The 57,671-nt window shown below is 35.1% G+C and carries 56 protein-coding genes, 1 pseudogene, 2 riboswitches and 1 other annotated feature (2 of these 60 running past the window's edge); of the genes and pseudogenes, 16 read left to right on the plus strand and 41 right to left on the minus strand.

What is annotated here, in order from left to right; all coding sequences use genetic code 11:
- On the plus strand, positions 1-275 hold the 3' portion of the coding sequence (locus ACTXGU_RS00905) for a glycosyl hydrolase family 18 protein (protein WP_443479608.1). The gene continues 1,438 nt to the left of window position 1, outside the view; only the last 275 of its 1,713 coding nucleotides appear in the window; its start codon lies beyond the left edge, outside the window; its stop codon occupies positions 273-275.
- A 63-nt stretch (positions 276-338) separates the two neighbouring features.
- On the opposite strand, the gene ACTXGU_RS00910 is transcribed toward ACTXGU_RS00905, so the two are convergent.
- The gene (locus tag ACTXGU_RS00910) at positions 339-809 is read right to left on the minus strand and encodes a FixH family protein (protein WP_443479609.1); all 471 of its coding nucleotides are present in this window, start codon (positions 807-809) and stop codon (positions 339-341) included.
- The gene (locus ACTXGU_RS00915; protein ID WP_443479610.1) at positions 802-2,166 is read right to left on the minus strand and encodes a PepSY-associated TM helix domain-containing protein; all 1,365 of its coding nucleotides are present in this window, start codon (positions 2,164-2,166) and stop codon (positions 802-804) included. Before ACTXGU_RS00915 ends, ACTXGU_RS00910 begins: the two co-directional genes overlap by 8 nt.
- Positions 2,167-2,740: 574 nt before the next feature.
- Here ACTXGU_RS00915 and ACTXGU_RS00920 point away from each other — a divergent pair.
- The 6 genes from ACTXGU_RS00920 (at position 2,741) to ACTXGU_RS00945 (ending at position 11,834) form a co-directional block, all read left to right on the plus strand.
- Positions 2,741-3,154 (plus strand): CoA-binding protein, encoded by a 414-nt coding sequence (locus tag ACTXGU_RS00920; RefSeq protein ID WP_443479611.1) that lies wholly within the window; start codon positions 2,741-2,743, stop codon positions 3,152-3,154.
- A 736-nt stretch (positions 3,155-3,890) separates the two neighbouring features.
- Positions 3,891-5,870: a DNA topoisomerase IV subunit B gene (gene parE, locus ACTXGU_RS00925; protein WP_443479612.1), complete on the plus strand. Its 1,980-nt coding sequence runs from the start codon at positions 3,891-3,893 to the stop codon at positions 5,868-5,870.
- On the plus strand, positions 5,867-8,293 hold the full coding sequence (parC, locus tag ACTXGU_RS00930; protein WP_443479613.1) for a DNA topoisomerase IV subunit A: 2,427 nt from the start codon (positions 5,867-5,869) through the stop codon (positions 8,291-8,293). Before parE ends, parC begins: the two co-directional genes overlap by 4 nt.
- Before the next feature lie 494 nt (positions 8,294-8,787).
- Positions 8,788-9,540 carry an AAA family ATPase gene (locus tag ACTXGU_RS00935; RefSeq protein WP_443479799.1) on the plus strand — a complete coding sequence of 251 codons (753 nt, stop codon included), beginning with the start codon at positions 8,788-8,790 and terminating at the stop codon, positions 9,538-9,540.
- Between the two features lie 276 nt (positions 9,541-9,816).
- Complete coding sequence (locus tag ACTXGU_RS00940) at positions 9,817-10,575, plus strand: hypothetical protein (RefSeq protein ID WP_443479614.1); 759 nt, start codon at positions 9,817-9,819, stop codon at positions 10,573-10,575.
- Between the two features lie 149 nt (positions 10,576-10,724).
- The gene (locus ACTXGU_RS00945) at positions 10,725-11,834 is read left to right on the plus strand and encodes an AbrB family transcriptional regulator (RefSeq protein WP_443479615.1); all 1,110 of its coding nucleotides are present in this window, start codon (positions 10,725-10,727) and stop codon (positions 11,832-11,834) included.
- 282 nt (positions 11,835-12,116) lie between these two features.
- Here ACTXGU_RS00945 and ACTXGU_RS00950 read toward each other — a convergent pair whose 3' ends face one another.
- A complete protein-coding gene (locus ACTXGU_RS00950) occupies positions 12,117-12,866 on the minus strand; it encodes an SDR family oxidoreductase (protein ID WP_443479616.1) in 750 nt (249 codons plus the stop codon).
- A 108-nt stretch (positions 12,867-12,974) separates the two neighbouring features.
- Between ACTXGU_RS00950 and ACTXGU_RS00955 the strand changes: the two genes are divergently transcribed.
- A complete protein-coding gene (locus ACTXGU_RS00955; protein WP_443479617.1) occupies positions 12,975-13,538 on the plus strand; it encodes a TetR family transcriptional regulator in 564 nt (187 codons plus the stop codon).
- Between the two features lie 214 nt (positions 13,539-13,752).
- Here the strand turns inward: ACTXGU_RS00955 and ACTXGU_RS00960 are convergent, their stop codons facing one another.
- Positions 13,753-14,664, minus strand: a complete 912-nt coding sequence (locus ACTXGU_RS00960; RefSeq protein ID WP_443479618.1) for a LysR family transcriptional regulator — start codon at positions 14,662-14,664, stop codon at positions 13,753-13,755.
- 129 nt (positions 14,665-14,793) lie between these two features.
- Between ACTXGU_RS00960 and ACTXGU_RS00965 the strand changes: the two genes are divergently transcribed.
- From ACTXGU_RS00965 to ACTXGU_RS00975, 3 genes are all read left to right on the plus strand, one after another.
- Positions 14,794-16,116 (plus strand): aspartate aminotransferase family protein, encoded by a 1,323-nt coding sequence (locus tag ACTXGU_RS00965; RefSeq protein WP_443479619.1) that lies wholly within the window; start codon positions 14,794-14,796, stop codon positions 16,114-16,116.
- Positions 16,117-16,184: 68 nt separating this feature from the next.
- The gene (gene cysE / locus ACTXGU_RS00970) at positions 16,185-16,670 is read left to right on the plus strand and encodes a serine O-acetyltransferase (RefSeq protein WP_443479620.1); all 486 of its coding nucleotides are present in this window, start codon (positions 16,185-16,187) and stop codon (positions 16,668-16,670) included.
- A gap of 393 nt (positions 16,671-17,063) precedes the next feature.
- The gene (locus tag ACTXGU_RS00975; protein WP_443479621.1) at positions 17,064-17,420 is read left to right on the plus strand and encodes a hypothetical protein; all 357 of its coding nucleotides are present in this window, start codon (positions 17,064-17,066) and stop codon (positions 17,418-17,420) included.
- Between the two features lie 47 nt (positions 17,421-17,467).
- On the opposite strand, the gene ACTXGU_RS00980 is transcribed toward ACTXGU_RS00975, so the two are convergent.
- Positions 17,468-17,701 carry a hypothetical protein gene (locus ACTXGU_RS00980; protein ID WP_443479622.1) on the minus strand — a complete coding sequence of 78 codons (234 nt, stop codon included), beginning with the start codon at positions 17,699-17,701 and terminating at the stop codon, positions 17,468-17,470.
- A gap of 228 nt (positions 17,702-17,929) precedes the next feature.
- Here ACTXGU_RS00980 and ACTXGU_RS00985 point away from each other — a divergent pair, with 228 nt between their 5' ends.
- A complete protein-coding gene (locus ACTXGU_RS00985) occupies positions 17,930-18,898 on the plus strand; it encodes a CobW family GTP-binding protein (RefSeq protein ID WP_443479623.1) in 969 nt (322 codons plus the stop codon).
- A 120-nt stretch (positions 18,899-19,018) separates the two neighbouring features.
- On the opposite strand, the gene ACTXGU_RS00990 is transcribed toward ACTXGU_RS00985, so the two are convergent.
- A complete protein-coding gene (locus tag ACTXGU_RS00990; protein WP_443479624.1) occupies positions 19,019-19,996 on the minus strand; it encodes a DUF3800 domain-containing protein in 978 nt (325 codons plus the stop codon).
- 650 nt (positions 19,997-20,646) lie between these two features.
- On the opposite strand from ACTXGU_RS00990, the gene ACTXGU_RS00995 reads away from it, so the two are divergent.
- Positions 20,647-21,300 (plus strand): TetR/AcrR family transcriptional regulator, encoded by a 654-nt coding sequence (locus tag ACTXGU_RS00995; RefSeq protein WP_443479625.1) that lies wholly within the window; start codon positions 20,647-20,649, stop codon positions 21,298-21,300.
- Between the two features lie 121 nt (positions 21,301-21,421).
- Positions 21,422-21,868 (plus strand): hypothetical protein, encoded by a 447-nt coding sequence (locus ACTXGU_RS01000; RefSeq protein WP_443479626.1) that lies wholly within the window; start codon positions 21,422-21,424, stop codon positions 21,866-21,868.
- A 244-nt stretch (positions 21,869-22,112) separates the two neighbouring features.
- Here the strand turns inward: ACTXGU_RS01000 and ACTXGU_RS01005 are convergent, their stop codons facing one another.
- From ACTXGU_RS01005 to ACTXGU_RS01085, 17 genes are all read right to left on the minus strand, one after another.
- Positions 22,113-22,484, minus strand: coding sequence for an rRNA methyltransferase (locus tag ACTXGU_RS01005; protein WP_443479627.1), 372 nt, complete (start codon positions 22,482-22,484; stop codon positions 22,113-22,115).
- A 48-nt stretch (positions 22,485-22,532) separates the two neighbouring features.
- Positions 22,533-23,312 (minus strand): LAGLIDADG family homing endonuclease, encoded by a 780-nt coding sequence (locus ACTXGU_RS01010; protein ID WP_443479628.1) that lies wholly within the window; start codon positions 23,310-23,312, stop codon positions 22,533-22,535.
- 411 nt (positions 23,313-23,723) lie between these two features.
- Positions 23,724-24,296: an SF0329 family protein gene (locus tag ACTXGU_RS01015; protein WP_443479629.1), complete on the minus strand. Its 573-nt coding sequence runs from the start codon at positions 24,294-24,296 to the stop codon at positions 23,724-23,726.
- A gap of 169 nt (positions 24,297-24,465) precedes the next feature.
- Positions 24,466-26,085, minus strand: coding sequence for an FAD-dependent oxidoreductase (locus tag ACTXGU_RS01020; protein WP_443479630.1), 1,620 nt, complete (start codon positions 26,083-26,085; stop codon positions 24,466-24,468).
- A 267-nt stretch (positions 26,086-26,352) separates the two neighbouring features.
- Positions 26,353-27,798 carry a DEAD/DEAH box helicase gene (locus ACTXGU_RS01025; protein ID WP_443479631.1) on the minus strand — a complete coding sequence of 482 codons (1,446 nt, stop codon included), beginning with the start codon at positions 27,796-27,798 and terminating at the stop codon, positions 26,353-26,355.
- 389 nt (positions 27,799-28,187) lie between these two features.
- Positions 28,188-28,349: a hypothetical protein gene (locus tag ACTXGU_RS01030; protein WP_443479632.1), complete on the minus strand. Its 162-nt coding sequence runs from the start codon at positions 28,347-28,349 to the stop codon at positions 28,188-28,190.
- Positions 28,350-28,445: 96 nt separating this feature from the next.
- The gene (locus ACTXGU_RS01035; RefSeq protein WP_443479633.1) at positions 28,446-29,030 is read right to left on the minus strand and encodes a UPF0175 family protein; all 585 of its coding nucleotides are present in this window, start codon (positions 29,028-29,030) and stop codon (positions 28,446-28,448) included.
- Positions 29,031-29,449: 419 nt separating this feature from the next.
- Positions 29,450-29,998, minus strand: coding sequence for a short-chain dehydrogenase (locus ACTXGU_RS01040; protein WP_443479634.1), 549 nt, complete (start codon positions 29,996-29,998; stop codon positions 29,450-29,452).
- A 4-nt stretch (positions 29,999-30,002) separates the two neighbouring features.
- Positions 30,003-30,527: a DUF2867 domain-containing protein gene (locus tag ACTXGU_RS01045; protein WP_443479635.1), complete on the minus strand. Its 525-nt coding sequence runs from the start codon at positions 30,525-30,527 to the stop codon at positions 30,003-30,005.
- A 169-nt stretch (positions 30,528-30,696) separates the two neighbouring features.
- Complete coding sequence (locus ACTXGU_RS01050; RefSeq protein WP_443479636.1) at positions 30,697-30,876, minus strand: hypothetical protein; 180 nt, start codon at positions 30,874-30,876, stop codon at positions 30,697-30,699.
- A 357-nt stretch (positions 30,877-31,233) separates the two neighbouring features.
- The gene (locus ACTXGU_RS01055; RefSeq protein WP_443479637.1) at positions 31,234-31,977 is read right to left on the minus strand and encodes an SDR family oxidoreductase; all 744 of its coding nucleotides are present in this window, start codon (positions 31,975-31,977) and stop codon (positions 31,234-31,236) included.
- Between the two features lie 42 nt (positions 31,978-32,019).
- The gene (locus ACTXGU_RS01060) at positions 32,020-32,619 is read right to left on the minus strand and encodes a TetR/AcrR family transcriptional regulator (RefSeq protein WP_443479800.1); all 600 of its coding nucleotides are present in this window, start codon (positions 32,617-32,619) and stop codon (positions 32,020-32,022) included.
- 223 nt (positions 32,620-32,842) lie between these two features.
- On the minus strand, positions 32,843-34,360 hold the full coding sequence (locus ACTXGU_RS01065) for a LysM peptidoglycan-binding domain-containing protein (RefSeq protein ID WP_443479638.1): 1,518 nt from the start codon (positions 34,358-34,360) through the stop codon (positions 32,843-32,845).
- Between the two features lie 170 nt (positions 34,361-34,530).
- Positions 34,531-34,716: a MerR family DNA-binding transcriptional regulator gene (locus tag ACTXGU_RS01070; RefSeq protein WP_443479639.1), complete on the minus strand. Its 186-nt coding sequence runs from the start codon at positions 34,714-34,716 to the stop codon at positions 34,531-34,533.
- Entirely contained in the window at positions 34,717-35,457 is a 741-nt protein-coding gene (locus ACTXGU_RS01075) for an SDR family oxidoreductase (RefSeq protein WP_443479640.1), read from the minus strand.
- A 222-nt stretch (positions 35,458-35,679) separates the two neighbouring features.
- Positions 35,680-37,356, minus strand: coding sequence for an ABC1 kinase family protein (locus ACTXGU_RS01080; protein ID WP_443479641.1), 1,677 nt, complete (start codon positions 37,354-37,356; stop codon positions 35,680-35,682).
- Positions 37,357-37,386: 30 nt separating this feature from the next.
- A complete protein-coding gene (locus tag ACTXGU_RS01085) occupies positions 37,387-37,680 on the minus strand; it encodes a phasin family protein (RefSeq protein WP_443479642.1) in 294 nt (97 codons plus the stop codon).
- A gap of 238 nt (positions 37,681-37,918) precedes the next feature.
- Here ACTXGU_RS01085 and ACTXGU_RS01090 point away from each other — a divergent pair, with 238 nt between their 5' ends.
- Positions 37,919-38,410, plus strand: a complete 492-nt coding sequence (locus tag ACTXGU_RS01090; RefSeq protein WP_443479643.1) for a YhcN/YlaJ family sporulation lipoprotein — start codon at positions 37,919-37,921, stop codon at positions 38,408-38,410.
- 54 nt (positions 38,411-38,464) lie between these two features.
- Here ACTXGU_RS01090 and ACTXGU_RS01095 read toward each other — a convergent pair whose 3' ends face one another.
- The 17 genes and pseudogenes from ACTXGU_RS01095 to ACTXGU_RS01175 form a co-directional block, all read right to left on the minus strand.
- Entirely contained in the window at positions 38,465-39,004 is a 540-nt protein-coding gene (locus tag ACTXGU_RS01095; RefSeq protein WP_443479644.1) for an aminodeoxychorismate lyase, read from the minus strand.
- Positions 38,994-39,374 carry a hypothetical protein gene (locus tag ACTXGU_RS01100; RefSeq protein WP_443479645.1) on the minus strand — a complete coding sequence of 127 codons (381 nt, stop codon included), beginning with the start codon at positions 39,372-39,374 and terminating at the stop codon, positions 38,994-38,996. The genes ACTXGU_RS01095 and ACTXGU_RS01100 overlap by 11 nt, the downstream gene beginning before the upstream one ends.
- 139 nt (positions 39,375-39,513) lie before the next feature.
- Complete coding sequence (gene queE, locus ACTXGU_RS01105; protein ID WP_443479646.1) at positions 39,514-40,236, minus strand: 7-carboxy-7-deazaguanine synthase QueE; 723 nt, start codon at positions 40,234-40,236, stop codon at positions 39,514-39,516.
- Complete coding sequence (gene queD, locus ACTXGU_RS01110; RefSeq protein WP_443479647.1) at positions 40,229-40,717, minus strand: 6-carboxytetrahydropterin synthase QueD; 489 nt, start codon at positions 40,715-40,717, stop codon at positions 40,229-40,231. Before queD ends, queE begins: the two co-directional genes overlap by 8 nt.
- Positions 40,717-41,388 (minus strand): 7-cyano-7-deazaguanine synthase QueC, encoded by a 672-nt coding sequence (queC, locus tag ACTXGU_RS01115; protein ID WP_443479648.1) that lies wholly within the window; start codon positions 41,386-41,388, stop codon positions 40,717-40,719. The genes queD and queC overlap by 1 nt, the downstream gene beginning before the upstream one ends.
- Before the next feature lie 219 nt (positions 41,389-41,607).
- Complete coding sequence (locus tag ACTXGU_RS01120; RefSeq protein WP_443479649.1) at positions 41,608-41,775, minus strand: Fur-regulated basic protein FbpA; 168 nt, start codon at positions 41,773-41,775, stop codon at positions 41,608-41,610.
- A gap of 201 nt (positions 41,776-41,976) precedes the next feature.
- Positions 41,977-42,084, minus strand: a riboswitch (SAM riboswitch).
- A gap of 152 nt (positions 42,085-42,236) precedes the next feature.
- The gene (htpG, locus tag ACTXGU_RS01125) at positions 42,237-44,117 is read right to left on the minus strand and encodes a molecular chaperone HtpG (protein WP_443479650.1); all 1,881 of its coding nucleotides are present in this window, start codon (positions 44,115-44,117) and stop codon (positions 42,237-42,239) included.
- A gap of 204 nt (positions 44,118-44,321) precedes the next feature.
- The gene (locus ACTXGU_RS01130; protein WP_443479651.1) at positions 44,322-44,735 is read right to left on the minus strand and encodes a GNAT family N-acetyltransferase; all 414 of its coding nucleotides are present in this window, start codon (positions 44,733-44,735) and stop codon (positions 44,322-44,324) included.
- A 253-nt stretch (positions 44,736-44,988) separates the two neighbouring features.
- Complete coding sequence (locus tag ACTXGU_RS01135; RefSeq protein ID WP_443479652.1) at positions 44,989-46,065, minus strand: diguanylate cyclase domain-containing protein; 1,077 nt, start codon at positions 46,063-46,065, stop codon at positions 44,989-44,991.
- A gap of 220 nt (positions 46,066-46,285) precedes the next feature.
- Positions 46,286-47,706, minus strand: a pseudogene (locus ACTXGU_RS01140) (amino acid permease).
- Positions 47,707-47,952: 246 nt separating this feature from the next.
- Positions 47,953-48,131: riboswitch (Lysine riboswitch) on the minus strand.
- Between the two features lie 283 nt (positions 48,132-48,414).
- Positions 48,415-49,158: a type I methionyl aminopeptidase gene (gene map / locus ACTXGU_RS01145; RefSeq protein ID WP_443479653.1), complete on the minus strand. Its 744-nt coding sequence runs from the start codon at positions 49,156-49,158 to the stop codon at positions 48,415-48,417.
- A 179-nt stretch (positions 49,159-49,337) separates the two neighbouring features.
- Positions 49,338-49,514, minus strand: coding sequence for a hypothetical protein (locus ACTXGU_RS01150; protein ID WP_443479654.1), 177 nt, complete (start codon positions 49,512-49,514; stop codon positions 49,338-49,340).
- A gap of 78 nt (positions 49,515-49,592) precedes the next feature.
- A complete protein-coding gene (gene thrS / locus ACTXGU_RS01155) occupies positions 49,593-51,512 on the minus strand; it encodes a threonine--tRNA ligase (RefSeq protein ID WP_443479801.1) in 1,920 nt (639 codons plus the stop codon).
- A 403-nt stretch (positions 51,513-51,915) separates the two neighbouring features.
- Positions 51,916-52,215, minus strand: a binding site (T-box leader).
- 70 nt (positions 52,216-52,285) lie between these two features.
- Entirely contained in the window at positions 52,286-53,464 is a 1,179-nt protein-coding gene (locus tag ACTXGU_RS01160) for a M20 family metallopeptidase (protein WP_443479655.1), read from the minus strand.
- A gap of 132 nt (positions 53,465-53,596) precedes the next feature.
- Positions 53,597-54,406, minus strand: a complete 810-nt coding sequence (speD, locus tag ACTXGU_RS01165) for an adenosylmethionine decarboxylase (RefSeq protein ID WP_443479656.1) — start codon at positions 54,404-54,406, stop codon at positions 53,597-53,599.
- 359 nt (positions 54,407-54,765) lie between these two features.
- Positions 54,766-55,695: a glutaminase A gene (gene glsA / locus ACTXGU_RS01170; protein WP_443479657.1), complete on the minus strand. Its 930-nt coding sequence runs from the start codon at positions 55,693-55,695 to the stop codon at positions 54,766-54,768.
- Positions 55,696-55,811: 116 nt separating this feature from the next.
- Entirely contained in the window at positions 55,812-56,195 is a 384-nt protein-coding gene (locus ACTXGU_RS01175) for an EAL domain-containing protein (protein WP_443479658.1), read from the minus strand.
- A gap of 57 nt (positions 56,196-56,252) precedes the next feature.
- On the opposite strand from ACTXGU_RS01175, the gene ACTXGU_RS01180 reads away from it, so the two are divergent.
- Complete coding sequence (locus ACTXGU_RS01180; protein ID WP_443479659.1) at positions 56,253-56,882, plus strand: ribonuclease H1 domain-containing protein; 630 nt, start codon at positions 56,253-56,255, stop codon at positions 56,880-56,882.
- Positions 56,883-56,987: 105 nt separating this feature from the next.
- Here the strand turns inward: ACTXGU_RS01180 and ACTXGU_RS01185 are convergent, their stop codons facing one another.
- A protein-coding gene (locus ACTXGU_RS01185) for a DUF2812 domain-containing protein (RefSeq protein ID WP_443479660.1) crosses the window boundary here: on the minus strand, positions 56,988-57,671 show its 3' portion. The gene runs 501 nt beyond the window's last position; only the last 684 of its 1,185 coding nucleotides appear in the window; its start codon lies beyond the right edge, outside the window; its stop codon occupies positions 56,988-56,990.

Here is a 57,671-nt window from a genome sequence, read left to right on the forward strand (position 1 = left end):
CTCAAAGCTTATCGATGGAGAAAGTAGAAGAATGGCTGAAAAAATATAAGGTAACACCAACCTATGATGAAACAACCGGACAAAATTACGCAGAATATTACGATAAAAAAACGAAATCAACGTACAAAATTTGGCTGGAAGACGAACTATCCTTGTCGAAACGAGCAAAACTGGTCGATAAGTATAAGCTAGCAGGAGTAGCAAGCTGGTCTCGTTATTTTGCTAGTGAAGAAGCGTGGACTTCATTGGCGCTGGGGGATGCTGAGAAAAAATAAAGCAGGAAAGTCCGGTTACTTTTATTAACCGGACTTTCCTGCTTTATTCTTTAGAACTTTCTATTAATGGTGATGATGCTCGTGTTCATTTTGTTTTGGAGCATCTTTTTGCAGAAATTTCTTATCACTTTCCGTCAGTTTGCCGACAATAAATTGTTTTGTAGGCATTATGATCGAACCGCCGTTACTAGCTGATACTTTAATAAAGTGTAGTCCTTCACGATCAAACTTCTTTTTCAAACTATACAGACCATTACCTTCTTCCATTACTGATTCTTTTTTACTTCGAAAAGATCCGTCTTGTTTCCATATTTCTACTTGAACATACTCTGCATGTTCGACTTTTTTTCCGGCTTGTGTAATCATAATTTTAATAGTTGTTTGTTTGTTTACTGCAAAAGATTCTGGGATCAATATGTTTGCATCAAGAGGTGATTCTTTTTTGTAGCTTTTTTCAATATCTTGTTTTAGTGAGCAAGCACTTAATACTATACTAATTAAACAAACGATCATAAACAAAATCCATTTATTCATTCATCAACTTCCTCACTCTCGGTATTCGTCGAATAATAAGCCAATCCATCAGTCCGACCACTAAAAGCGATAAACCGACAAGCGGGAACAAGATTGCAAGTACTGCCATCAGAATAAGAAAGTTTTTCTGTTTCCACATACTTGGAGCTTTTGGTGCCCCGATGGCTTTATTTGGTTTTCGTTTTAGCCATAAGTAGAACCCGCTGCAAACAACAAAGATAATTCCTAAGCAAATCATCAGACTTGCCAATTGGTTAAGGAGACCAAATTGCCATCCTTTATGCAATGTAATTCCCAGTGCAACGATTTTTCCAATCACTCCATAGTTTTCATAACGATAATCAGCAAGTACTGCTCCTGAATATTGGTCAATATGCATCGTTGCTTCATCTTGTGCTTTTGGAGGAAATGCGGACAACGTATAAACACCGTCTTTTGTACTCGGAATAAAAACGGTATAACTTGGGTGAATTCCTTCACGGTCCGCTATCATCACAACATCATCTATTGATAATGGAACAAAACCTTGTACTTTTGAAGTAGGAACGCCTAAAGTTTCTGCTGCCCATGGTACCTCTGCAATATCCTTTGTTTGAATTTTTGAGGTTGGAGCACTGCCTACCCAAATGGAAGGAGGGTAGCCTTTACCTGTATTGGTAGCGATTTGTTGAAAATTTGTTCCCCAGAAACCTGACCAAGGCAAACCTGTCATAATTAAAAAAAGCATTCCAGCGGTTAACCAAAAGGCAGGGACTGCGTGTAAATCTCTTGTTAGAATTTTTTTCCCTTTATGAAGCCTTGGAATAAGAATGCCGGAAATTTTGAAGTTTTTTTTAGGAAACCATAAATAAAGCCCAGTAACAATAAGTACTACAGCCCAACAAGCAGCTAATTCGACGATTCTGTCTCCGATTGTACCAGCCATTAGTTCGCCGTGAATTTCTTCAATTTTGTCCATGATTCTGTCTTTATTATTTAATTTTCCAATCGATTCCCCGGTGTAAGGGTTCATAAAAACGGTATATGTTTCATTGTTCATCGAAATCGTTACTTCACTAGAGCGGGTGCTATTTTCTCCTGGATGATACTTTGTAATCAAAGCATCAGGATATTGTTTTTTTACCGTATTCAATTGTTCGGATGCTGGGACTTTTTCTCCATTTGCTGTCACTTCATAGTACTCTTTATAAAGGACTTGTTCGATTTGTGGTTTAAACAAATAAATAGAACCAGTTATCGATAAAATAATAAGAAATGGGGCAAAAATAATGCCAGCATAAAAATGCCATCTCCATACAATGTTGTATAGAGAGTTTTGTTGATGTTGATTTATTGATTCTCTCTTGATAGCTTCCATTACATCATTACTCCTTCTTGCAGCAGTTATGGTGCATTTTTTGATAAATCTATAGCGACAGCTTCTGTAAATTCAGATTCTTGATTCGTTTTGATAAGCTGTGTAGTTAATAACAGTATTTACACTATAAGATTAGTAGAAAAGATTCAATCATTTTTTGATAAAAAATGTTGGGAATTGTTAATGGTCACATTTTCGTCACAATTTTAGTTTTCAAAAAGGAAGTGGATAAATTTCACAAATAGGAGATAATAGGATAAAATTCAATTATATGACGTAGTATTCTTTAAAAAAAAAGCTGTGCTAAAGCTCATTGTTGATATTGACACTTTGTTGATTGGAGCGGAAGGTGTGAGACTCCTGCGGGAAAAGCGAGTCAGAGGGAGACCCCACAGGCGCACAGCGCCGAGGAGGCTCCCGGACCGCCCGCGGAAAGCGAACGCCTGGAGAGGAAATCAACAGTCAAGTTTAACAGAGCAAAAAAATTGAATTTTTATTCAAAGGATAGAAACCGCTTTCTTGTTGGTTTTTATTCTGAGTGAAGGAAATTCAAAAAAAAAAGGAGAGATGCATCATGGCGATTGAAAATCCAAGTCGAGAAGAAATTGGTGAAATCTTAAAAAAAGCAAAAAGAATCGCGGTTGTTGGATTAAGCAATAATCCAGAGAAAACTTCTTATATGGTAGCAAATGCAATGAAAAATGCTGGCTATGAAATTATTCCTGTTAATCCAACAGTTGATGAAGTGTTTGGAGTAAAAGCAGTAGCTCGTTTATCCGATATAAAAGGACATGTTGATATTGTCAATATATTTAGAAGACCAGAACATCTTCCAAAAGTAGCAGAAGAATTTGAAAAAATCGATGCAGATGTATTTTGGGCACAATTAGGCATCATCCACGAAGAAACCTTTCATTCCTTAAAAAATAAAGGCTACACGGTAATTATGGATCGTTGCATTAAAGTGGAACATGCCTTCATGCGTTAAAAATTTCTTATAAAAAGTGGAATGGGATGACTGAATTTGCATCCTGATATTCCGCTTTTTTTCTGATTTTGTGAGTAGTTAAGTTTTTCAATACATAGGAGATTATTTTTATTACAATATGGACGAAAGTCACGAAGACGATTCACAGGTTTAGGTTTCCGGACGTTTTGAACAGCGTCATAAAGGGCTCCCTTTTTATTTGGACATATTCTGTGTTAACATAATATTGGTGTTTTTTAAAAACAGTGAAAAAAAATTCCTTTTTCTTTTTATTCTCTTCGTATATTATTTAGTTTACTTGATGCATTTTTTTACTTCATTCGAATGAAAAATGTCAAAGATGTCGTCGTTTACTAAAAAAAGTGGTATAATACTACATGCAGAACGTTTGTTCTTAATGTATCATATATAGACCTTAATAACGATGAGTTAGTTGCCATTTGGAAAGCTTAAAGTGTATGTAAGGTAAAAGAGAAGGTTATTCATGACCTTCTTTTCTTCTCGTCTAGTAAGAAAAGCGGAAGCGTCTTGTTCAGCCCTAAAGGAAAATGGTTATTTTTCACAAGGGCTAGACACTGGAGCTAGACAACTATCTGACTTTGGAATAATGGCTTTTCGAAAAAATATAGAAAATTAAAAGGAAAATGAAGTTATTAGACGAATACATAAACAATTGTTCGACATGTTTTATATAAAAAGTAAACATGTCGTTTTGGAAAGTGAAAGGGGTATGTCTGTGGCAAAAAATCAACAAACATTTGATTATAATGATGATGCCATACAAGTGTTAGAAGGGCTGGAAGCTGTAAGAAAACGCCCTGGTATGTATATTGGAAGTACGGATTCAAGAGGATTGCATCATTTAGTATATGAAATAGTTGATAACGCGGTGGATGAAGCATTAGCTGGCTTCGGCGATGCAATCATCGTGAAAATTCATCGTGATAATAGTATAAGTGTTCAAGATAAAGGCAGGGGAATGCCTACTGGAATGCATAAAACTGGAAAGCCAACACCAGAAGTCATTTTTACTGTGCTTCATGCCGGCGGAAAGTTTGGACAAGGCGGTTATAAAACGAGCGGAGGCTTGCATGGTGTTGGTGCATCCGTTGTGAATGCATTGTCAGAATGGGTTATCGTCAAGATTAGACGAGCTGGATTTGTTTACGAACAACGTTTTGAAGATGGTGGAAAACCTGTTATGACGTTAGAGAAAACAGGCAAGACAAACCAAACTGGAACAACGATTCATTTTAAACCAGATAAAACGATCTTTTCGACAACTACGTATAATTATGAAACGCTTTGTGAACGTTTAAGAGAATCTGCGTTTTTATTAAAAGGGTTAAAAATAGAATTAGTCGATGAAAGACACGGTCAGCAAGCTGTCTTCCATTATGAAAATGGCATTGAAGCTTTTGTTGAATATTTAAACGAAGAAAAGGATACACTTCATCCGGTAGTAAGCTTTGAAGGAGAAAGCAATGGAATTGAAGTCGAGTTTGCCTTTCAGTTTAATGATGGCTATTCCGAAAATGTATTATCATTTGTCAACAATGTCCGCACTAAAGACGGTGGGACACATGAAGCTGGCTCCAAAACTGCGATGACGAGAATGTTAAATGAATACGCGAGAAAAGTGAATCTTTTAAAAGAAAAAGATAAAAATCTAGATGGTTCGGATATTAGAGAAGGGCTTGCTGCTATTATTTCTGTTCGTGTACCAGAAGATTTGCTTCAATTTGAAGGCCAAACAAAAGGTAAATTAGGGACAAGCGAGGCTCGATCTGCTGTTGATGCGGTTGTATCAGAACATCTTGCTTATTTTTTGGAAGAAAATCCAGAAACAAGCTCTCTTCTAATTAAAAAAGCGATAAAGGCTTTTCAAGCAAGAGAAGCAGCAAGAAAAGCTCGCGAAGAAGCAAGAAGCGGTAAAAAAAGAAAACGGGCAGAAGCGGTTCTTTCCGGAAAGTTAACCCCTGCACAATCGAGAAATCCAATGAAAAATGAGCTTTATTTAGTCGAAGGGGATTCTGCTGGCGGTTCAGCCAAACAAGGAAGAGATAGACGTTTCCAAGCAGTGCTGCCTCTTCGCGGGAAAGTCATTAATACCGAAAAAGCAAAACTAGCTGATATTTTTAAAAATGAGGAAATCAATACGATCATTCATGCAATAGGTGCTGGAGTTGGCGCTGATTTTAATGTGGGTGATTCGAATTACGATAAAATCATTATTATGACAGATGCAGATACTGATGGCGCTCATATACAAGTACTTTTGTTAACCTTTTTTTACCGATATATGAAGCCCCTTTTAGAAGCTGGAAAAGTGTATATTGCCTTGCCGCCTTTATATAAAGTAAGCAAAGGTTCAGGGAAAAAAGAAGTGATTGAATACTCATGGAGTGATGACGATCTGCAGGATGCCATCAAAAAAGTCGGCAAAGGCTATATTTTGCAAAGGTATAAAGGTTTGGGCGAGATGAATGCAGACCAGCTTTGGGAAACGACGATGAATCCGGAAACAAGAACGTTGATAAGAGTAAAAATCGATGATATTGCCCGAGCAGAACGCCGTATCACGACCTTAATGGGCGATAAAGTAGAACCAAGAAGAAAATGGATTGAATCTAATGTTGCTTTCGGTTTAGAAGAAGAAAGCAATATTTTAGAAAATGAACATATTGTCGTGGCAGAGGAGGAAAGTTCATCATGAGTTCAGCAGAACAATTTCGTGATTTGCCTTTAGAAGACGTTCTCGGCGACCGTTTTGGACGTTATAGTAAATATATTATTCAAGAGCGGGCGCTGCCTGATGCTAGAGATGGGTTAAAGCCAGTACAGCGCCGCATCCTTTATGCAATGCATGAAGAAGGCAATACACATGATAAAAATTTCCGCAAATCTGCAAAAACAGTAGGAAACGTTATTGGCAACTATCATCCACATGGAGATTCCTCCGTATATGATGCCATGGTGCGGATGAGTCAAGAATGGAAAGTAAGAAATGTGCTTATTCAGATGCATGGAAATAACGGCAGCATTGACGGGGACCCGCCTGCTGCAATGCGTTATACGGAAGCTAGACTTTCTGCCATTTCAGCAGAACTGTTAAAAGATATTGAAAAAAGAACGGTGGAGTTTATTCCAAACTTTGATGATACCTCCAGTGAACCAACCGTTTTGCCTGCGAAATTTCCGAATCTGTTAGTAAATGGATCAACCGGTATTTCAGCCGGGTATGCAACGGATATTCCTCCACATCATTTAGGAGAAGTCATTGATGGGGTAATCGAAAGAATGGATCATCCAAACTGTACCGTTGAAGATATGATGAAGCATATTAAAGGTCCAGACTTTCCGACAGGCGGAATTATTCAAGGGATTGATGGAATAAAAAAAGCCTATGAAACGGGTAAAGGAAAAGTGATTGTCCGCGGGAAAACAGAGATGGAAGAAATTCGCGGCGGAAAACAGCAGATCGTGTTAACCGAAATACCGTATGAAATAAATAAAAGCAACTTAGTAAAAAAAATTGATGAACTACGTCTCGACCGCAAAGTAGAAGGCATCGCAGAAGTTCGAGATGAAACGGATCGAACAGGTTTACGTATTGTGGTGGAATTAAAAAAAGATGCAGATGCTAATGGGATCTTGCATTATTTATATAAAAATACGGATTTACAAATTACGTATAGTTTTAATATGGTAGCCATTCATAATAAAAGACCGAAATTAATGGGTATTTTAGAATTATTAGATGCTTATATTGAACACCAAAAAGAAGTGGTGACAAGACGGACTCAATATGATTTGCAAAAAGCAAAAGACAGGGAACATATTGTGGCTGGATTAATGAAAGCTTTATCGATTTTAGATGAAGTAATCGCAACGATCCGAGCATCAAAAGATAAACGAGATGCGAAAAACAATTTAATGGAGGCTTTTCAATTTACGGAGCCGCAAGCGGAAGCGATTGTATCATTGCAGCTGTATCGTTTAACGAATACGGATATTACGGCACTGCAAGCAGAAGCAGAAGAGCTGGCAAAAAAAATTGAAGAATGGTCATCTATTTTAGCTAGTGAAAAGAAACTAGTATCGGTCATAAAAAAAGAATTAAAAGACGTGAAAAAAAGATTTGCAACAGAAAGAAGAACGGTTATTCAAGCAGAAATTGAAGAAATAAAAATCAATCTTGAAGTATTGGTTGCAAGTGAAGATGTCATTGTGACGGTTACGAAAGAAGGGTATGTAAAACGGACGAGTCAACGATCTTTTGCTGCTAGTAATGGCCAGGACTTCGGCATGAAAGACAGCGACAGAATTTTACGGAAAATAGATGTAAATACGACAGATGTTCTGTTGTTATTTACAAACAAAGGAAACTACTTATATTGTCCAGTTCATTTACTTCCAGACATTCGTTGGAAAGATTTAGGACAGCATATTTCAAATATTATTCCTATTGACCGTGACGAATATATTATTCAAGCAATGCCAATAAAAGAATTTAATCCAGCACATTATCTTCTTTTCTTTACGAAAAATGGTATGGCAAAGAAAAGCGAATTAGTTAACTATAAAGCACAAAGATACTCTAAACCATTGGTCGCGATTAATTTAAAAGGTGATGATGAGGTAGTCGATGTGTTTGTAACGGATGGAACGTTTGAAGTGCTGCTTTCCACTCATTTCGGCTACTCTTTACGCTTCCATGAAGAAGAAGTCAATATTGTTGGTGCAAGAGCGGCAGGTGTAAAAGGCATTAACTTAAAAGCAGATGACTTTGTTACTGCTGGTAAATTAATAACGAATCCAAACGAAGAAAGTGTTGTCATCTTAACACAACGAGGCTCGATCAAAAAAATGAAGCTTTCTGAATTTGAATCATCTGGTCGAGCAAAACGAGGATTTATTATGTTAAGAGAGTTAAAATCAAATCCTCATAGAGTCGTAGGCATGGCAATTGTTACGAAACAGGATAAAGTGTCATTTGAAACAGAAAAAGGAATGGTTGAAGAAGTAGACGTAGAATCAATCCGCTTTAATGACCGATACTCCAATGGATCCTTTGTCATTGACGAAACAGATGCAGGAAAAGTATTGGAAATGTGGTCTGAGAGAAAACAGGAATAGATAATAAAGAGTACTTACGGAAAAGTAAGTGCTCTCAGGCTGTCGACAAACGCTCGCTTTCTTCGTTGTTCGCCTTACTCGGATGCTCATTACCCAACCACGGTAACTCCGCTCCTCCCAAGGCTTCACGCCTCGAAAGACAAACGTTTTCGATCAGCCTGCAGTGTCTGCAAAAATCACTTTGTCTGCACTCTTAGAGTACTTACGGAAAAGTAAGTGCTCTTTTTGTGGATAAGGGGCGGAGCTGCGTTTAGTTTTTATGACAAAAATAGTATAATTATTATCATATGTTTAAGCCAATATTTATCCTTATCAATAATGAGTGACAAATTGGATATATTAACTTTTTAATTTTTATATTTTCTTTTGATTAAGCTCTTATTTGAAGTACGGTGGATTATTGTAGAAGAAACCTTAATATTCACCTAAAATGGTTTTAAATAATAATAGTTAATTAGTATTATCTTCAAAACGAGGTGATTATTTAATTGGTCATGTTAAATCAAGATTCTCAATACATTAGGGCTGTCTATCTTAAAAGAGATCATATTTCATCTTATGATCATTTTCCGCTTAATCTTCCAGTCATTCGGAATTTCCAAGAATTAATATTTCATCCTAGTGTTACTTATATAATTGGTGAAAACGGAATGGGAAAATCAACTTTACTTGAGGGTATTGCTATTGCTTTAGGATTTAATCCAGAAGGAGGCACGTTAAACTTTAATTTTTCTAGTTATGAATCCCACTCGAATTTAGACGAATACTTCCGATTAGTAAAGGGAGTAAATAGGGCGGAGGATTATTTTTTCTTTAGAGCTGAAACTTTTTATAATGTAGCAACCAATATAGAGGATTTAGATAAGGAATCATCGTTTGGCCGTAAGATTATCGATTCCTATGGAGGAAAATCACTGCACGAACAATCTCATGGGGAATCTTTTTTTGCAGCGTTTATCGAACGTTTTCAAGGTAATGGTTTATATATCTTAGATGAGCCAGAAGCAGCCTTGTCACCATTAAGACAAATGTCGATGCTTGCTAGAATCAATGAGCTTGTTAATCAAGGGTCTCAGTTTATCATTTCAACCCATTCACCGATTATTATGGCTTACCCAAATGCTAAAATTATTCAGCTTACAGAAGACGGAATGAGTGAATCAACATTGGAAGACACAAATCATTATTCGATTATGAAACAGTTTTTTGCTGATAAAGATCGGTTACTGCACCATCTTTTCCAATAAAGGACGGTGCTAGTACGAGTTATTTATTCAATTGAATATATTAAGAGCGTGTTTTGATCGATCTTTTTTCAAAACACGCTCTTTCTCTTGTTCGTTTATCAAAGTTATTAGTATTAATTGGATCAAACTTTATTCCAAGTTACAATCTTTTGAAAATCGGTTGTTAAACGTCCCTCACTTGTTAGCTATTTCCTGTCGATTTTTTCTTTTTCCTGTCTTACATGTTTTTTCCATAAATGGACAACATAATTTTATGTTGAACGATGGAGGGATGGTATGAAAAAAGAACTGCTATTTGCTTTTACTGCTTTCTTTTTCTTATCGTTAAGTGCGATTACAGGTGCATATGCTTTAGAAAAAGAGGAAACAGCAACGACGATTTCAACAAATAAGGTTGATTTTCTTCATGATGGAAAAGAGGAAACGATTCATTTAATGGGTATTTCCATCGAAGAGGAAAAGGATTTATACAAAGAGGTCATATTAGAAGTTCAGGATACGAATGGTGTGAAGAAGCATGTTCAATTAGAGGGAGGATATAATCCATCTCTGCAAATTGTGAATATGGATCGAGAGAAACATCCTGCGATATTTATTAAAATATTTACAGATAAAAAAGGAAATAAACCTAATTTTTATTTATATACTTTCTCATCTAACGCATTAACAGAAATAATAATTCCTGAATTGCCAAGCATAACTAGTCAATTTAAAGCAGATTATAAAGCAGAATTAACGATTGAAGGGATGAAAACGTATTCTTTTAATTTATTTAAGCGAAAAGGCCATTATGATCAATTAGGTGTTTATCGTAAGGGGCAATTAAATGAACCGTCAGAGTTAATTGTGCAGCCATATTCTTCATTTCTTGCCATACGTTATCATCAAAAACCAGCATTTAAAGGAACACAAGTAATAAGCGGTATAGACGAAACAGATACCATTGCTTATATGGAAACGATTTGGACAAGAAATAAGGAGGATTGGAAGCTAGAAAAAATAAAAGTGACAGAAGTAAGCAAAAAAAGTCATTAGAATAATGGGGTTTGAATGTGCAAAAGGAGAGCCGTTTTTGATAGGGCATCTTCTTTTGCATTTTTTTATCATGTTTTTCTCAGACACCGCCTATTTTTGCTGATAATACCTTTATTCCTTTTTAATTAGTAGTATAATGGAGGTACTCGATGGACGTTAGGCTAGAAGGGAATATTGTGATGTCATTATTAAAACTTAGCTTTTCTGCCTGTATAGGCGGATTGATCTTTTATGTCTGTAATTTACCGTTAACCTGGCTGCTTGGCCCAATGATTGCGACGGTTATTTTTTGCAAAGTAACAAAACAATATCCGAAACTACCGTTTTCTTTTCGAAATATAGGGTTAATTTCCATTGGCTACTCGATTGGAATCACTTTTACTAAAGACACGTTTAACGAAATGGCCAGCCACTTACCATCCATGATAGCAATGACTGTTGCTATGATCGCTTTTAGTATTATTCTTGCATTTATCACAACAAAAATTACGCGTACGAATTATAAGTCTACAATTACAGGAAGTATTCCTGGGGGACTAACACAAATGACAGCATTATGTGCAGAATTAAAAGGCGTCGATCTTGCAGTGGTGACAATTATACAAGTAACAAGGATTATTTCCGTTGTTATGCTTGTGCCCTTTCTTGTTTATAGTCCGCTGCTGCATGGTAAGGAACATGCAGGGGGTGTGATTGTTCAGCAAGCAAATCCGTTTCATTGGACGATTCTTCTTTATCTACTTTTTGCATTTATTGCTGCAAAAGTTGTAGAAAAATGTAAGTTTCCAACCCCGTTTTTAATTGGACCGATGGTGGTGATAGCTGCACTTGTATTAGGAGGTATTCATGTGCCAACAGTACCTGTCAGCATCATCAGTATTTCGCAAATTTTAATCGGTATCGATTTAGGATTACGAGTGAAATTAGGAACCATTGAAAATAAAGCGGTATTTTCGACTGTTGCCATTGTTTCATCACTACTATTAGTTGCTTTTTCCTTATTGCTAAGCATTATCTTAATTAATTTGGATGATAATATTAGCATCATTACTGCATTTATCGGATTAGCACCAGGTGGTATTGCGGAAATGGCAGTATTAGGGCAAGCAGTGAATGAGGAATTGACAATCATTACAACCTATCAATTATTTCGATTATTATTTATCTTATTTTGTGTCCCACCACTAATGAAATGGACATTTCACCTATTGGATAAAAAAGAAGAAATGCGGATGCTAGTTTTAAAAAACAGTAAATAAAAAGGCAAAACCTGAATCTAATAATAGGGCAGGTTTTGCCTTTTTTGTCGTCTAGGAAATTGGACAGGTTTTTAATCCAGGTGCAGGTTGGGCTTCAAAAGGAACATATATTGTCTGTTCAATTAATTGGATTCTATATATAGCTGAATGGCTTATCACGAAATGCTTTGATGTATCTGCAGACTTAATCAGAGTATCGAACCGCTAACATTTATTGGGATTTTGCTGATCATTCATCAATGCCATCCTGTATTCCAGCATCTATTTGCACTCAAGGCTCATTCATTCTTTCGCCATCAAATTGGGAAGGAAGTCGGGGAAGTATTTACCAGCGAAACGCAAAAATTTTGAAAAACCAGGTACTACACGTTTTTTGTTTTTTTCCATACCTTTGATTCCATGCTTAACGAGAGTCTTCAAACTCATATTTGGACCTCCTTTCTGCATGTTCGGTTGAAGATTGGTTTCGGCAACGAGGGGTGGGACAAGCTCCATTACGTGAATATTTTTATTCGATTTCTTTAGCTGTATTCGAAGTGCGTCGGTAAACATATGCACGCCTGCCTTTGTTGCGGAATACACAGGATGAATGGGCGAAGTAATATAGGAAAGACCAGAGCTTACGGTTACGATTATTGCTTCCCTTTGTTTGGAGAATTGGGGAAGCAATGCTTTTGTCATCCATACGGTCCCGTTTAAATTCGTTTCGACTTCAGAAGTTGCCTGCTCTAGATCAACATTTTCATCTAGCATTTGAAATGGACGCATGATGCCTGCTGTGTTGATTAAAATATTGGCCTCGGGATAGTTTTCATTAATGAATGCTGCCATTTTGCGAACAGAATCCGCATTTGAAACGTCACCTTGAAGCCCGACTAGTCCTTTATTATCTTTTGTTATTTTATCGATGGTTTCTTGATTACGACCAACAACAATGACTTTATTGCCACGTTTCAACAATTCATTGGCAAAGGCAAGACCAATACCTGAGGTACCGCCTGTGATGATAATTGTATTTTTATTAAGCTCCATATAGATTCTCCTTTGCTAGTTACAAATTTTAATTTTTGTAACTAAGTAATAATATTAAGATATACTGTTAAGTTACAAAAGTCAATAGTTGTAACTGGAAGTGTTTGTATGTATAATGAATGCATGAAAAGTTTAAGCAGAGAACTAATATTGGAAACCGCTCACCGAATGGTGGCTGAACAAGGCATGGAGAAAGTTAATCTTTCAAAAGTCGCAAATGAACTAGGAACGACTCATGCGGCGATCTATAAGTATTTCACAGGAAAAGAAGAACTATGGACCGCTCTTGCAAGTTCATGGCTTAATCATGAATTGGCAATACTTTTTCCTTTTGAAACTGAAAATTATTCATCTACAAAGGAAATCGTTCATGACTGGCTATGGAGTTTAAGCGAATCCAAATATCAATCTTATTTACATGAGCCAGAAATGTTCAAGTTATATACTACCTATATTGATGGAAATCCAATTGTATGGGCCCGACACATTGAAGATTTAGTGGGAAGCTTAAAAGCGGCAAGTAAAATCGAAGACAACGGGCTTTTACATGCCCTTCTGTTGGCATTCTCCTGGTTTTCCGCACCTGCCTTTGCAGAAAAGTGGTTACTGATTGATATTAAAAGAGAATTTGAAGGGGTCTGGAAGCTGATTGAAGCGGGGATATTGGAATAACAGCGATATTTGGCGGATGGTGTTTATGGTGCGGCTAGATATAGTAATATCCTCCTGCTATACATCGCCAAGGGCCTATAACTTGCCGTTACAGACAGCGCGGTGAACCGTACCATAAGTGAAGCGTTTTAGTAATAAAATAGACAACTAACTTTGGTTTTTTTTCACATACCAAAGTTAGTTGTCTATTTTTATTTTTCACATCGATTCACCACTAATGATCAGTGAACACACGTCTCGATTGTTCATTGATCGCTTCGGTAACAATCTGTATGGAACGAAGTGTCGTTTGAGACCTGCGAGCAACAAGGTAAATATGGCGTGTCAATTCTGGTTGTAGGTTTAGAAGATGAACACCTTCTACCTGCTCTGTTACTGCTAGTTTCGGTAGAATGCCAATAGCAAGATTATGAGCAACCACTGTCTGTATGGACGAATAGCTCTGAAAGATATTCATAACATTTGGTTGGAACCCAGCAGTTCGACACAGGTTCTTTGTGTATTCTGAAAGGTAGGTACCATCAGGCTCTATTACCCAATTCTCCTCCATAAGCACATCTATACTGACATGAGGGTGGTCTATCAGTGGATTTTCATCACCGACTAGAACCATCAGACGGTCTGTTCCAAGTTTGATGAGACGTCGATCGTTTTGCTTGAGCGAATGAGGCTTTTCAAAATAAGCGACAACAGCTAGATCAAATTGATGGGAGTCAAGCGCAGGAAGACTCCCATCCGGTTCCATTTCTGATAACCTAATCTGAAGCTCAGGGAATCTTTTCGACAATTTCGATACAGCTGGAATAACAATTGCACGCAAAGCACTTGAGAAGGAGGCAATCCGAACAGTCCCCTGAATGACGTCAGAAGTGTCACTTAGAGAGTTCTCAATCAATTCAAGCTGATTAAGCACTGGTTTAACCTGTTCCACCAGAGCGCGCCCCGCATGTGTTAATTGAACTCTTCGTCCCACTTTTTCAAACAAAATTGTATTGGTTTCTTTCTCCAGAAGGTTAAGCTGTTGCGATACAGTTGCTGTGCTAATATACATGACTTCGGCAACACGATGCATGGTTCCTAATGTTTCAAATTGTACAAGTAATTGTAATCGCCAAGTGTTGAGCATTTGATTCCTCCTTTCAGCATAACTAAACATATTGTTAAGGAAAACTTGATTGTTTTGTGTTTAATATTAATTAATAATAAACATTAAGTACATTAAGAGCAAATTTATGAAGGAAAGCGAGGAAGAAAAATGATGAATCCATATGAAAAAAGAACGAATCCTTGGGGGGACGTGGAACGACACGTTGGAAGATATGGTGCACCATTCTTCATCCCAGAAATAATCGACCGTGCCGAGGGGAGCTATGTATACACGGAAGAAGGAAGAAAAATCTTAGACTTCACATCGGGTCAGATGTCCTCGACAATCGGCCATTCTCATCCTGATGTGGTGGCAACTATACGTGAAGCCGCTGGTCGACTCGATCATCTGTTCAGTGGGATGCTTTCAAGACCTAGCATTAACCTATGTACACACATTGCCCAGACAGTAACGGCTCCTCTATCCAAAGTCATCCCTCTATCGACTGGTTCGGAAGCGAATGAAGCTGCATTAAGAATGGCAAAGTTGGTCACAGGGAAGTTCGAGATTGTCTCCTTTAACCGATCATGGCATGGGTTAACAGAAGCCAGTGCAGGAGCAACGTATGCTTCTGCTCGAAAAAGTGGATTACCTGGCTCACCCGGACAGTTGGCCATTCCCACTCCTTATGACTATCGGCCAGATTTCGTGGATGAAAATGGGAATCTTGATTGGCAGAAACAGCTAGATTATGGTTTTGCAATGGTCGATGCCCAATCTGTGGGTAGCTTGGCAGCGTGCATCGTAGAACCAATTGTATCTGGTGGTGGCATCCTTGTTCCTCCGCCCGGATATTTAGCTGCACTTAAGAAAAAATGTCAGGAGCGAGGAATGCTCTTAATCTTTGATGAGGCGCAAACAAGCTTTGGTAGAACAGGGCATTGGTACGGTTTCCAGCACGACGGTGTAACCCCAGACATTTTGACATTATCAAAAACACTTGGCGCAGGACTACCACTTGCTGCTCTCGTGACAACAGAAGAAATTGAGCAAAAAGCCCATGATAATGGTTTTGTATTTTACACTTCGCATGTCAATGATCCACTCGTAGCAGCTGTTGGGTGCACGGTCATGAATGTAATTGAACAGGAGAGTCTCCTTGTACAGGTCCGAGAAAAAGGGGAATATCTAGCTGCAGTACTAAAAAAGATGGTGCAAACACATGAAGTCGTCGGCGATGCTAGAGGGCGAGGTCTGCTGCAAGGAATCGAGATTGTAAAGGATAAGATTAGCAAAGAACGCTCAGAAGAGATTGGTGATCGAATTACGGCACGATGCCTTGAGTTAGGTCTCCATATGAACATTGTCTGTTTGCCTGGTATGGGTGGGGTTTTCCGAATAGCGCCACCGCTCACTGTGAGTTACGAAGAGCTGGATGAAGGACTTTCCATTCTTGATCAAGCCATTACGGATGTGGAGAACACGTTATGAAACTACTGAAAATGAGCAACAAACCATTTCTGTTCAAGAGGAAATCATCTTTTTGGGAGGAGGTCAGAATGGTTCGGGACTACGATCCTTCCGTTACCTCGAACACTCAGGTGATTCTCACATATTCTGGATTACATGCAGTTTGGTTTTACCGGTTATCCCATCTATTGTGGACGAGGAATCATCATTTAGCTGCACAGTTGATTTCGCAGCTTGCTCGTGTGCTAACAGGGGTAGAAATTCATCCTGCAGCAACCATTGGGAAAAGACTACTGATTGATCATGGAACAGGGATTATTATCGGAGAAACAGCTGAGATTGGTGACGATGTTATTATTTATCAAGGTGTCACACTTGGAGGCGTAAGTAATAAGCCAGGAAGACGTCATCCGAAGATAGGAGATCGTGTCTTTATCGGCGCAGGAGCTGCAGTTTTAGGAGCAATCACAATAGGAGAAGGCGCAAAAATCGGAGCCTTGGCTCTTGTTTTGAAGGATGTTCCAGCTCAACATACAGCAGTAGGCAATCCAGCAAGAATCATATCACCGAAATAGCTTTTAGAAGAGTACTGCACCACTAGCTAATGGAGATGATACGGATTTATATATTTCTAATATTGGTGTAGATACTGTCGATTCACTTTCTGGAAATTTTATAGTTAATAAATATAATGAAAAGGGTAACTGGGTTCTTGTTAGACAAATAAGTATTAGCGCTAAGAACATAAAACCAGGAAAGAAGCTACTAAAATCAGTTCATAATCCTCAAACACATGGATATGAACAACAAGTTATATCATTTGTAGCAAAAGATGGAAAAGATGTTACAACAAGTACTGCAAGTAAAATACAAGGGTTAAAAATCCATATAATTGGAGAAGTATTAAAACGTTAGCTGATTATACATACAGACATGCTCCAGACTTTGGGTTATCAAAATATGAAGAAATGGGATATTCCAAAAAAGCGAATAATTTTTATAACAATAGAAAGAATGCTGGTTATGAATATTTTAAAGGAAATGATGGTAATATTAGGGTTTATCAAATTTCCACAAATTCTGATTCAATTTTTATTAAATATGGTCATGATAGCAAGGATATTCCTGTAATTGAAATGGTGCAAAGTGGGAAAGGGCATGAATTACCCAATTCCTATGTAGTAAAAATTAATGTTACACCACAGAAAAAAGGAATATTAGGAAGAGACACTATCACTTTTGGAGTAGAACCAAACAAAAATGAAAAAGGGAATATTGAAATAAGAATGTTAGATTATAAACACACTGCTGGATCAGAGAAATAAGAAATAAAAAAATTTCATATTAAAAGGGTGTCAGAATACGACACCCTTCATGTTTTATCAATTAAATCCTTCAGCAGTATATAGTCATCAGTATACGCTTGGTAGACTCTCACATAAAATTCAGCTTCGTTATTGTCTCCATCTCCAGCGCCACTTATATTTTTAGCTAATAATCTATTTTTAAAGTTATCTATTCTTACATATGCATTCTTTACTATGAGTCTTACATCTTTTTTACGAGAATTTGATATAATAAATAATTCATCCTCCAATTGTTGCATACGAATTTTTCCGTTATTACTAAGAGAATGATCATAAAGAGGATACAGAGCAATCTTTCTTGCTTTAGATGTATTAAGTGAATTTTACATCATTAATTTAATGATAGAAGAAAGGATCTTTCATTCGTATACACTCTACATAAAGCTAATCGCATATTTACACATTTTTTTCGGGTTAACGAACAGGTTCATCACCAGTGATTCAAATCAAATAAGGGGGAAAATGAATTGAAAATAATTCCTGTATATGCCCTATCAGGATTTTTGGGTAGTGGAAAAACGACTTTATTAACCGGTATGTTAAATTATCTTAAACAGCAAGGGAAACGACCGGCTGTTATCATGAACGAGATAGGAGATGTAAATATAGACGGGCTTTTAGTAGATCATGATGTGCCGATGACAGAAATGTTAAACGGGTGTATTTGCTGTACGATAAGAGAAGATTTGGGTGCGACTCTTTTAAACATGTACCACCAATTCCAACCAGATATTATTATCATTGAGTCAACCGGGATCGCCAATCCACTGGAGCTCATCGAAGGAATTACAAATGTTTCTTTAAAAGTTGATATTGAGTTAAAACTTGTAACAACAGTTGTCTCAGCACCGCATTTTCTTGCGCTTACGCATGAAAGAAGAAAGACGCGCCGCCTTATGGAGGAACAAATTCGTTGTGCCGATTTACTTCTCCTTAATAAAACAGACCAACTTACAGACGAGCATAACCAAAAAGTCAAAAACCAGCTTATGCAATTAAACCCGCATGCTAATATTATAGAAACATTACGTTGTGACATAGATATGGACGTGCTGTTTACTTCTATCCATAGAGAAGGAGAACTTCGTGGTCAAAATGAACAGCAGTATCCTTCTATTGAAAAAGCGAGCGAGTATACTCATCATCATACGCATAACCATGTCATGACTTATACGCATCGATTTGATGGAGCGGTCGATCGTCAAAAATTTAAGAAACTGTTTAGTGAAATACCTTCTGAAGTGTATCGAGCAAAAGGGGTGATTAAATTCATAGAGGATCATGAGCAATATTTATTTCAATATGCCTATAGGGAAATAGAATTTGTAAAAATAAACCTTCAACAGTCTGTAGAACCAGTAGCCGTTTTCATTGGAGATCATTTTGATAAGATGCAGGTAAAGCGTGCTATTCATGAACTTGCTGTTAATATTTGAACAAGTAATTTATTGTAATAAAAATTTCAAAAGAGAAGGCAAATAAAAATGACCTCCTTAATTAGCTATCAAATCAGTGATTTTATTGGTAAATTAAGGAGGTTATATTTTATTGATTTCTTATTTATATATATCTTCTAATAGGTATGTATTTCTTCCAATCCCATTAATTTGGTCTTTATATCCAAGCAGCTGCCTTAACCTTGTATTTGGATATTCCAGCATGACTCGTAACTCTTTGGTAGAAATTTCAGGATACTCTAACAATAACTTTTGAATTTTAGTTATTTCATTTATATCATAATTTGTTTTATACACTATAAAAGGGGAGAGGTATTCTGCAATATTTATTTGAGTCAATTCCTCATTTCCTGTCCATTTGAATAACCTTATTTGTTTTTGGAAACGATTGATATTATTTTCAACTGATAAAAAGCGATATATTAAGTCACTCTTCACTATAGAATGGTCAGATTGTTCTAAAAAACCTTGTTCTAACAAAAAGACTACTATTCCCATAAAAGTATCAACAATCTGTAGTGGGATAGACTTCTCTGAATCCTGTGATATTACCTTATTTACACGATAATTTTTATTCCTATAAGCAGAATGAGCATTCATTTGTTCAATGATTTTATCATTTAAAAACAATTTATCATATTCATCGTTGCTATCTATTTTTATCTTTACATTAACTAAGTCACTATTATTGCCAATGTGAGATAAATCACGTGTTAATCCATAAAAAAGCCTTTCAGGTATTTTAATATAGAACAGGTTTCGTAACTCAGTAGCCGACAATCCAATTTTATCTGCAGCAGAAAAGGCATCTTCATTATTAACTATTAATATATTAATTCTAATGTTCTCATTAATAACTGTATGTAATGTTTGAAAATATTTTTTTATATGAGTATCCTTTGTATATTCACGAAAATGAAGTTCTCTGTTAGACTGGCTCTTCTTATAAATTTTTCTAATTTGTTTTACAAGGTTGGCCAACGCATTATCTGTGCCACTATAAGCTCCATAATAAGAGAACTCTTTGTTAAATTGGTCAATTTTATTCGATTCGTCAAAATATATTAAGTAATTCATACCACACTTCCTAAATGTTTTGGTTGACTTACAATGTATAGATGTTATAATTGCATCATAAAATATATCGTATTACTTTCTCCGCTACCGTTTTGTAGAGCTGGTAATACATGCACGGAAATAGCTTTTCCCCGCTACCGACACGGCAGGGCTGAGCTATTTTTTCTTTTTTATTAGTCTAAAAAGTGTATAACCAATATATTCGTGCTCAAGTGAGCAAATAAAAATATGAAAAATTAATTCTTATACGTACTCATATGAGTGTATAAAAATTAACCGACTTTGCAAAAGAGTGTTCTTTAATACGGAATGCTTTTTTATTTTTATGCTTATTATACCAAACGTACGTTTGATAAGTATATATTATTTAACAATTCGTAAAATGTGCACTATATGAATTATAAAGGAATTGAACATTCACGGCTAAGTTATTCTACACACTGGATTGAGTAGGCTCAATATGATCCTGTATGTGCAGCCAAAATACGTGAAGTCAAAGATTGGATGAGATGCATCAAAAGAGTGATTCTAATACGTTTGTTTAAAAAGTCTAAAAGATAGTACTCGAGGAGATTGGTATAAATTGACATGTAACAATCTTACATGTATAATTTTGGTTAACATGAATGTCAATGAAAAGAGGGATACTTGTGTCACCACGTACAAAAGAACAAAATGAAGAAATTAGAAGACAGCGAAAACAGGAAATATTGCAAGCAGCCATACTTGTGTATGCGGATAAAGGATACTCAGCTACCGAGGTTGGTGATATTGCTGCAAAGGCCGGTCTTGCACGCGGTTTGGTGTATCATTATTTTGAGAACAAGCAAGCCTTGTTTCGTGAGTTGTATGAACATATGATGGGCAAGACCAAAAGGACGACTGTTTCCCATTTCGAGCAGAAAGGATCTGCACTGGAATTGCTAAGCGAGTATGCACGGTTAGTTTGCAGGAAAGTTCTGGAAGAACCAGCGATATCACGCTTTTATATGCGCATCAGTCTAGATATCCATTTTTTGTACACGGAAGAACAATTCTCTTCCTTTGAATGGGTGAAGGATTTCATTCAGCCTATGACATCTACCATTGAAAAGGGCATGAAGCAAGGAACAATTCGTCAAGGGAACCCGAGCCTCATAGCCATGCAATTCTGGGGAGCCATATCTCAAGGTATGAACTATCTGGGCCAATTGCAACAGGAACTTCACAAGAATGAGACTTCTGAACAAGAGATAAAAGATCAATTAATGGTTGTACTGGAGCAAGTGACGGAAACAGCTTTAGCTATCGTCATACCGGAGTAAATTTTTTTGCCCTTAATATTGACATTCGTGTAAATCAAAAAAAGAGGTGTATAAATGACATTAGTGACTATGAAGCAATCAGATTTTGATACATTAAGTGACGAAAGACTGGGATGGGCATGTGGGGGAGACAACGCTTTTAAGTATTCGCGGGAAAGATGCTACTGCTAAGGCGCAGGCTATAACTAGTTTGAACAAGGGTCAGCAGGCATTATGTATGTTCAGGGTATTTTATGATCATGCTAAGAATTCGGCAATCGAGTATTATTCTTGGGTAGCTTATTTGCTTCAGACTCCGGGGTATTGGCCAGGAGTGACCGAGGGACTGCTTTATTTTGAGGACCAAAACATGCTACAGCTACTTGAAGATACGAATAAGGTTATTGAGGAGCGGAATAATAAGTTTAATGGGATTGCTTCTTTTAAAGATCTAGAGCAAGATAATGAACTATCCTATACAGTAAATCGATTATATGAAAGGTTTCAGGAGATTGTTCCTAATAGCTTGAAACGAATTAGTACGTATATCCGAATGAATCAGCATGACTTTGTCATTATTGTAAAGTAATTCTGTTTAAAAAGTGAACCCAGTAATCGACGAACGTTGCTCAGTAGTTTTAAAAGAAATAGTGTCAGCAAAATACAAATTTTTATAAATTTAAAAGTTTAAAATATTAAATAAAAAGTTAATAAATTTTTATTCTGTCTCACTATTAAAAGTATACTTAATAATGAGACGGAATTTTTGTTTTATTTAATTGCTGATCATAATATATATTATGGTGATGGCGTTTTATGAAATAGCAAAATAGCTATTCCACTCTATGTTTGTAACTTCTGTTTTTTATTTCGTCCATATTAATGAATTGGCAGCTATATTCAATCACATCATTTAAATATAAATTATGTTGTTTTGCAAAATCTTTTAGATTAGCAAGTAATTCTTTATCATATGTTGTTTTGTATTGAATGCGATCTTTAGGTCTTAAATCTTTATTATAAGTAATACTTTTGTTAGACAATACATACTGTAAGCCATTTTCAATTAAATAATTGATATGTGTATCATTTTCTTCAGCAAGTTCATTTAATTCTTTAAGTAATACTTTACTAATATTTGTTCTAAACGGGATTCTTGCTACATCAGTTTCTTGAATTAATTTTCCATTTGTTAATTTCCACATATTTATTACCTCCAAAATGTGAGAATGTAGTATATATTATATCTGCAGTTATATAGAATGTTTTTCCATTCGTTCTCTTTTGTAAAATACATAATTATCCTCAGTCGTATTATATATTATTTTTGCTAATTTAGGCAGATCGTATTTACCTTTTACCCAAACTCGGAATATTGTATTTTTTGAGAATCTATTATCAGAAGTTATCTCAGTCCGTAAATTCCATGATTTAAAAACAGATAGCAATCCTTCAGCAAATTTAATACTTCCTGTCGTTACATTCATTACATATCCTCTATCTTGAACCCACCCATCCCCGTCGATTACACCTCTAATAAAAGAAGGGAGAAATTTTTCTGGTATATTTGGAAATGGAACTGTTAAGGATTTATTTGGTATAATACCAAACTTCTCTAAATCCATTTTTATTTCTTTAGAATTTATTATAAGTGTTGGCGTTTTTCTTGTTGGGTATATTGCTGATATGTTCCAATTTGCTTCTAAATAATCGGCAATCAAATGAAGAATTCTTTCATTTTTTTGTGTAATGGTAATAGTATGTGTCTGTTTAGATATTGTTCCATCTGTTAAAATAATACCTAATACCCATGCCATTTCATGTGTCCATATTTTAAAAAAATCCTCATTTACTCTATGCTTACGTGGCTGCCCTGATGATTGTTCCCGATTCATTTTCACACCATGCTTATACATCACATTACGAATAGCTTGAGCAGAGATGCCTACAATTGGTACCATCTTTTTAAAGGGCATTCCACTTTTGTACATTTTAATAATTACTTCATCTGTCATTCCTGGATTTCTCGGCATACTATTCCCCCTGATATTAATATTCTGCCATCTTAATAATTTTGTGAATTCGTGCAATTGATTGGTTTTTATTTTTCTTAGAATGAATGTTCTTATGATTAATTTTACGAACGTATATTCCGTTTGTAAACAGTTTAAGAGCAATGTTCATTATTTGAACAAATTTCTAAAAAAAGTATCCATCAATTAGCAGAAAACGTACTAATAAAAAACAGCCAATCATCACTTTGGCTGTTTTGCAGTGGTTTTTCAGACGATTTAGTTTTCCCTAATTATACATCTCTTTTAAGAAAGGAGTTATTTTTTGGATATTATTGATTAATCAGTACACCTAATATTTTTTCTTAAATCTAACTGCAAATAAAAAAATTTTCCAATTAAGGAAACTTTTAGCTATCGATGTTATTGTATCTATTCCTTTCCTAAATTAACAACCGATTTTTTAAGAAATAATGTAACTACTTTTATTTTTTCAACCTCACAACGAAGTTTATAAAAATATTGAACAAGTTCATGCTCGTCTTCCATTTCAAACTTGCGTAATGTTCTTTTACCGATGCGACGATCTAATAGACAAAGAATTTTAATCAGAATTTCTGAAGACTTTAATAATTCTTCAATTGGTGAGTTAAAGTATTCTTCTAATGCTGAGAAAAAATCGTATTGACCATAAATTCCTTCTGCTTTAAGCATTTTATGAGCCTGATCTTGTATAGCACGATTTTTGGTTACATCATTATAGTCACAGTTATATTGATTAGTTTTGGCTCGTATTTCACGTTCTCTATAATATTCTTCAATTTCCGCTGTAATGGTACACATGCTTAATACTTCCACTTTATCAACAGTAATTACAGCTCTGCCTAATTGATCATGAGCTTTCCGGTAATTGATCACTTGAAAATCCACTCTCTTACGCAATGGCTCACATATAAAATTTGATAAATGCTTTTTTGCTTTACTCCATTTTGGACTAAATAACAAATGGCAACCTCCAATTTTTTTTTCTGGTCTTTAATTGAATAACACTTTCTTCTATAATTATACATGGATTGGAAAAATAAAACATCTGATTTGTTTTCGTATTTACTACTCTAGAAAAAATACAAACAGCCAAGGTTTATTTTGGCTGTTTGTATCTTATTGGTTACATCTAATACCCAGAATCCTCAGATGTCAAGTTATCAATCATCTTATAATCGTACTTTTGCAATGGTTTTTCAGCTGGACCTTCCATTACTTCACCAGTATACGAAAATCTAGATCCGTGGCACGGACAATCCCAAGACCGCTCTCCGCTGTTCCATTCGACTTCGCATCCGATGTGTGTACAGGTTGTATCGACAATATGGAGCTTCCCTTCTTTGTCTTTATAAGCACCTTTTCTGTGCCCATCTATCGTAATAACAGCACCTTCGTCATTGGATAAATCACAGATTCGATTAAAAGGAGTTTCCAATTTTCCTTTAATTAAATGACTGACAACGTTTGCGTTTTCTACTAAAAAGTTTTTCAGACTTGGGTTCATATGGAAGCGTGAAGGGGCAAATAATTGTTCATACTTGTTCTTTCTCCCCGCTACCATATCTCTAAACAACAGTGCTGCCGCCGTTCCGTTTGTCATTCCCCATTTTCTGAATCCAGATGCAATCAATACATTCTTTTTTCCGGAAGTTATTTCTCCGATATATGGGATTTTGTCAAGTGTTGTTAAATCTTGGGTTGACCAGCGATAAGGAATATGTTCGAGTCCGAAAACTTCTTGGCCAAACGTCTCTAAAGCTTTGTAATGATTGAATGTATCTTCACCTTGCCCAGTTTTATGACTTTCCCCAATTATGAGTACCATTTCCTCCCCGTTTATTGTTACTGAACGGAGAGATCTTGTTGGCTGATCAGCACTAATATACATTCCGCCTGGATACTCTTTTTTTACTTTAGCAGCGATAACATACGCACGTTCTGCATGCATTCTTGTAGAATAAAGACCTGCTCCTTCATAAAATGGAAAATGAGAACAGGATAGAATATAGTTGCCTAAAGCAGACGCGCTTCCCCGAGTAAGAACGACTGGCTGCTTTCCATTTTTAATATTCACTGCAGTAGTATTTTCAAATATTTGTCCCCCTTTTTCTGTAATGGTTTGAATGAGGTGAAACAAATATTTAACCGGATGAAACTGTGCCTGGTTTTTCATCACAAGCGCATTTTTTATTTCGATGTTAAACGGAATGGTATCAACCAGTCCGCCTTCTATCCCCAGTTCTTTATAAGCATGCGCCTCATTTTCTAGTTTACGTGCATTTTTTTCAGTTGTAGTGTATACATAGGCATCTTGGTTAACAAAATCACAATCAATTTGATGCTTCTCTACCAATCCTCTAATAAACATTAAAGCCTCTGTATTGGCCTCATAATACAAACTTGCCATCGATTTACCTGTATAGCGAATAAGCTCATCGTAAATGACATCATGTTGGGCGGTGATTTTAGCTGAAGTGTGACCTGTTGTCCCATTCAGTAATTTCCCCGCTTCTAAAATGGCAACCTTAAAGCCTTCATTCACTAAAAGATACGCAGAGGTAATGCCGGTAATGCCCCCTCCTACAATAACGACATCAACTTGTATGTCTTCATCCAAACGCGGAAAATCAGGCAATTGAATATCCTTTGTCCAATAGGATTCAGGGTCTTGTGGCAATTTCCCATTATTATGATTGTTGTTTATCACTAAAAATCCTCCATTTAATGTTTTTAATGTTATCTTTACCATTTAACGGAAGAATAAACTTTAAGGATTAAAACAGTCAAATTTCACTGTAATTATTATAGTAAGATTATTTTTCTGGAGTCTAAGTTCGAAAATTTTAGCATATTTGTGTAAATAAACTACATTAACATAATAAAATAGTTAATTAAATGAATAATATCCGAATTAGTGTACAATGTTGAAAATAAATAAAAAGCACAATCCTTTTTAAAGAACTGTGCTTGATTTTTGTTTATATAATTTGAAGCTCATTATTTATGTTTGATTGCATTACTTAATTGCTTTGCTAACCTTCACTTTCTTTCCTTTGATTGTTGTCGTTTGCATAGCCTGTAAGACTAATGAACCTTTGCCATTCAGTATATCGACATAGGTTAACTGTTCCTGTATCGTGATAATTCCAATATCATCTGCTGTTACTCCAGGAATTTTCGCGATAGTTCCAACAAAATCGACTGCTCGCAGCTTTTTCTTTTTTCCGCCATTGAAATGCAGCTTCATAATATCTTTGTTTATTCGTGCCGTTTTGTTGTTTTTAACAAGTCGGCGTCCATTCATTTTTTCTTCGAATGCAGCTTTTCCTTTAGCTACATCTTCTTGTAATGGAGCTTCCATTTTTTGTATGTCGAAGCCAATATAGTTTTCAATTGCTTTAATAAATTTTCCTTCAAACGGAGTTGCAAACGTAATCGCTCTTCCTTTATTACCAGCACGACCAGTTCTTCCTGTTCGATGAACATAGCTCTCTTTCTCCATTGGAACATCATAGTTAATAACAAGCGTTACATTGTCAATATCAATTCCCCTTGCAGCTACATCCGTTGCGACAAGGTAACGGAAATTCCCGATTTTGAAACCATCCATAACGGCAAAGCGATCTTCTTGATCTAATCCACCATGTAGTTTTTCACAAGCATAATTGGCTTCTTCCAGGTCATTAAACACGGAATCAACATGTTCTTTTGTTCTACAAAAAATAATACAGCTATCTGGGTTTTCAACCACTGTTACGTCTTTAAGCAAGGAAATTTTTTCTTCTTCTTTCACTTCGATTAATCGATGTTCAATTGTATTCGTTGTTATTTGGTTAGCATTAATTTCAATATGAATAGGATTTTTCATATATTGATGACAGAGATTTTCAACATCTTTTGGCAATGTTGCAGAAAATACCATTGTCACTCTATTCGAAGGAAGTTCTTTTATAATTGCTTCTACCTCATCAATAAACCCCATATTTAGCATTTCATCGGTTTCATCAATGATAAAATACTTTATGTTGTCTAAAGGAAGGGTTCCTCTTTCAATATGGTCAATCACACGACCAGGTGTACCGACAACAACATGCGTTTTTTGTTTTAATTCTTCCTTTTGTTTCGAAAAGGGCTCTTTTCCATAAACGGCCATCGCTTTAATTCGTTTAAACCTGCCGATGTTTGTTAAGTCTTCACGTACTTGAACAGCAAGCTCCCGAGTTGGTGTAAGAATTAATGCTTGTGGCTTTTTTTCCTCCCAATCTATCATTTCGCAAATAGGTATACCAAAGGAGGCCGTTTTCCCGCTGCCTGTTTGAGATTTCACGACAAGATCTTGATTATTCAATGCTTTTGGCAAAACTTCACGTTGAACTTCTGTAAGAGTTTCGTACTTTAACACAGTAAGTGCTCTTTTTATTTCATTGCTTAATGGAAATTCCTCAAAATTACTTTCAATCATGTATTAACCTCTTTTTATATTATTATTCAACTTATATATAGAATTCTCCAAATGGAAATATCTTATGCAAAATCTGAATATGTTCATTATACATGAAATTTCAGACTAGTAGCGTTTTATATGGATTGATTGAAATAAGTAACGAACAGACATTTTTATCAAAAAAATTGGTATCACAAAGCTAGAATAAAGTAAATCCCGCATTCAAAAATTTTCTGTTTTTGCTTTACCTACATAGAAAATGCCCATGTTTTGTTGTTATTTTCCGAAAGAAATTCCCCTTTCACATTCTACCATCTCATCAATAAGAATAAGATTTTTTTATCAAACTTCTCCATCATTTGTTGGGTCTACATAAAAAGACCAACTTTACAAAAATGTAAAGTTGGTCACTGTTTATTTGACGTAGCGTGATGAATTTTTAATATTGGACAGTTTATTTTGTAAACTTGCTCTATCTCGCTCATTTGATTCAATCGATTTGTTACAACTTTTTGTCCATATCCTTTTGGAGCGGAGGCAATTAAAATTACGTTTTCTTTATTATTCACTAATAAGACCCCCTAACAAAGTTTTGATAAAGTAGCAATACGTATATCCTTTTGACTCAAGTATAGCATTAAATATTTCGGTTTATTTATATTTCATCATTCTCTCTCTATTATATTATCAATTTTGACTAATAAATCATTAATACTTCGCTGATAGTCTTCATTTCCTGATTTTTCATCTATATTCCAAGGAATCTGATTTTGCTGTAAAAGGTGAATAAAGTCATTTACGTGACAATCTGCTATGTATGCTGCTCTTTCAATGGATATTCTATTTGCCAAAAATAAAGTAATCGCAAAAGAAGTATGAATTGCTTCGTCTATTGATTGCTGACTGTTTATCGATTTCAGTTTGGAAGCTACGTCTTTTGGGACAGTAATTAAAACTTGCTCCTCACTCCTATTATTTTCATTTCGTTCAATTTCTTCCCATTCTTCATGGGTAATGCCAATAGGTGCTCCACCTTCTGTATAATCGACGATAAATGCAAAATGTTCATCTGATTCAATAATAGAGTCCCATTCTTCAAAATTATTGGAAATATTTTTCTTTATCTCTTTTCTTCTAGATTTTTTACAATTTTTACATAGATGTTGACGATGTCCTTTTCCACTAAATTGTTCATTAGGTCGATAACATCCACATCCTCTACAATAATGGCCACGTCTTGTCTTTCCCATTCAAACCTCTCTAATTGTCATATTTACTTACACACCAACCTGCAACAAATACCCCGTCAGCGTCTCAATTCGTTTCTTGCACTTCCTCTATTTCTGGCATGGAAGATACTTTCACAGCGTTAAAAGTTTTATCCATGTGTGAATCGAAGGATTTTTTACGATTTTCCAATTGGAAGGAACAGACTCCATCGTTGCACGAATGATTTCATTAACATTCCATATAAAAGTTGTTCAAAAAGTTCGAGAAGCCTAATTATCGATTTACTTCGTCACGTCGTTACCCCAGTAGACAACAAAGCTCTCCCATTTGAACACAATTATATATATTCTAATATAGTATACAGCAATTTTTTTAGTCAAATCTATCCGTATTCTGTTTCTATTTTCGATGTTAGTATTCTTGTAATTCAAACTTATAATTATGGACGCTTTTCCCTAGGCTCTGTAACACCTATAATATTTATTGTATTCGCATTATCAATTGCTTTAATTACTCCATTCGAAATCTCCTCGTGTGTCAACCATCTCGAATAATTATTTTCAATAATAAAACCTAGCTGTACGATTCTATAAAAACAATTAGCTGGTACTTTAATATTTCTCTTAATGTTTAATAAATCTGAACTACTTCCTAAAATATGAAGTAAAGTCCACTGGTTATGGTTTATAGAATTGTGTTTTAAAATAATTTCCAGTGCATTTTTCGCGTAAGAGTGTATCCAAGCAATCAGTAAATCAATCTCACCGTTTTTATTAATGATAAATTCCATTTTTTCATTAAGCTCGTTTTCATTTTGATAATCAACCAAAATTGGTGTAATCAAACAATCATTTTCAGCTCTTTCTATGAGACGCTTCATTTTTTCTGGGTTTCGACCAATTACAGATACGTGATATCCGTTGTTCATTAACCATAAAGATACATTTGATAACATTCCTGTACCACCAACTACTAAAGCGTGTTTCATGCTATCACATCCTGTTTATATTTAGTATCATATTCTTTAACAGGACAGGGACGAGGAATTTGTGAATTTTACTTATCATAAAAAAATACAGTCTTCCTAACCAATTATTCATATAAACTACAGTCGATACCGTTACATATGTTGATCCATTCCCTTCGTTTAATAAAATGGACATACGAAAATTCAAATGACGATCATCTTCCCCTAGCAATATTTCATTAGATGAACGATTCTTGACATGAAATATTCCCGTATTGCTTCCCTGCTCAAATGTCATATTTTGTACTTCAAACCGATTAGATGTCTTTAACCCAATAAGCCTAACTATTTTATCTCGCACCATCATTAAATGAGAAACCCAAGAAGGAACAGAAGTGAAAAACAACCGCGTTATTGTATCTACATCAAAATCTGCCTTATCAGGTAGTAGAGCCTTATATGCATCTGAATAATGTTTATAAGTAAAAGCTTGGCTTGCCAAGGAATTTTTAGGAATGGACACCTCTTCTATAACATATTTTTTCATCATTTCACTTTCACTCCTTCTCCTTTTTGACTTTACCACTTATGTTTTCAGTGTGAAACCTATTCATTTACTTATTATAATTTTGGAGTGAATACAATTTCAAAAAATAGAATAGATTATTTGCATATTCAATAAAAAAGCCCCTATATGTACGGACTTTTCCTTTCTTATCTTACTCAAAATATAAAAATTGCTCCATTTCTTTAGGGCTTAAATCGTTTGGTTCGATACCTTTAGCTTTACAATACTCTCCTAATGCTCTAATCTTTACTTTTGGTGCTTCTGAACTTGGTGGAAAGGCAAATACACCATTGGGAAAAGCATTGCCGAATCTTTCAATATCTCTTTGCACCTTAGCATCACTCCTAGACTTAGTGCAACCAATTGAAAGTCCATCCGTAATCAGGCAAATACTTAGTTTTCTTTATTTCTTCTTTACCTACTTTTCGGAAAAAAAACATAGTCTTTTCTTTTGTATGATATTTTCTCAGCATATTATCGATCTCTTTCTTTGTTACTCTAAATATTATTTCATAAATAGATTGTCCTTTCGTTATATACAGGAAAAACATCTTTTTATTTGATGGAACGATAGCTTTTCCCTTTAGCATTAACGAGAATATGATCCTTTCTTTTTTTGGTAAGAGCCTGCACTTGGCCCTTGTAGGTCAAAAAAGGCAGAAGGACTTATAACTGAACTTTTAATCTATTAAATAAACCCACCATTAACTCGAATTGTTTGACCTGTTATCCATTGTGATTGCTTGCTTACTAGAAATGCTATGACATCCGTGATATCTTCTGGTTCACCAATGCGGTTAAAAGCATTCAACTTCTTTATCCCTTCAATTTGTTGCTCAGATTTGCCAAATGTGAAAAGCGCTGTGTTAACTGGCCCTGGTGCAACTGCATTGATTGTGATTTGTTTAGGTCCAAATTCTTTTGCAAGCTGTCTTGTGAATTGTTCAACAGCTCCTTTTGTTCCAGCATAGACACTGTAGGAAGGGAACATCTGCCCGTTTACAGAAGTGGATAAATTCACAATACGCCCCTCTTTCTCCATATGCTTCATTGCCAATTGACAAGCGAAGAAAGTACCTTTTGCATTAATAGCAAAATGCTGGTCAAAATCTGCTTCTGTCACTTCTAAAAGAGGTTTGTTTACCATTAAACCAGCATTATTAACTAAAATATCTAATTTTCCGAAAGCACGAATAGTTCCAGCGAATAAGTTTTCAAGATCACTTATATTACCAATATCTGCTTTTAATGCAATCGCTTCCCCGCCTTTCTCTTGAATGCTTTTTACAACTTCGTCTGCTTTTTTGCGACTACTGGAATAATTAACTACAACCTTAGCTCCTAAACTTGCTAATTGTTCAGCTATTGCCCTTCCTATTCCTCTTGAAGACCCTGTCACAATCGCTACTTTTCCGCTTATATTTGTCGTCATGTATAATCCCTTCTTTCTCTTATTTTTGTTGCTTACCGGATTTTATACTTTTTTAAAGCCTTCTTTTATTAAATCCCATACTTGATCGAACTCTTCATTAATTGTTTTGCTCTTCCATTCATACGCATGAGAAGGATGATGAAATCTTGCCGTTGCGAAAAAAATAGATCGTGCTAACTTATTTTTATCCTTTACTTCTTTTATGATATTTGCATTAATCCCTTTTTCGATGACGAAGATTAATTGTTCGATAATGCAATTAACGTGATGTTGAATAAGAGCAGCTGATTCAGCTGTCACTTCTGCATACATTTCAAACATTTCTTCATCATTTAGGGCATGATTTTGCTTAAGAGAAATTAAGTGAAGTAAATATGTTTTCAATAATTCTTCTGAATCTGCTGCTTCAGAATTGATGAGAGCTTGCAGAGGAGCAATAATTTCTTCTTCCAACCATCTCTCTGTTACAGCTTCTCTTAATACGGTTTTACTGGAATAATGTCTATAAATCGTTCCATGACTTACATTTAACAATTTTGCTATATCAGTTACAGATGTTTTTTTCGGTCCATAGTGACGAAATGTTTTTTCGGCTGCATCTAGAATGTCTTTTTTACTTAAAATAGTATTTTTCTTTTCCATAATCAGCAATAAAATATTGCTGCTCTCACCTCCTGATTTGAGATTAACATAACAAATAACAAATGACAAATATTATAATTTGTAATTTGTTATTTGGATTTTTAAAGTAATTCTTTTCCTTAGCTGTGATACTATCTTTATTTACATAGAGACAAATTATTGTATACAAAAAAAAGCCCGGATAACTTTATCCGAGCATTAGATGAAACGATATTTAAACTTATTATTGATTAAAATGAAAAATATCCCAAATATCTGGAGTTTCAGAACCAATATACCATGCTGCAGCTCCAGCTAAATGATTTTGTTTTACAATATTTAGCCTAAGTTCTAGTGACTGTTTGTCTTCAACCCATATTTGATGTTTTTCTCCATTCGCAATGAATTCAACATAATTTTGGGAAGCTTTTTCATCCCATACTTCCTGCAAGCCATTTGCAGCAATAATTTGGTTCACTTCGGTCATTGTTCGGTCTATACTTTTTACTTTATTAGTGGATAAATTGGTAACCCATTCTCTTGTAAAAAATGGGACACCAAGAATGATTTTATGAGATGGTACATCGCTCATCAACAGTTGAATTCCTTCTTCAACCCAAGGCAAGGTAGCAACCGAACCTGACTGAGTTCCTCCTGACCAATACTCATCATAACCCATCATAATAATGTAATCAGCTATCTTTCCAAGTTCCTTGCGATCAAAACTCCCTGACCAAAATGGATCGTTGTTTGTACGGGTAACATCTACAGAAACTACAATTCCAGAGGGTTTAAGAGCAGTTTTTAGCTCACTAATAAATAGGACAAAATCTTGTTTGTTTTTTATATCTATGTTTTCAAAATCTACATTTATTCCATCACTATTGCTTTGGATCAAGGAATCACGTAATGTTAAAACAAGCTTTTGGCGATTTTGAGGATTGCTTATGATTGAATCCGTTAAAACTGGATCAAATTTATTTCCAAGCAACGGCCATACTTGTTTTCCTGATGCGTGTGCAGCTTGAACGTACTTAGCATTGGCAGAAACAGTCACTACATTTTCTGAACTATTTAACGAAAACCAACGTGGTGATACTACCTCTAGATTTTTTTTATTTTGCAATTGTTGGATGTAGCTTTCTGTCGTTCCATTATAATTCCATCCCATAATGATACGGTCTTTAGTTGACGCTTGAACAAGGGACTTTTTAATCCATCCTTTTTTTCCGCCAAGTAATTGAACTTGGTAATAATAAATCGGAATTTTAATTTTTTTCCCAATCGTAAGTTTTGTCGTACGGAGAGAATTTACCTTTGTTAAATCATTTACGATTACACTGTATTTACGAGAAATTTTCCATAATGTATCTCCAGAAACAACTGTGTGAGTAGTATATTTCTGTGGAATTTTTAATTTTTGGCCAACGGTAATGTGCGTAGTTTTTAGTTTGTTTACTTTTTGTATTTCACTTACTGTTGTTCCATATTGATTTGCAATAATCCATAATGTGTTGCCAGCAACAACTGTATGAGTAATCGAACTTGTAGAATCCCCTGCGACTGAAGTGATAATTGGATATTCTTCCCCTTTGTTCAGCACAGTTAATATTTGTGAACTTAATTTTGCTGAACTATATACATTGACTTTGTCTACTTTGACAGAACCAATAGTTAGAGAATTAGAGACTGCCACTCCTTTGCTAGGTAGAAGGCTTGCTACTATTAAAAAAATAATTAAAAAACTAAAAATCTTTTTCACTATTAAACTGTTCCTCCTATTTTTCTATCTGCACATAAGATATATAATACTATCTTAATTTACTGAAATAATAGTGGAACTTAGTGGTAAAATTAAAAAGATTAATTAATTGAAAGTAAGCAATAGTCTTATTTCCCTGCATAATAAGAGAAACAAACTTCTTCCAATTTTTAACGGCTAATCCGTCGCTCGAAGACAGCGTATAGATCCAATTCTTCTTTTTCATAAATCCGTATTCCATTGTCATTGCGTTTTATAAAAGGCATAATCCCTTCATTCTCATAATATCGCAAAATATGAATAGATTCCTTTTGCTTCGGATTGACCGATTGTATAGCCCGTGTTTTAACCCCCATTTATAATTCTTGATTCGTTGGTCTTACAATCATTTCGTTTATAGCGGTATTTTCTGGTTGAGAAATGGCATACTGGATTGCATTTGCAATAGCTTCAGGAGGTATTGCAATTTGCAAACCCTCCTCAATATTTTTTTTGATTTCTTCATTAGTAACAGTATTCACCAACTCTGTTGCCACCGCTCCAGGACAAATAATCGTCGTGCGAATATTATTTATTGCTTCTTCTTGTCTTAGAGCTTCTGTGATTGCTCGTACAGCAAACTTTGTACCTGAGTAGACAGCCCATGACTTGTTTACGATATGTCCTGTAACCGAAGATACATCAATTATATGACCGCGTTTTTTGTTTCGCATGTATGGAAGAACAGCACCAATACCATAAAGTACACCTTTGATATTAACATCAATCATCTGGTCCCATTCCGCTACTTTTCTTTCGTGTAAATATGAAAGAGGCATGATGCCTGCATTGTTGATCAGCACATCAATTTGTCCAAAGGTATTAAAAGCAAAATGTGCAAGCTCTTCTACTTCCTTTTGGGAAGTTACATCTGTTACCTTGAATTCAGCTGTTCCACCTTGTTTGTTTATATTTTCCTTCAGGGCTTGTAATCGCTCCCTACGTCTAGCAGCAAGAACTACTTTAGCACCATTTTTGGCAAGCACTTTAGCTGTTGCTTCACCAATTCCACTAGATGCTCCTGTTAAAACGACTACTTTCCCTTTGATATTCAACATGTTTTTTCCATCCTTTCTTTCAGTAAGATGCTGTTTATTATAATAGCTAGAGTTTACTCTAGGTCAAGAATTTTTTTGAAACCTTTCCATTTATTATATTAAATTGGGTATTTATGTAAGAAATGTGGCTGTACCCTATTTTGAAACAACATCAAAAAGCTTTTCCTCCTTTGTAGAGAAAAAGCTCACAATTCTTGGTATTCATGAATTAATAACGATTTTTCAAAACTTCCCTGACCGAAAAATAGAGATAATTAGCCAAAAAAACATCAATCCTGCCACCACAAATCCGATTTCGATTGCTGGAATTTTCCATAGGATGGTGGATTGTCTGCTGATGGAGGATCCGACGATTAAGCCCACCATCAAAATGCTAAAGGCAAGCAACACGATGCTTAGCGATAAGCGATTGGAGATTTGATCCATCTTTTTTAATATCATATGTAATTCCGGAGTGGAAATTTCAAAACGAAGCTTCCCTTTTCTAATGGCCGTTGATAATTCTTTCATACTTTTTGGAAAAGTGGACAGCAATTCTGCATAATCATTTAGATGGTGCCAGGCATTTTCCGCCAAGTTTTTTGGGTGGAATCGTTCTTTTGCCAACTGTTCAGCAAATGGTTCAGCTAACCCCATAATATTGCAGCTCGGATCAAGAAACTCGACAATTCCTTCTAACGTCATAAGCGACTTTCCTAGAATCATTAATTCAGCTGGTATTTGAATTTGATGACGTTGGGCAATTTGAAAAAAATCGTGAATGATTTCACCAAAACTTACTTGACTAAGGGGAATATCGTAGTACTTGTCCCGCATTTTTTCAATATCGAACCGAATAGTAGGTAAGGTTATGTCATCAGGCAATATTCCCATTTGAGACAGAACCTTGATAATACTGTCATTGTTTCCTCTTTTTAATGAAATGACTAACGAAACAAATTGGTATTTCATTTCTGTACTTAATTTGCCAACCATGCCGAAATCTAGTAAACCAATTTTTTCTCCTGGTAAAATAAGGATGTTTCCTGGGTGAGGATCACCGTGAAAGAAGCCGTATTCTAACATTTGCTGAAGAAGGCTGTTTGCAAATTTTTCGGCGACTTTTTTACGGTTATACCCCAATTCTTCCATCCTTTTTAGATCATTGATTTTTATCCCGTCTAAAAACTCCATTGTTAACAATCTTTCGGTTGAATAATTCCAAAAAATAGCAGGTATATGGACAATTGCGCTCGATTTGAATTGTTTTCCTATTTTTTCTGCATTTCTTCCTTCAATTGTAAAATTCAATTCTTCTCGTAAAGAGCTGGAAAATTCATCGAGAAGCTCTGTTATTGGATATTTTTTCGTCCATTCTAGTTTGGATTTAGCTAATTGCAGCAGATCTTTTATTATTTCCAGATCCGTGTTAACAATTTTCGTAATATTTGGCCGCTGCACTTTTACCGCTACTTGTTCGCCTGTATGAAGGACGGCGAAATGCACTTGTCCAATGGATGCAGAAGCAATTGGTTCTTCACGAAATTCTGTAAAAATCCCAGCAATCGTTCCGCCTAAATCTGTTTGGATAATTTCGTTTACTTCCGCAAAAGAAAAAGGCGGTACATGATCCTGCAGCTTTTCTAATTCATGGATAATATGTTCAGGAAAAAGGTCTCGTCTTGTGCTCATCACTTGCCCGAATTTAATAAAAGTAGGTCCTAGTTCTTCTAATACAATACGAATTCTTTCTCCTAATGTACGCCGATAAGAGGTTTGTGATTTCCGGATCTTTTTAATAATAGGAGAAAATGCCTCCGTTAAACCTAGGTCCTTTACCATATAGCCAAATCCATTTCGAAGTAAAGCTCGAATAATCTCTTGGTAACGATGAGCATGCTTCATTCTTTTGCTGAACATTTCCATCCCTCCCAAGATAACAAAAAATAATTATTCACTCTTCTGCTCAAGCAAAGCGATTCTGCGCTCTAACTCTCGGTATTCTTCCATCGTAACAACATCCAACTCTTTTAGTGCTTGTTGAATTTTTGTTTTAATGATACCATCCATTTCTTTTTTTGTTTGTTGGCCTTTTTCTAATAATTGATTGACGATATCTTTTGATTCGTTTTTGCTAATTTCTCCTTTAGCTACAAGGTCATTCACAAGCTTTTCTACTTGCTCCTTACTGGCTGCAGCTACCCCGATTCCTAAAGAAATGAATTGATTGATGACGTTTTTCATGCCTTTTCCCTCCTAGATTTCATCTTATTTTTTATTTTAATTCATTTGATTCAATATTTGAAATAATAAGACAGTTATTTTGAACGAATTAACTCAATTTTTATTTTCAGTTTTATGCTTATGTTTATTATATTACTCCTTATCAAAAGCATTCGTGCTTTTCCTTATCAAGAAAAGTATGATATCTGCATAATTGGGAAAATTAATATTGAAGTAAAAATAGAAAGGAAGATCTGGAATGAAAATAGCAAAAATATTATTTGTTTTAGCTGGGGCTATGGCAATAATGACAGGTTGTAATTTTAATGATAATAACACTGCCTTGAATGAAAGAAACAATAACCGCAATGTAGATGTTGAGAATGTTGGTTATAAAACAAATAATAGAGGAACTGATAATCTTGATTTAGCAGATAAAGCAGCGGATATGGTGACGGATTTAAAAGAAGTGGAACGAGCAGTTGTACTTAAAACAGACGAAAATGCTTTTGTTGCAGTCCAATTAACTGGAAACCAAGAAGGCAATGTAACAAATAGACTCGAGGAAAAAATTGCAGATAAAGTTAGAGATGCTGACAAAGATGTTGACAATGTATATGTTTCCTCCAACCCAGATTTTTTTGATCGAATGACTAATTATGGACAAGATATTGAAAATGGCCAGCCAATAAGTGGACTGTTTAATGAGTTTACTGAAACTGTAAGAAGAGTATTTCCTAACTATCGATAAGGCTTTTCATCTAATATAAAAAGGATATCCGTGTATTTTGGATATCCTTAAATATTATCGTTTTTTGAATATAGTGGAAATGATTTTATCTGTTTCCATATTACTATCTACTTCGTATGTTCCAGGCTTCAAGTATTCGGCAACCCCTTTTTTATCCACTTTTCGGGAAAAGTCAAAGGCGCTTTCTTTAATGATTTTGCTACTTTTTAATGCTCGTCCAACATCGATGCTAGTCATACCATTTGTTACGGTAATCATCGTACGATAAACGACCTTACCATCATTGTCTTTATTATCGGAATTTGCTTTTTTAGCAGATTCTTCTGCCTCTGCGACTTTTTTCTTCCATTCGTCTTCTGTCGCAGCATCTTTTTTATCTATCTCTTCTTTTGTTTGCACTACATAACCGGAAGAAGCAAGTAAAGTTTTCATTTCATCAATAGTAGGTGTTTTTGCTACAGCAGTTTCTTCTGTTTTTTTGTTTTCCGTTTGAGCATTTGTCGCTTCTCCCTTGTTTGAGAAGTACATGATCCCACATGCTGTCGTAGCTAAAAGGAGTCCTGCTGAGAAGCTAGTAACTATATTAGACTTCATTTGCGACTTTTCTCCCTTCCTCTTTTGCTGTTAAGAAAGGAGATAGCATATGTTCTACATCCATTTCAGATAGATTTTTTTCTGCAGCAATGCTTTCTATTGAGTAGTTGCGCTTAAATAAGTCTAATACTTCGCGCATCATGATTCTTTCATTAGAAGATAATTTAATCCCTGCTTTTTTTTCAATTATCTCTAAATCAAGCTCAACGTTTCGTAATTGTTTTTGCAGCTGTTCCACTTCATCCAGTACAGAAAAGTGAATCATATCAATTTCTCGTTGTTCTGCTTTGGACGATTGTTGTGATTTTACAATCGACAAAATAAATAGGAGTAAGGCTGCACCAAACAAAATGGCTAAAGTCCATTCCATCGTTTAAGGTCCTCCCTCTTTTTAGAATCTACAATCCTAAGTTTCTATTATACAATCTTTTTTAAGATTTTTCGAATGAATTCTACAAAATCCTTCAAAAGTCAGAATGTAATGGCGGTTTTTTGCCAAAATGCCTAGATTAAACGCCTCTTTTATTTCCCCAAACTAGTGCATGCAGCTGAGGTAATACTCTCACATCATTCATTTCCGCTGATTCGATTGTTTGTTGAATGAGCCATTCGTACTTTTCTAATAATTTTGATCCTAATTCTGCATTATTTGAGTTAGTAAGATCATCGTTTCCTACTTGAAGATAAAAAGGAACATGTTGATAACGTGCATGGACTTTTTTTGCATACGCAAAATCCACTTCATCAAATACGACCACTTTAACACTAAAATCATTATTATTTTCTTGTAAGTTCGTTATAATAGTATCTAAAATGCAGAAATTTGTTTGCATACCTGAACTTGGTGGTTTTGGTGAAATCGTTAAATCATCAATTTTATAAAACCAGTCTTGCCATCTGCTTCCTTGCGTTTCTAACGCGACCGAAATGCCTTTTTCTTTTAATAAATTAATCAAACTGTCTAAAGCTGCTAAGAGGGCAGGATTTCCACCTGAGATGGTAACATGGTCAAAATATGCTCCTCCTAAAAGGGATAATTGTTCCCATATTTCCGCCGCTGTTAATTGCTGAATATCTTGTTTGGCTGAACCATCCCATGTAAAAGCCGAATCACACCAGGAACATTTATAATCACAGCCTGCAGTTCGTACAAACATCGTTTTTCGGCCAATTACCATGCCTTCTCCTTGTATCGTTGGACCGAAAATCTCAAGTACGGGAATTTTATTCAACTTCCATCCACTCCCGTCTCACTTCTGCATAACTTGTTGGTGTTTCATAAAGGCGGACAAATTCTAAACGTGTACCTTGTGAAATAGAAGATGGATTGGTTAATGCATCGTGCATTTTTTCATAAATCCAGACCACCATGTTTTCCGCCGTTGTATTCATTGTAGGTAATGTTTCATTTAGATAGCGATGATCAAGATAGATTTCGACTTTTTCTTTCCAGATTTTTTTGATGTCACCAAAATCAATGACTAAACCAATATCATTTGTAAAACCACTAATGCCAAATACGACTTTATACGTATGTCCATGCAAGTTTTTACATTTTCCTTCATAGCAATGCAAATGATGGGCTGCATCAAATGTAAACTCTTTGCTGACAAGCACTCTTTTTTTATGATAATTTAATTCATTTCTTTGAATATCTTCATCTATTTTTTGCAGGCCTTCGACAATTCGAAAGCCGAATATATTTTGGTCCATTACTGTTTTTCCACCTTTTGTTTTGAATGTAAATAACTATCTAATCCTGCTTTTCTTAATTTACAAGCCGGACATTCTCCACAACCATTTCCAATGATGCCTTCATAACAAGTTAATGTATGTTCTCGAATATAGTCTAATTGCTTTAATTCATCTGCAAGCTTCCACGTTTCCGCTTTATCTAGCCACATTAATGGGGTGTGGATGACAAATTGGCTGTCCATTGCTAAATTAATCGTCACATTAAGCGATTTGATAAAAGCATCGCGGCAATCAGGATAGCCGCTGAAATCTGTTTCGCAAACACCTGTAATAATATGCTTCGCACCAATTTGGCTTGCCAAAACAGCAGCAAAGGAAAGGAAAAGTAAATTACGTCCTGGTACAAAAGTGGATGGCAATTCTCCGTTTTCCCCTTCTTTTACTTCGATATCGTTTCTTGTTAGTGCATTCGGTGCAAGCTGATTTAATAACGCCATATCCAGTACATGATGGTAAACATGTAAGTCTTTCGCGATTTTTTTTGCACATTCAATCTCTTCTTTATGGCGCTGATTATAATTAAAGGTAACAACCTCTACTTCTTTAAATGTTTTTAATGCCCAGAATAAACAAGTAGTACTATCCTGCCCTCCGCTAAACACTACTACCGCTTTTTCATCTTTTAACATCGTATATACTCCCTTCTTAACATTCATTATCAAAATACAATTAAAATAAACTTGTTAAGTACTTAGCCGCAAATAAAAAAGCAGCACTCCAAGATGGAAGTACTGCTTCATCTTAGTTTTTTTAAAGAGGGGGGCTAGAACCTCTATTATTTGTTATAATCATTCCTATCCTACCATACTTTTTGTAAAAAAAAAACTACGAACTCTTTGAGTAGGCACTCAGTAATCCGTATTTTTTTGATCGATTACTTTATTATATTCTTCTTCTAATTCTATCACGGTTAACTCGAATAAATGCAGAGATTCTTTTTTATAGATACCATGATGAAGTAGTTTTTCAATCAGTTCGTTTTTTTGGTTTTCTACTTGTGATAGTTGTTTTTCCATAGTTAGGTTTCCCCTTTCTAAATAAATATATTATTCACATTTCCTTAGTCGGATTAAATGTTGTGTGCTAATTATGTTCCTTTGATAATATGAAAAAGAAGATATACTTATTATTTTTTTCCAATTTCTGATGCTTTAAACATCATATGAACAAAAAATCCCCTTCTGAAGACAGAAGAGGATTTAAGCTGCTTTTTTCTCTTCTTATCTTTCAGACCATTATTTGTCTGTAGGAATTGGCACAGTATTCGAAAGAACCCGCTGCCGAGGTATCATAGGGCCGTTTCCCTCCACCTCTCTGGATAAGATGTATTATGGTTAGTAAATGTACAAATAATTAAAACAGGATAAAAAATAAAAGTCAAGTCATAACCTTTTTCATTTTTGTATAGAATTTTCCACACCAAAAAACAGTCTTATTCAAATAGTATGAACAAGACTGTTTTTTTATGATCAATATTTTATTTCATTATTTTACAAAGATCATTCGTAAAGGCAACTGGATCTTCGATTGGCAATCCTTCAATTAAAAGTGCTTGATTGTACAATAGATTTGTATACAAGGTTAACTTTTCTTTATCCTGTTCAAAGGCAGCTGTTAAAGATTGAAAAACTTCATGGTTTTTATTTATTTCCAATACTTTATCTGCTTTAACATGCTGATTGTCAGGCATAGCAGCTAGGATTTTTTCCATTTCAATCGTTACATCCCCTTCTGTTGATAAACAAACAGGGTGGGATTTTAAACGATTGGATAACTTTACCTTTTTTACTTTTCCAGACAATAGGTTGTTCATATACGTAAATAATTCTTTGTTTTCTTCTTCCGATGCTTTGTCTTCAGCATTGTCATCTTGATCGATGCCAAGATCACTGCTTGATACAGATTTAAATTCTTTATCTTTATAGTTCATCAGTATTTTGATGGCGAATTCATCAATATCATCTGTGAAGAAAAGAATTTCATAGCCTTTATCGGTCACAAGTTCTGTTTGTGGAAGCTTTTCAATTCTTTCAATGGAATCGCCTGCTGCATAATAAATATATTTTTGATCCTCCGGCATATTGGCAACATACTCATCTAAAGAGACAAGTTTCTTCTCTTTAGATGAATGGAATAATAATAAATCCTGCAGCATTTCTTTATTTGCGCCAAAATCGCTGTACACACCATATTTTAATTGTCTGCCAAAAGATTGATAGAACGTTTCATATTTTTCTCTTTCATTTTTCAATAAGCTTTGTAATTGGCTTTTCACTTTTTTAGTAATATTTTTTTCAATTCTTTTTAATTGACGGTCATGCTGGAGCATTTCTCTTGAAATATTAAGGGAAAGATCTTCAGAATCGACCATTCCTTTTACAAAGCTAAAATAATCAGGTAGTAAATCTCCGCATTTTTCCATAATTAATACGCCATTAGCATATAACTCCAACCCTTTTTCGTATTCTTTTGAATAATAGTCATATGGCGTTTTTTCGGGTATATATAAAATAGCATTGTAACGGATGCTGCCATCTACGCTAATATGAATATGCTGAAGCGGCTGATCAAATCCATACCGTTTTTCATGATAAAATTGCTGATAATCTTCTTCTGTTAATTCGTTTTTATTTTTGCGCCAAATTGGAACCATGCTGTTAATTGTTTCTTCTTCTGTATATTCTTCTGTTTCATTTTCCGTTCCTTCTTTTGCACGGTGCTTTTTTACATCCATTTTAATAGGATAGCGGATAAAATCAGAGTATTTTTTGATAATCGATTGCAGGCGGTATTCTTCTAAAAATTCATCATATTGATCTTCTTCTGTATTTTCTTTTATTTGTAAAATAATATCGGTGCCGACTGTGTCTTTTTCAGTTTCTTCTATTGTATATCCGTCTGCCCCATGTGATGCCCATTTGTAGGCGGTTTCGCTGCCAAGTGCTTTTGTGATAACGGTAACGACATCTGCGACCATAAAGGCAGCATAAAAGCCAACACCAAATTGGCCGATAATATCATGTCCATCTTTGCTTTCGTTTTCTGTTTTAAATGCCAAGGATCCGCTTTTTGCGATGGTCCCAAGGTTATTTTCTAATTCATCCTGTGTCATCCCGATGCCAGTATCGGAAATTGTAAGGGTCTTCTTCTCTTTATCAACAAATAATTTAATATAATAATCGTCTTTATTAAATGAGATGTTGTCATCTGTTAATGCTTTATAATAAATTTTATCAATCGCATCACTTGCATTCGAAATCAACTCTCGCAAAAACACTTCACGTTGAGAATAAATAGAATTAATCATCATTTCTAATAGTCTTTTTGATTCCGCTTTAAATTCTTTTGTTTGTACCATAAAATATTCTCCCTTCAGTTTTTTTTCTAGTTCTATGTAAAAATAGTATAGCTTAGCACTTCATCACAAAGAGTGCTAACCACTATTTTAATACCATGTATTTGAAAATATGTCAACTGAAAAAGGAATCCGGCTTCTGCATTTTAAAGGGATATTTTGCTCGTAATATAAAAAACTCACTGAAATAGTTTTCCAATGAGTTTTTTATATTACGATAGACATTCCAGGAGCATCTGCTTCTCTTTCTTGAAAGCCTAATTTTTTATAAAATTGTTGTTTTCCTTTTGCGGAAAAAAGTTGAATAGACTGAATACCGCTTTGTTGGCATTTCTGTAATAGACCTTCAATAATTTCTTTACCTAATCCAGTTCCTTGATAAGAAGGATCTACCATTACGTCACATATTAATGCTTGATATACTCCATCAGATATCATTCTGCCAAAAGCAATTAAAGATTCTCCATCGTATATAGATAAACAAAACCAGCTATTAGTTGCAGCTGTATATAATTGTTCTTGTGTGTAATTCCCTTTTTTATTTTTTAATAATCCACTCACTTCGTGCAAATGAGCAAATGGTTTATATTCAGGTATTTTATCGGTAACTAAATAATTCATAAACATTCCCCTTCATTAAAGATCAACTAATAATATTTATACAATATATTTAATAAATATGCAATTAGATTTTGATAAATTTATGAAAAAAAGTTAGGTTAAAAGAAATAAACGCATTTAAATAAAGAGAGCTCCCAAATAAGTCGTTTTTTCGACTTTAGGAAGCCCCTTTTCATATACGAGAATATTAAATTTTATCTGATTTTCCTATTTTGGACAGCACCAGAGTGTAAATAAACTGGATGTCTCTGGTTTATTCCGCTTCTGTACTATCAGATGCATAAAAATGATACTGATTTTTCCCTTTATCTTTTGCCATATACATTGCTTTATCTGCGTAGGCTATTAATTTATCTTTATTATCACTGTCATCAGGATATAAACTGATCCCGATGCTTAATGTGATCGATGCTTCCATTTGATTGATAACATATGGTTTCGAGACAGAATGTATAATCCGTTCGGTAATTTTTTTCATTTCGATTTTATTCGTTTCCTCAAACACAATAATAAATTCATCGCCGCCTATTCGAGCAATATAATCTTCTTCTCTAATACTTTTGTGGAAGCGGTCTGCCACTTCCATTAATAATACATCACCAGCATGATGCCCTAATGTATCATTTACTATTTTAAAATCGTCTAAATCAATAAACATAATGGCTAACGTATGTTGATGTCGCTTTGATCTTGCAATCGCTTTATGCAAATGTCGGTCTAGTGCCTTTCGATTGGATAAATCGGTTAAATGATCTGTATAGGCTAATTTTTTTAATTCTTCTTCTAATGTTTTTCTTTTTGAAATATCTAGGATTTGCGCATTTATTTGCAGTATAGTGCCATTTGAATCAATAATCGATTTTGCAAAACAGAGTATCCATTTTTCTTTTTCCTCTGGATGATTTATACGGAATTCTACCTGCTTGCTTTCCCCTTTTTTTAAAGCATTTATTAATTCATCAATAATAGATAAATCCTCTGTAATAATAATCTGTCTGTATAATTGCGGATTTTCAATTATCTTATCTGCTGGATATCCAATAAGCATTTCGAAATTTTCCGAAAAATAATACTCTTTCTTAGGTGGACGAAATAGTAATAATCCACCTATGGAATGAACCAATGATTGATGTGATTTTACTTGATTCTGCAGTTGGAGAATTAGTAGATTTTTTTTCTTTAAATCTTTGTTCATTCGTTTACTTTCTCTGATGAGCACCTTTGTTTTATTCAAAAAATAAAGAACTGTAATAACAAGAAAAACAATTAAAATAATGTTTACAGCTTTAGCCCAAAAAAAATATGTAACTGTCATTGAAATAATAGTCATTTGAAAACAAAAACCTCTTTCAGCAAGATTGTTCTATTACATTAAATGAAGAGAATATCAATTACAAGTGAAAAGCATAACAATATTTCTTTATGCATATAGATCTATTTTAACATAAATAACCCAATATATTCCTATTAAAACATAATTATTAACTTTAAGTAAATACAGTCATTTATATAAAAAAGCATCCTTTCTTATTTGGATGCTTTTTCAAAGATTACGATGCTTTTTGTGACGGTTTTTTATTTATTTGCGGTTTATTTACCTGATTATAAAACAATACACCACTCAATAATAATAGTATACCGAATGTGAATGTTTTGAAATCAGCTGTTCCTGCAATAATTACCCATATAGAGTAGATCGTCGCAAGTCCACCAATGATGCCATCCGTCATTCTTTTTTTGTTTGATTCATACGTTTCACCAGTAATGGTAAGTTTTAACTGAAATACAGATGCGATTAAATAAGGTACTAAATACGATAAGGTTGCGATATAAATAACAAAATCAAAAGCAGCGGAAATACTGTTTGAAATGGTAGAAAAAATAAAAATCTGGCCAAGTATATTTGTTATCGTTAAAGAAAAGGTTGGAATGCCTTTTTCATTTTCTTTTAAAAACGCAGGGATAAAGATTCCTTGTTTTGCAGCTTGAAACGGCACTTCTGTACTAAGCATAATCCAGCCTATTGTGGAACCGAATAAGCTGATTAAACCGACTGCGGCAAGTACTTTTCCTCCAACTGGCCCTATAACTGTTTCTATCGCATCAATTAATGGTTTTTGTGAAGAAACAAGGACGTCTTGACTTAAAATCCCCATTACTAGCGTGCTTATCCCAATATAAATGGCTAAAGCGATAAATAAGCCTAAAATAGTCGCTCGTTTTACATCAATTTTCTTTTTCGCTCTTGAAGCAAAAACAACTGCAGATTCCACACCAATAAATGCCCATAACGTGGTAATTGCTGCATTATTTATTTACCCAAAAAGACTAACAGTGTTTCCTTGATCATCTAATCTTGGTTCTATAAATGGCAATATATTGCTTTTTTGGAAAGCGAAGATTGCAACAATAATGAATAATAAGAAACCAGTAACCTTTGCAGCTGTTGCTACAAAATTAAGTTTTCCTGCATTTTCAATTCCTCTTAAAATAAAGAAATGCGTACCCCATAATAACATCGAACAAACGGAAAAGGTTAATACATTGCCAACCTTTAATGTAAAGGCCCCAACTGTACATACAACCGCTTCGCTCGTTAGTATTGGGAAAAAGGTAAAAGATAGCCTGCAAATGTTGTAATAATGGCAATATTCCCTGCTAAATTACCAATCCAATATCCCCATGTAGCCATAAATCCTGCAAGCAAGGATTGTTTAGAGCCAGCTTTAAATAATTCTTTTGCATATATTTGTGATCCGCCAATTAAGTTAGGTTTTCTTCCTCCGAGATTTCCAAACACAAGAGCTGTTGTTAAAACACCCATTCCTGTTAGTAGCCATGCAGCAAGTACACCAGCTGGGCTTGCTACTTCCGATAAGGAACGAGGCAGCATAAAAATACCCGATCCGACCATATTACCGACTACAAGGGACGTTAATATTCCTAGTCCAAGTTTTCCTTTAGTATTCATGTTGATGTCTCCTTTTCTTTTCCTCTTGCTCAAAATAGGAGAACTTACTTTGAATCGAGTATCCTGGATTAACGAGTATTTTAGGATACTCGTTAAATCCTATTAATCTGTAAAAAATGATGATGAGCGTTTAATTGTTTCACTATATTTATTGTGTATTATCTAAAATAGAGTACCAGAACTTGAATAAATGATCATAAAAAAACACACCACTTGTATGGTGCGAGCATATAAAACACCACCAGTTAAAAGGATAGTTCATCATAGTAATTCCTATGACAGTCCTGTACCTATTCGTATACAGGCCCAGCTACATATTATCAGAGAATAATAGTGCTTCGGCGATTGTTCCTTTCTAAAGATATCTGCAAGTTCTCTGGTTCTCCATCTTTATACTAATAAAAATCGCGACCTCTACCTCATCTTGAGCTGATAAGGATTTTTGTTATCAAATTATATCTTTTACAATACGGAATATTTATCAGGAAGTCAATCGAAAAAGTTATGATAGAAAAGTATTTCTAATTTTCTTAAAAATGATTAAATTGTGAAGTGAAGCCTTGTTTACTAGAATTTTGAAACAAGGTTATAGTGATAGAGATAGATGGAAAGATTTTCTACTATATTAAAAAGTGGCTGCCAGCAAAGCAACCCACTTATCTTTTTACCAAAAGAAGGCGAGTACATTACTGGACAACCACTGACTTTTTATAAAGTTGTAATTATTGGTTTATCTTTTGTAATAATCACTGTATGTTCATATTGAGCGACGAAGCTTTTATTTCTTGTAGAGAATGTCCAACCATCTTCTTTTTCATATACTTCTTCCGCATCTGTTGAAATAAATGGTTCAAACGCGATAACCATGCCTTCTTTTAATAATTCATTATCCCAAGGGTCAAAGTAATTTAAGATATGGTTTGGTTTTTCATGCAAGGATGTTCCAATCCCATGACCAGTAAGGTTTTTAATTACTGTAAAACCATTTTTTTTCGCGGTATTAAAAACAAATTTTCCGATGCGATTTTTTTTGCCACCAGGTTTAAAACATTTTAATCCTTCTTCAAACGCTTCTTTTGCCACTTCACATAATTTCTCCAGATTCGGATCTCCATTTCCTACGACAAATGATTTGCCTGTATCTGCGAAATAACCGTTTTTACTAGCGGATACATCTATATTGACTAAGTCCCCTTCCTGAATGACACGATTGCCTGGTATCCCATGTGCTACTTCATCATTCACAGATATGCACGTATATCCAGGAAAATCATACATAGATTTTGGGGCAGAAACTGCTCCATTCTCTTCGAATAGTTTTCCAGCAAGTTCATCTAATTCTTTTGTTGTGATTCCCGGTACCGTTTTTGTACATAATTCGTCGCGAATCTTGCCGACAATTTTTCCAATTTCTATTAATCCATTTACATCTTGTTCATTTTTTACAATCATTTTCTTTCTCTCCGTTCATTTCTTGTTACGTAATTGTATATTCATTTCCTCTAAATAGGACGGTTATTATTATACGCTAACATTCTATAATAGTAAAAGGAATCCATGTTATAAAAAAGAAAAGGGCTGGCATCTTCCAATAGGAATTTGCCAATTGGAAAGATGTCAGCCACACTCTTTTACTTTTTATATTCGCCATTGTTTTTCGATGCTTTTTCTTTTTTTGCTTTATCGTGATGAATTTTATTCGTTGCTGCACTGCCGATTTCATGAGCGAATTCTTCATTTAATACTGCAGAATCAAAGCCTTTTTTATTTTTTTGTTGAGGATCATTTTTTTTATTTTTCTTTGCCATTTTAATAACCTCCTTTATCATCATCCTTAGTATGATTGGAAGGTATTATTTTTATTCTTACTTCGAAATTGCATTACTTTAATTCAGGCATCTATTATCAATAGACCACTTTAGATTAGCGATAAAATCATTCAGTTTCTCTTCTTTAGATTCTTTTTGCCCAAATTGTCGAACATGAACCGATTGATTTTTTTGTTCATTATCCCCAACAACGATAATGAATGGAACCTTTTTCATTTGGGCTTCTCTTATTTTATAGCCGAGTTTCTCTTCTCTTACATCCAGTTCCACTCTTATTTCTTCTTGTTTTAATCGTTTTGTAATCTCTTCTACGTATTCTTTATGAACTTCGTTGGATACTGGTATCACTTTTACTTGAACTGGTGCCAACCAAACAGGGAATGCCCCGCCAAAATGTTCAATTAAAATACCAAGGAAGCGATCAATTGACCCAAAGACAGCACGATGAATCACCACTGGTCGGACTTTATTGTTCTGTTCATCGATATAAGTTAAATCAAATTTTTCTGGCATTTGAAAGTCTAATTGCACTGTAGCGCATTGATGACTTCTTTTCAGTGCATCTTTAATATGAATATCAATTTTTGGTCCGTAAAATGCTCCGTCTCCTTCATTAATGGAATAGTTATAACCTAATTTTTTCAAAACATTTTTTAAAGCGTCTTCAGCTTGATCCCATAATGCACCACTTCCCATATAGTCAGCAGGTCTAGTAGAAAGCTCTATTTCATAGTCAAATCCAAATGTTTGATACACATAATCGATTAATTTTAAAGCGGATGTAATTTCCGCTTCTATTTGGTTAGGTGTAACAAAGATGTGTGCATCGTCTTGGCAGAATGTACGAACACGCAGCATGCCGTTTAACGCACCACTGAATTCATGGCGGTGAACTTGACCAAACTCAGCCATACGAATCGGAAGGTCACGATAGGAATGCAGCTTATCTTTAAAAATAAGCATATGTCCAGGACAGTTCATCGGTTTTAAGGCAAAACGCTGATCGTCTACATCCGAAAAGTACATATTATCTTTATAGTGATCCCAATGGCCAGAGCGCTCCCACAACCTTTGGTTCATCATCATTGGTGTACGAACTTCCTTATAGTCAAAGGAATTCTGAAGATTTCTTAAAAAAGACTCAAGTTCATTGCGAATAAGCTGGCCGTTTGCTAAATAAAATGGCATGCCAGGTGCTTCTTCCGAAAACATAAACAATTCTAATTCATTTCCAAGTTTTCGATGATTTCTTTTTTGTGCTTCCTCTACAAAATGAAAATATTCATCTAATTCTTCCTTTGAAGCAAATGCCACACCATAAATACGCTGAAGTACTTTATTATTGCTATCACCGCGCCAATAAGCGCCGGAAACATGTGTTAATTTAAATGCTTTAATAGCCTTAGTTGCCGGCAAATGTGGACCTCGACATAAGTCAAAAAACTCCCCTTGGCGATACACTGTCACCACTTGATCCACTGGAATTGCTTCTAACAGTTCTAATTTTAAAGGATCGTGAGCAAAGATTTCTTTTGCTCGATCACGAGAAACTTCTTCCCGTTTTACTTCCAGATTTTCTGAAATAATGTGATTCATTTCGTTTTCAATTTGTTCTAGGTCATTTATTGTGAGCGTTTCTTTTAAATCAAAATCATAATAAAAACCATTTTCGATCACAGGTCCTATTCCTAAATGCACGTCTCCATATAAACGTTTGACTGCTTGAGCGAGTACGTGTGCAGTTGTATGTCTCATAATTTCTATTCCTTCTGAAGTATGAAGGTCGTATAACTTAATCTCAGCATTTTCCATAATGCAGCGTGTCAAATCATACAATGATCCATTTACCATGCCAGCAACAGATTTCTTTTTTAAACTTGGACTAATCGACTGGGCAATTTCCTCTAAGCAAATGCCTTTCTCATACTTCTTTTCTTTTCCATCTGGAAATTTCATCACAACTTCTTTTTGATTCATCATGCAACACTCCTAGTTTTTTGAAAATAAAAAACACACGCATCCCTAAAAAAGGGACGAGCGTGTGTCTTTTACCCGTGGTTCCACCCAGCTTTCCATCATATAAGAAAAGTGGAAGCGGCTTGTTTAGCCCTGAAGCTAGACATCCATCTAACTTCATAACTTAAAAAAATCCATACTTATCCTATAAAAATAATGGCTTCATTAACGCTTTATCGCAGCTATTACGGTATAGAATACTATTAGTTCCTCCATACATGCTCCAAGGTGGTAAGTCATTCTTTCGTGTTAGGGATTTTCCAGCCTGCCTCCCCTCTCTGTAAACCGTTAAGAAAAACTCATGTCCTTTTCATTGCAGTTATTTATTTAAGTTAAAAATAAAAAAACACACATTCATCCCTAAAAAAGGGACGAGTGTGTGTTAGCTCGTGGTTCCACCCAAGTTCCCATCAAATAAGAAAAGCGGAAGCGGCTTGTTTAGCCCTGAAGCTAGACATCAATCTAACTTAAAAAAATTTACACTTATCTTATGAAAATGATGGCTCGTTTTGCTGTATCGTAGCAGCTACGGTATTGACTACTATTATTTCACCAATACTGCTCCAAGGTGGTAAGTCATTCTGTCGTGTTAGGAAGTTTCCAGCCTTACCTTCCCTCTCTGTAAACCGTCAAGAAAAACTCATGTCCTTATCATCGCATCTTTTAACATTTCCATTATTGTATAAAATTATCAATTATTTGTAAAGGTTAAAAGAGAAAAATGGTGTAAACAATTATTCTTTATTGTTTTTCTGTTGTTGAAATTCTTTTTTTATTTGCTGAAGTAGCTCTTTGTTTGTTAATACTTCATAACCTGTTAACGCCATTGATTTGGCGCCAAGTATCATTGCTTCTCTCGCTTGGTCTGTCATGGCAGCTTCCCTGAATTCATGGGTATGGCATGCATAGTTTTCGTTACATATTTTTACATAAGGATGAATAGCTGGCACAACTTGACTTATATTTCCCATATCTAAAGATCCGGATCCATCGCGTTGCGCGGATATTTCTTCTTCATTTACCCCTAAAGCAATTAATACTTCCGTAAATGCTTCTGATAAAGCGTTATTTGTCATCATATCATCATAAGAGAACTCATAATTGGAAATAGTAACCTCGGCCCCTGTCTGCATGGCAGCACCTTCTGCACATTTTTTCACTTTTTCCACTAATTCATTTACATAGTCTCTTTTCCCAGCACGTACATAAAATTGAGCAACAGCATAATCAGGTACAACATTGGCAGCTTTACCACCTTCTGTGATAATTCCATGTATACGTGCATCTGATTTAATATGCTGGCGAAGGGCATTGATACTGTTAAATGTTTGAATCACAGCATCCAGTGCATTTATGCCTAAATGGGGACTTGCAGCTGCATGGGCAGACTTGCCAAAAAACTCAAACTGAATCGCATCCATAGCCAAAGAAGTACCGCTTTTTATATAGCTATGTAATGGATGAACCATCATTGCAACATCTAATTCAGAAAAAATCCCAGCTTCCGCCATCGTGACTTTTCCACCTTTAGTTTCTTCTGCTGGTGTTCCATAAACAATGATCTTCCCACCAGTTTCATGTAACACTTTGCTAAGTCCAATTCCAGCCGCCACGCCCATTGTGCCGATTAAATGATGGCCACAAGCGTGACCAACCTCAGGCAATGCATCGTATTCTGCCATAAATCCAATAACAGGACCTTCTTTCCCGCTATCGAATGTAGCCGTAAAAGCAGTAGCTAAACCACAAGTGCCTGTTTCTACTCTAAAATCATGCTTTTTTAAAGTGTCTGTTAAAATGGCACATGCTTTAAATTCTTCGTGACCTAATTCAGGATTTTCACCAATGTATGTACTGATTTCACAAAAATCATGTTTATTTTGTTCAATTGCTTCTATGATGTTGTTTTTCACAAGTATCCAACGCCTTTCTATTATTCTACTAAAATAGTTTAACAAATGAATGAAAAAAAGAATAGAAGGAGTCGACTTCAATAAACATAAAGAGAGCAAATTTGACATAGAATTAACGCTCTCTTTATTTTGTTAACCGAGTATATTTTTCCCATAAAAAATTTCATTCATTTCCATCGTTAACTTTTCTGTAATGGAAGCTTGTTCAGCAGCCGATAATTCACTTACTTGATATTCAAATAAATAATTATTTAAATCAAATTTTTTTAACTTGCATTTCGTGTGAAAAATATTTTCTTGATAAATATTTGCATCTATCATATCAAAGACTTTTTTTATATCGTTCGGAATATAATTTTGAATGGAGTTTATGTCGTGATCGATGAACAGCTTATGACCATGTATATCCCGTGTAAATCCTCTTACACGGTAATCGATGATCATAATATCTGTATCAAAAGAATGAATTAAATAATTTAACGCTTTTAATGGAGAGATTTCTCCGCATGTAGATACGTCAATATCTGCCCGGAATGTACTAATCCCCTCATCTGGGTGATATTCTGGATATGTATGAACAGTAATATGGCTTTTATCAAGATGCATGACAACCGTACCGGGAAGTGGACCAGGAGATTCTTCAAAAACATCTTTTGGTGCTTCTGCAACAGGCCCTTCTGCCACAAGTAAGGTAACGCTGGCTCCTTGTGGTTCATAATCTTGTTTCGCAATATTAAGGACATGTGCCCCAATAATATCGGAAACATCTTTTAATATATTCGTTAACCGATCGGCATTATACTGTTCGTCAATGTACTTTAAATAAGCTTCTCGTTCTTTTTTTGTCTTTGTATAACAAATATCATACATATTAAAGCTTAAGGACTTCGTTAAATTATTAAACCCATGTAATTCAATTCGTTGTTGCGGTGTTAAATTCAAAACGACTCTCCCCCTGTTCCTTTAAATGACAGTTCAAATTTATCTTACCCTGCTAAGAAAATTTTAAACAAAGGCTGTTTTCGTATAGATAGTGCTTTTAAACTCGCAGCCTGAATACACTTCGCTTTCCGTGGGCGAGCGTCGAGCCTCCTCGTCGCATACGCTCCTGTGGGGTCTCGTCTTTCTCGCATTCCCACAGGAGTCTTCGTGTATTCAGTCTGCTGAGTACTTCTTTTCCCATTTTTTTACGTAAAAAACAACAAACTTTGAGAAAACAGCCTAAACAAAAAAAGGATTACCCATATGAGTATCCCTTTTAAAAAAGTGGATTCTTTCATATAAGATAATCCTATGCCTAATTAAAACATGCTTAATGAATATTTTTCTGCCAGCATTTCTAATAATTTTAAACCTGCAACACTATTTCCTTTATCGTCAAGTGCAGGTCCCGAAATACCGATGCCAAAACGGTTTGGAACTGCACCTAATATTCCGCCGGACACACCACTTTTTGCTGGAATGCCAACACGGACCGCAAACTCGCCTGAAGCATTATACATGCCGCAAGTTACCATAAACGTTTTACAAATACGGGCTACATATGCAGGCATAATTCTTTTTTCTGTAATTGGATCGATGCCATCTAAAGCAAAAACGATGCCAATTCTTGCTAAATCTAAACAATTCACTTCAATTGCACATTGTTTTGTATATAAATCTAATAGCTCTTCTACATTTTCATCAATGATGCCGTGCTGCTTCATAAAATAACATAAAGATCTATTTAAATGGGATGTTTCAAACTCAGATTGTGCTACTTCTTCTGAATAGTGGATCTCTTTATTCCCTGATAATAATTGAACAAAAGATAAAATGCTTGATAATCTTTCTTCAACAGAGTTCCCTTTAATCATATGGGTAACCGCAAGAGCACCAGCATTGATCATTGGATTAAGCGGTTTTGATGGTTTGCTCATCTCCAGTTTCACAATAGAATTAAATGGGTCTCCTGTAGGTTCATAGCCAACTTTGCTGAAAACAAACTCTTCCCCGCGCTGAATTAATGCAAGAGCAAGAGTTAACACTTTTGAAATACTTTGAAGCGTGATTTTTTCTTCTATATCCCCTGCAGAGACATAATTGCCATCTGGAGAATAAATGGCAATCGATAATTCATCACCATTTGCTTTACTTAATGCCGGAATATAATCTGCGACTTTCCCCATTGTTGTGTATTGTTTTGCTTCCTTTAAAAATGTTTCTAATTCTTTACTTGTTTGACAAGGCATCTTTTGCTCACCAACTTTTTTAATATTGTCTTGTTTGACCAGAAAAATAAATATGTAATACGTTATTTATTTTCCTATAACAGATGGATAATTTCAATTAAGAACTAGCATTTAGACTAGTTTTTATGTTGATTTCCGGCACGCTCTAAATTTGGAAAAATAAATTCTTCAATGTCTAGGGCAGGGAGCGGTTTTCTGAAATAATACCCTTGCCCATATTTACAATGGTTTTTTATTAAAAACTGTACTTGTTCCTTGTTTTCAATTCCTTCTGCTAATACAGAAAAATTCATACTTTGCCCCATATCAATAATTCCTTTTACTAACGATCCTTGATGGATGGGATGCTCTATATCATCAATAAATGATTTGTCAATTTTTATCGTATCAATGGGCAGGTATTTTAAATAACTAAGGGATGAATAGCCTTTACCAAAATCATCAATGGAAATTCGAAACCCTAATTCTTTTAATGCATGAAGAATCATGAAATTATTCATGCCATATTCTTTCATATGATATGATAGGAAAATGACGGCATGTTGGAGGGTGTTATAATGGCAAAAAAGAAGTATTATGTTGTGTGGAAAGGCAGAAAAACCGGGATTTTTACAACCTGGGCAGAATGTGAACAACAAACGAAAGGATTCCAGGGAGCTTCCTTTAAATCCTTCCCTACTTTAGACGAAGCAGAGAATGCATTTAAACAAGGAAAAAATACTGGATCTTCCGGACCTGCGAAAACGGGCGCTAAACCGAAGAATACGAATATTACCGAAGAAGCGATTGATGAAAACAGCATTTCAGTTGATGCAGCCTGCAGTGGAAACCCTGGTTTAATGGAATACAGAGGAGTACATACAACAACGGGAGAAACGATTTTTCATTATGGTCCCGTATTTGGTACGAATAATATTGGGGAATTTCTTGGTATTGTCCATGCACTTGCCTTGTTAAAAAAACAAGGGGAAAACACTACGATATATAGTGACAGCATGACAGCACTATCATGGGTGCGCAATAAAAAAGCGAATACGTCTTTAAAAAGAGACAGCAGAACGGAAGAACTTTGGCAAATGATCGAACGTGCCGAAAAATGGTTAAAAGAAAATACATATACTAATAAAGTAATCAAATGGGATACGAAGCGTTATGGAGAAATAAAAGCAGACTTTGGCAGAAAATAAATATGTAAAAAGCCCAATTTATCCAAAGAGAAAATGGGCTTTTTACAATAGGGTATGCTGATTGAACATTTTTTGATGATTAACTAATATTTGGATAATAGTTGTTCAAATAAAGTTATACCGTTTTTTAATACGCATATAATATAGCCAAGTTCTTAATGTGAACGAACCAAAGACAAAAATACACCATAAAATCAGTACTGTATTTGTTAAATTCAAACTCGTTGACCCGTGAATAACTATTTTTGCAATAATGAAAATATAGAGGATAACTATAGGAAAAAACATACTTGTATAGGTAATAGCTACTTTTCTAGCCTGTTTTAAGTGAAAGGATTTATCACTATAGATTTGTGGGCGTTCTTCCCCTTCTGCGTATTCCCGGCTCCATATCGTCCATTTTTGTAACGAGGAAGTTGACATAAATACACTCTTCCATCCGGCATCTCGGTGCATGTCGAAATAGCTTTCGTTAGAAATGTTTTGATAATCAGCGCAATAACTTACCTTACGAGGACTGCCAATCATAAAATAAAAAGCTGTTCCTCTTCTGTTAACTCTATAAAGGTTATATCCTCGTTGTTCCATTGTTTCAAGCCACTTTTCAAGCTTATCCGGGGAATACCACCAGCCAAACTTTCTTTTCACAATCATTTGTCCTGAACGTTTCAATTGCTTTTCTTTTTCTTTATTTAGTCTTCTTTCCATATTATTTTTCGTTTGAAGTGTACTTGCTTTTTCTCTAATCAAGTATTTATTCATTTTATTAATTTTTATTACAGAATAGAT

Origin of the sequence: Niallia sp. 01092, assembly GCF_052318935.1 — a bacterium.
Classification (GTDB): Bacteria; Bacillota; Bacilli; order Bacillales; family Cytobacillaceae; genus Niallia.

Coding starts and splice junctions, on each gene's coding strand:
- queD (WP_443479647.1), bottom strand. CDS start 40,717: ATGGACCAAAATATATTCGGCTTTCGAATTGTCGAAGGCCTGCAAAAA.
- ACTXGU_RS01100 (WP_443479645.1), bottom strand. CDS start 39,374: ATGGAATGGACTTTAGCCATTTTGTTTGGTGCAGCCTTACTCCTATTT.
- ACTXGU_RS01180 (WP_443479659.1), top strand. CDS start 56,253: ATGGCAAAAAAGAAGTATTATGTTGTGTGGAAAGGCAGAAAAACCGGG.
- ACTXGU_RS00940 (WP_443479614.1), top strand. CDS start 9,817: ATGAAAAAAGAACTGCTATTTGCTTTTACTGCTTTCTTTTTCTTATCG.
- ACTXGU_RS01010 (WP_443479628.1), bottom strand. CDS start 23,312: ATGCCGAGAAATCCAGGAATGACAGATGAAGTAATTATTAAAATGTAC.
- ACTXGU_RS01035 (WP_443479633.1), bottom strand. CDS start 29,030: ATGGGAAAGACAAGACGTGGCCATTATTGTAGAGGATGTGGATGTTAT.
- ACTXGU_RS00950 (WP_443479616.1), bottom strand. CDS start 12,866: ATGGAGCTTAATAAAAATACAATTATCATCACAGGCGGTACCTCAGGT.
- ACTXGU_RS00990 (WP_443479624.1), bottom strand. CDS start 19,996: ATGAATTACTTAATATATTTTGACGAATCGAATAAAATTGACCAATTT.
- ACTXGU_RS01175 (WP_443479658.1), bottom strand. CDS start 56,195: ATGAATAATTTCATGATTCTTCATGCATTAAAAGAATTAGGGTTTCGA.
- htpG (WP_443479650.1), bottom strand. CDS start 44,117: ATGGTACAAACAAAAGAATTTAAAGCGGAATCAAAAAGACTATTAGAA.
- ACTXGU_RS00975 (WP_443479621.1), top strand. CDS start 17,064: ATGGGATATTCCAAAAAAGCGAATAATTTTTATAACAATAGAAAGAAT.
- ACTXGU_RS00960 (WP_443479618.1), bottom strand. CDS start 14,664: ATGCTCAACACTTGGCGATTACAATTACTTGTACAATTTGAAACATTA.
- ACTXGU_RS01070 (WP_443479639.1), bottom strand. CDS start 34,716: ATGGGGGTTAAAACACGGGCTATACAATCGGTCAATCCGAAGCAAAAG.
- ACTXGU_RS01130 (WP_443479651.1), bottom strand. CDS start 44,735: ATGAATTATTTAGTTACCGATAAAATACCTGAATATAAACCATTTGCT.
- queC (WP_443479648.1), bottom strand. CDS start 41,388: ATGTTAAAAGATGAAAAAGCGGTAGTAGTGTTTAGCGGAGGGCAGGAT.
- ACTXGU_RS01080 (WP_443479641.1), bottom strand. CDS start 37,356: ATGTTCAGCAAAAGAATGAAGCATGCTCATCGTTACCAAGAGATTATT.
- glsA (WP_443479657.1), bottom strand. CDS start 55,695: ATGCCTTGTCAAACAAGTAAAGAATTAGAAACATTTTTAAAGGAAGCA.
- ACTXGU_RS00965 (WP_443479619.1), top strand. CDS start 14,794: ATGATGAATCCATATGAAAAAAGAACGAATCCTTGGGGGGACGTGGAA.
- ACTXGU_RS01135 (WP_443479652.1), bottom strand. CDS start 46,065: ATGACTATTATTTCAATGACAGTTACATATTTTTTTTGGGCTAAAGCT.
- ACTXGU_RS00980 (WP_443479622.1), bottom strand. CDS start 17,701: ATGCAACAATTGGAGGATGAATTATTTATTATATCAAATTCTCGTAAA.
- ACTXGU_RS01040 (WP_443479634.1), bottom strand. CDS start 29,998: ATGAAACACGCTTTAGTAGTTGGTGGTACAGGAATGTTATCAAATGTA.
- ACTXGU_RS01120 (WP_443479649.1), bottom strand. CDS start 41,775: ATGGAAAAACAACTATCACAAGTAGAAAACCAAAAAAACGAACTGATT.
- ACTXGU_RS01055 (WP_443479637.1), bottom strand. CDS start 31,977: ATGACGACAAATATAAGCGGAAAAGTAGCGATTGTGACAGGGTCTTCA.
- parC (WP_443479613.1), top strand. CDS start 5,867: ATGAGTTCAGCAGAACAATTTCGTGATTTGCCTTTAGAAGACGTTCTC.
- ACTXGU_RS01085 (WP_443479642.1), bottom strand. CDS start 37,680: ATGAAAAACGTCATCAATCAATTCATTTCTTTAGGAATCGGGGTAGCT.
- thrS (WP_443479801.1), bottom strand. CDS start 51,512: ATGAATCAAAAAGAAGTTGTGATGAAATTTCCAGATGGAAAAGAAAAG.
- ACTXGU_RS01060 (WP_443479800.1), bottom strand. CDS start 32,619: ATGGAAAAGAAAAATACTATTTTAAGTAAAAAAGACATTCTAGATGCA.
- ACTXGU_RS00955 (WP_443479617.1), top strand. CDS start 12,975: ATGTATAATGAATGCATGAAAAGTTTAAGCAGAGAACTAATATTGGAA.
- ACTXGU_RS01020 (WP_443479630.1), bottom strand. CDS start 26,085: ATGGTAAAGATAACATTAAAAACATTAAATGGAGGATTTTTAGTGATA.
- ACTXGU_RS00920 (WP_443479611.1), top strand. CDS start 2,741: ATGGCGATTGAAAATCCAAGTCGAGAAGAAATTGGTGAAATCTTAAAA.
- ACTXGU_RS01095 (WP_443479644.1), bottom strand. CDS start 39,004: ATGAAGTCTAATATAGTTACTAGCTTCTCAGCAGGACTCCTTTTAGCT.
- ACTXGU_RS00945 (WP_443479615.1), top strand. CDS start 10,725: ATGGACGTTAGGCTAGAAGGGAATATTGTGATGTCATTATTAAAACTT.
- ACTXGU_RS01075 (WP_443479640.1), bottom strand. CDS start 35,457: ATGTTGAATATCAAAGGGAAAGTAGTCGTTTTAACAGGAGCATCTAGT.
- ACTXGU_RS00915 (WP_443479610.1), bottom strand. CDS start 2,166: ATGGAAGCTATCAAGAGAGAATCAATAAATCAACATCAACAAAACTCT.
- ACTXGU_RS01090 (WP_443479643.1), top strand. CDS start 37,919: ATGAAAATAGCAAAAATATTATTTGTTTTAGCTGGGGCTATGGCAATA.
- ACTXGU_RS01045 (WP_443479635.1), bottom strand. CDS start 30,527: ATGATGAAAAAATATGTTATAGAAGAGGTGTCCATTCCTAAAAATTCC.
- ACTXGU_RS00910 (WP_443479609.1), bottom strand. CDS start 809: ATGAATAAATGGATTTTGTTTATGATCGTTTGTTTAATTAGTATAGTA.
- ACTXGU_RS00935 (WP_443479799.1), top strand. CDS start 8,788: ATGTTAAATCAAGATTCTCAATACATTAGGGCTGTCTATCTTAAAAGA.
- cysE (WP_443479620.1), top strand. CDS start 16,185: ATGGTTCGGGACTACGATCCTTCCGTTACCTCGAACACTCAGGTGATT.
- ACTXGU_RS01005 (WP_443479627.1), bottom strand. CDS start 22,484: ATGTGGAAATTAACAAATGGAAAATTAATTCAAGAAACTGATGTAGCA.
- ACTXGU_RS01025 (WP_443479631.1), bottom strand. CDS start 27,798: ATGATTGAAAGTAATTTTGAGGAATTTCCATTAAGCAATGAAATAAAA.
- ACTXGU_RS01150 (WP_443479654.1), bottom strand. CDS start 49,514: ATGGCAAAGAAAAATAAAAAAAATGATCCTCAACAAAAAAATAAAAAA.
- map (WP_443479653.1), bottom strand. CDS start 49,158: ATGATTGTAAAAAATGAACAAGATGTAAATGGATTAATAGAAATTGGA.